Source organism: Rhodococcus sp. P4_B6, from assembly GCF_056402215.1.
This window is the reverse complement of the sequence record NZ_JBFUHV010000052.1, coordinates 1-56593: the sequence shown is the minus strand read 5'-3', so window position 1 is coordinate 56593 and position 56593 is coordinate 1. Positions and strand designations below refer to the sequence as shown.

Here is a 56593-nt window from a genome sequence, read left to right as displayed (position 1 = left end):
GGCCGGATGCCCGGGCACATGAACGTGCTGCTCGCGGAGGCGGACGTCGAGTACGACGCGATGAAGGAAATGGACGACATCAACGACGAGTTCGCCCGCACCGATGTCACCCTGGTGATCGGTGCGAACGATGTCACCAACCCGGCGGCCCGCAACGATCCGTCGTCGCCGATCCACGGGATGCCGATCCTGAATGTGGATCAGTCGAAGTCGGTGATCGTGCTGAAGCGGTCGATGAACTCCGGGTTCGCCGGCATCGACAACCCGCTGTTCTTCGCGGACACCACCTCGATGCTGTTCGGGGACGCGAAGAAGTCGGTCGCCGAGGTCACCGAGGAACTCAAAGCCCTATAGGAGATAAGCGCCATGCGTGGGCACATCCCGATGGGAGGTGCCCACGCACAGCCCATCGAAACAGATCGGTCAGTAAATTAACCCGATATGCATTCGCGGCGCCCAGGGCGTGCAGAACCAACTTCGCACGCCGACAGTAAGACCTGCCGCACCCTCTCGTAAGTCGCCGAAATCGAATCGAACAGCCCGTCGCACACCCCTTTGCGCAAGTAGCTGGACCGATCGGCACTGACATCGGACCGGACACCCCGTTGTAGGGTTCCGCCCAGTTATCGACTGCAGCAATCAATTCCGGAGCGCATGCGAAGGTGTGGCGGTAGTGGTAGTCGTGTTTGGACTCGCCCACAGGCTGTCGGCGGTTCCCACATATCCCGGTCTCGCCCACCGGACGCCGCAGCCCGAAATGCTCGCCGTCACCTCTGACTTGGATGGAAATGCGGCTAGATGGACATGGGTGCATGCGGTCGGCTACACCGGGCCTCGCGATTTCCGGCGACAGCCGCGCACGTCGGTCCGACTATTGATTTGGACAGACATAGTCAGTATTATGGGGTCATACGTATACTTGGATGGCCACTTGCCGCTCGCACGGGTGACAGCGGACAGGGCAGCTGAGAGGCGCTCGACCACACGAACATGTTGTCAGGAGAGCTGATGTGCCCCGAATGAGCAGAGACTGCCGAGTCGTGCCTCGGAACTTACGGCGAGGTCCATCAAGAATAGCTTGACATGGCGCCAGGCCCTCCTCGTCTTTGGCGTAGCCGCCGGCGAAACCGTGCTGACCTTCGTTGTGAGCCCATCGATGGTGTTCCCGGGCATGGCAACAGCGGCAGGCCTCGACGAGTCTCGGCGCGCTGTCGAGGCTTTGGACCGCCGGATCGTTCCCGGGCACGACCGGTGGAGGGCGTGACGGCGGGCGCTTGCGCTAGCGCGTCGGCGGTTCGCTCGACGAAATTTCACTGCGGCGATCGCGGATCCCGCACCGCAAGAAAAGGAGCTTGATTTCATGGGAAAACTTGAGGGCAAGGTTGCGTTCATCACCGGCGCAGCGCGGGGGCAGGGTCGTAGCCACGCTGTGCGGTTGGCGCAAGAGGGTGCCGACATCATTGCGGTGGACATCTGTGAGGATATTCCCAACAGCCCGTACGAAGGTGCTAGTGACGCGGATCTCGCCGAGACGGTGAAGCAGGTAGAAGCTCTGGGCCGGCGCATTGTGGCGGCAAAGGCCGACGTCCGTGATTTCGACAGGCTCGAGAAGGTGGTCGACGACGGCGTCGCACGGCTAGGCAAGCTGGACGTAGTATGCGCCAATGCCGGTATCGCCGGTATCACCAGTCGACCGCAGTCTGTGTGGGAGTATGACGCAGCGACATGGCAGACAATGATCGATATCAACCTCACCGGCGTCTGGCACACGGCGAAGGTCGCAGTTCCGCATCTCATCGCCAATCAGGGCGGCTCCATCGTTCTCACCAGCTCGGCTGCTGGGCACAAGGCGTACGCGAACATCGGCCACTATGTGGCAGCCAAGCATGGCGTGATCGGACTGATGCGTACGCTCGCAATCGAATTGGCTCCACACAGCATTCGTGCGAACGCAGTGAGCCCCACGCAGGTGGACACACCCATGATCCAGAACACGGCCATGCGTCGATTGTTCCGACCTGATCTCGAGCATCCAACCAGGGAGGACTTCGCTCCGGCTTCTCAGACGGTGAACGCCTTGCCGATTCCCTGGGTGGATTCGGCAGATGTCAGCAATGCGTTCTTGTTTCTGGCTTCCGACGAATCTCGGTACATCACCGGTGTCGCCCTTCCTGTCGACGCGGGTGCACTCATCAAGTAGAACGAATCGGATCGCTTTCCGCGTGAGTGACTCTCGTTGGCCATTACGCCATTCAGGAGAGGCAGATTCGTGTCTGATAACGATACGAAGGTGTACGTGACCGCCGCGCTGGAACGTTTCCCCACGAGTATCAGGTACATGGCATTCGGCATCAGTTACAACGTCTTCCGGCTGATCGGCGGAATCGCGGCATACGTCTCGACATTCCTGGTCGCGCAGACGGGGACCACTTACGCGCCCGCCTTCTATCTGATGGCTATTGCCGTGGTGGTGCTGCTGACAACGTTGCGGGTCCCGGGACCGCGAGTCGCCTCGGATCGGCATAAGAGAGATACTCCGGCGCTCCGTCGGCAACCGTCATCGCCGGTATCCGCCGGTGCATCGAACAAGGAGGACCACCATGGGACGTCTCGACAACAAGGTCGCGCTGGTGACCGGCGCCGCCCGTGGCCAAGGACGGTCACATGTCCTGCGGCTTGCCGAGGAAGGCGCCGATGTGGTGGCGATAGATATCTGCACCCCGATGGAAACCGTGCCCTATGCCCTGCCCACCTCCGAGGATCTTGCCCGTACGGCAGAACTGGCCGAGACGACGGGCCGCCGGGTAATTCATCGGGAGTGCGATATCAGGGATCTGGCCGGGCTCCAGGCCGTTGTTGCCGAGGCGGTCGGGGAGCTCGGTGGGATCGATATCGTCGTGGCTAATGCCGGCATCACCAGTTTCGCGCCCTCCTGGGAAATGTCCGAACAGCAATGGCAGGAGATGATCGACGTCAATCTCACCGGTTCGTGGAAGACCGTGCGGGCGGCGGTGCCGTCGATGATCGAGCGGAAGCGGGGCGGATCGATCATCCTCACCAGCTCACTTGCCGGTCTGATCGCGTACGCCGATCTATCCCACTACACTGCCTCCAAGCACGGCGTCACCGGTCTCATGCGCGCGCTCGCGGTCGAGCTCGGCCCGCACAACATTCGGGTCAACTCACTACATCCCGGGAACGTCGACACACCGATGATCAACAACCCGGTGGTGCACAATGTCTTCCTTCCCCACCTCGCGAACCCGACGCGAGCCGAGGTGGAAGAAGTTTTCGTTCAATTGCAAGGCCTGCGTGTGCCTTGGATCGAACCCATCGACATCAGCAACGCGGTGGTCTACCTCGCCTCCGACGACGCTCGCTACGTCACCGGCACCACACACGTCATCGACGCGGGAGCCATGGCGCCCAACAAGATCCCCCACCAGTGACCGGCTGACGGCACGGACCCGGGCCTCGCACAAGTTCAAACAGGAGCGCATGATGAACAAGATCGACGAGAACCTCCTCGTGGTCGGGGCAGGCCTCGGAGGCCTTGCTACCGCGATCGCCGCGGCAGAACGCGGATTCCGGGTGACGATTCTCGAAGCGGCGGACAGGGTGGGCGGGGCCGCAGCCTACTCGGCCGGAGTGGTCTGGTCGCCCGCGAACCACGTGATGCTTCGCGAAGGCGTTCACGACAGTATGGAAAACGCCGCGACATTCATCAAAGCGACGGCCGGACGTTATCCCGAGCTGCTCGACGATTCGGCCATGTATCGATTCCTGACGATGTCGCCGCGAGCGGTCGAGTATTTCGAGAACCTCGGGGTAGTCCAATGGAAAATCATTCCAGCAATGCCGGACAGCCATGCCGGGGCGCCGGGATGGTCCGAGTACGGACGCTATCTCTCGGCTGTATTCGACGCTGATCTGCTCGGAGACTGGCGGGACAAGTTGCGCTATACCCCGCACTTTCCCTACGAGACCAACTACTGGGAAATCCACGAGAAGACCGGGAAGACACCCGCCGCGCTGACTCCGAGCTCTGACGGGGGCAAAGTCGAACCGCCGACCCGAGAGCTTTCGGAGACCGACAGGCCAATTAACTTGCTCGGATTCGGTACCGGTGTTGTCGCGAACTTTCTGCACGCCACCTCGCGCAGAAACGAGATCACGATCCGGTTGGAACACCGTGTGGAGGCGCTGATCATCGAGGATGAACGCGTCGCGGGTGTAGTGGTCGATACATCCGCGGGACGGGAAACGTTTCGGGGCAAGGTGGTCCTCGCCACGAGCGGGTTCGATTCGGACCCCGCTCTGGTGAAGCGGTTCACCGGCTTAGGAGCGCAGGACTACGGAACGATGGCTCCGCGAACGAACCGTGGCGACGGATTCCGTCTTGCAGCGTCGGCCGGCGCCGATCTCGTTCAGTTTCCGGCACGTTCCGCGCCGTATATCCCCGGATACTTCTCCGGGAAGGCGAACGCATTTCTCGGACGGGAAGAGTATACGTACCCGCATACTTTCATCGTCAACTGTAGAGGAGAGCGCTTCTGCGACGATTCGTACTATGGCGATCTGGCGTGGCAGGCGCTGGCCCCCGACGCGCAACATTTCCCGATCTACATGATCTGGGATGAGGAACACCATCGTCGTTATGGGGGAGTCGGTGCAGACCCCGGCGGGGACTACGAAGAAGGCCTGGTCGAATCTGCTACGACGATGAAGGAACTCGGCACCAAGCTGGGAATCGACGGCGTGCAACTCGAACGAACGGCCGCCGAATTCAATGGCCCTGCGGCGACGGCCGCCGATCCGCGATTCGGACGGGGAAGCGATCCGTACGTACAGCGCTTCTACGGAGACCCTACGCACGAGCTGCACCCCAATATCGCGCCCGTCGCCACGCCACCGTACTTCGGTATGCGTCTGCGTCTCAACATGGTCTCGATCTCAATGAGCGGTGTTCGTACCGATCCCGACGGACACGTGCTCGACATCAGCGGAAAACCCATTCCCCATCTCTACGCGGTGGGCGCTGTCGCCGCCTTCACAGCGACCGGAACCAGTTACCAAGGTGGATTCTCCCTCAGCCGGGCGCTCACCATGGCGCTGACCGTAGCCGAGTGCGCGAGCCGGGAATAGCAGGATCGAACGGCGATAAGCCGGCAACGTACGTAGTGTTCGCGTAGTCGAAGGGCAGATTCCTATGGGTAACCCACTGCATATCGGTGTCACGTTGCCGAACTTGGGTCCGAATGCACAGCCGGATACGATCCGCCGGCTTGCCCGTATTGCCGAACGACGGGGCTTCGGGTCTGTCTGGGTTTCCGACCATATCGTGATGCCGGCCGCTCCGTTGACCGAGTATCCGTACAGTGGCAATGGGCGACCACCATTCGATCCGTCCACCCCGTACCTCGACCCGTTCGCCACGCTGAACTTCGTTGCCGCCTGCACCGAACGAGTACAGCTCGGCATCGGAGTTCTGGTACTTCCTTTGCGGCACCCGATCGGCGTGGCTAAACAGGTAGCGTCCCTGGACGTGCTCTCCGGCGGCCGGACCCTGCTGGGCGTGGGAAGCGGGTGGATGGTCGAGGAATTCTCTCTGCTCGAGCAGGGTTGGGCCGATCGTGGGCGGCGCACCGATCGGGGCATCGACACATTGCGGGGATGCTGGCAGGCCGACGCTGCGGTGCCCGACGGTGGCCGAGTCGGCATCGCGCCGCCTCCTCGGCAAGGCGTCCGGCTGCCGGTGCTCATCGGTGGACACAGCTCGGCAGCGCTCCGCCGTGCAGTCCAGCGTGGGGACGGCTGGTATGCCACCAAATTGACTCCCTCCCAGTTCGCCGAGCGCCGCGGCAGGCTGCGCCGAATGGAGGCGCAGAGCGGCGCATGCGAACAGTTGGTCGTGGGGGTTCGCCCGGATGTCGTTGCGCCGGAAGGGGCCGCGACGGTAACGCGTGATCTCGCCGACGCGGGAGCGGAGTTCGTCGTGCTCGGCGGACCCTTCGGGGAGCTCACCCCGGACCAGGCGGCATCCTGGATGGAAGCCGCCGCCGATGCGCTCGGACTCGTCGGAGAACTCGTCCCACCGATCGCGTCGCGACGGTCCTGGCCGGCGGTTACCGCAGCGGTTGGGCCTCGAGCCGTTGGCCGTTCGGCCTATTGATCAGTATCAGAACCCGTTCCTCGCCCGTAGGACACCTGCATCAACCTGTCGGCGGGAGGCACCTGGGGACACGACTGTCCATTTATTCGTTACGGCTGACGAAAGGTCTGCACACATGTCCATTGAAGACAAATTTGCCATCATCGAGCTGAACCATCGCTACGCCCTTCTCCTCGACACGGGCGAACCCGCCCGGTGGGCGGCCGAAGTGTTCACGGAGGATTGCGTTTTCGACGAGCGCCAGGTCGATTCCGGTCTCCATGTGGGGCGCGAGGCAATCGCGGCTTACGGAGACGAATTGATGGCATCGGTGGAACACGTCGTTCACCACATGACCAACCACGTGATCACTGTTCGGTCGGAAACGGGCGCGACGGGCGTTGCGTTCGGTATATGCGAGGTGCAGCACGCCGACGGCGGTCCTCGGCTGCGGTTCAACGTTCTGTACGAAGACGAGTACAGAAAGGTCAACTCCATGTGGCTGATCTCCAAGAGGGTGCTTGTGAAGACCTTCGAACCCGAGCAGGTCGGGCAGTTCCCCGCTGCCCCGGCATAGTGCTCTGGCGGCAGATCGTGGCCTGAATCCGTCCGGTACGGCCCCGTATGTTGCCCTGTCGTCACAGGGCAACCGTGACGGGTCGGAGCGCCCGCGTCGCCGAACTCGTCGCCGCTAGTCGACCATGGTTAGGCCACCGCTGACGCTGAGTACCTGGTGGACCCAGCTCGTCGATATCGAGCACGATACCCTCGGTGCGGGACTGGGAGTCCGCGCGGCGTTTCCCACGTCCGGGCCGGCGAAAACCGACGAGTACGTCCCGGCCTTCACGCCCGCCCAAGACGAGTAGGCCGTTGTCCGATAAAAGTGCCGGTCACATCGTGATTGATTCGGCATATTCCGGTCGCCGTGGTGTGCACCGGACGCACTGCTTCGCTATAGGCAACATAACCGACGAACCAGGAGAGTAGGTCACGAATTATGTCCGATCGAACTGCCGGCATGAAGTTTCCGTCAAAGGTCGGTGTCTGGTGGAACAGCGAGGCGTGGCCGATACGTGAGGCACAGGACATCGCCCGCGAGATCGAAGCGCTGGGGTTCGGTTCGCTGTTCATGCCCGAGGGCGGCGGCAAAGACGCGCTGGTAGAATCCGCGGCCTTTCTCGCGGCCACCGGCCGGCTGGTGGTCGGCACCGGCATCGCCAATATCCACGTTCGGATACCAACAGCGGCGGAATCCGGCGGCCGCATCCTCAGCGCCCTGTACCCGGGACGGTTCGTGCTCGGTCTGGGCGTCAGCCACAGCCCGTTCGTCGAACAGTTGCCCGGAGGCGCGTATCGCAAGCCGCTGGCAACGATGCGGACGTATCTCGAGCGCATGGACGCACTGTCCCCGGAGATCGAGCCCGGCGCCAGGCCGCTACGCCTGCTCGCCGCATTAGGACCGAAGATGATCGAACTATCCGGCGAGCACGCCAACGGCGCCCATCCGTATCTGGTGACACCCGAACAGACACAGGTGACCCGCTCGATCCTCGGCGCCGATCGCTGGATCGTCACCGAACAAGCTGTGGCGATCGGTGGCGATACGGACGATCAACTTCGGCGTGCGCACGACCACCTCACTATGTATTCGTCGCTGCCCAACTACCGGAACTCGTGGCTGCGCCAAGGTTTCGAGGAGCCCGACCTGGTCGGCGGTGGATCGGACCGGTTGGCCCGCGCACTGGTCGGCATGGGTACTGCCGACGACGCGGCCGCTGCGCTCACCGCACATCTCGACGCCGGCGCGGACCACGTCGTTGTGCAGGTCCTCGCGGACACGCCGTCGACCGACCCGCGGCCGGCGCTCCGTGAACTCGCCTCGGCGTTGCAGTTGTAATTGCACCGGCGACTAGTGCTCGGCTTGCCATTGGTCGGCGTGGAGATAGCCGCGCGACAAAGCAGCACCGACAGGGGCCGACGACCTCTCCCACCCGGAGAGAGGTCGTCGGCGGCCACTAGGCGCTGGGTCAGCGGTGTGCGGCGCGATTGATCGCGACGGTCTCGTCTAGCGAGGGCGCCTCGGTGAGGCTCGCGAAATGCTCCCCGAGCCGGTCACGAGTACGGGGCGCTTCGTCCTTGTCGGCCGCTGCCAGGGCCTGCCCCAACTCCGCGACATCCAGTTCGGTGCAGTAGGCGGGCGTCCCCGGCTGCTGCCGCCACGATTCGGCCAGAGCCCCGGCATCGACGGGATCGAAGCCCGTGTCGTCGACGAGCTGCATGACGGTCCGGCGTGCTCGTTCCGAATCGGCGGCAACGGGGATAGCGATCCGGCCGAGCGTTCCGGCGAGTACTCCCTTGGTCTGCTGTGTCCCCGCGAGCGCGGCGTTCCACGCCTTCACAATCGGTTTGCCGAGCTGCTCCGCGCTCCACACACTCTCGACTTGTCCGTTGTCCACCGCCTCGATGTGGCCGTTCATGCCGGGGTAGTAGTTCGAGGTGTCGACGATCACCGTATCGTCGGACACTCCGGCGAGGAGGCCGGCGAGCTCGGGCTGCTTCGAGAATGGGATCGACAGGATGATGACCTCCCTGTCGTGGGTCGCGGCGTCGAGGTCTACTGCGCGAGCGCCTGCTTTCCGGACGTCGGCGGCGACGGCCTCCGGCCCACGGGCGTCCGCGACCAGTACCTCATGTCCGGCCTCGCTGAGCCGGCGTGCGATATTGCCGCCGATGGCTCCGGCGCCGATAACGGAAATCCTCATATCGTGTTCCTTCCCTTCTATCGTGTCCGGATCGCTACATGAACAGTGCGCGGCTGAGGCGGACGTGGTATTCAGAGTCGGGGTTCGTTCCAACGCCAACCCTTTCGGCGATGGCGGCGCCCGACAGGTCGCGCCGCTTCGGCAATCTCGCGGCCTCGGCGCGCGCTAGGGCGGCCGGCATCTCGTCGCGGGTGAGATCTGTGCAATAAACCGGTGCCCCGGGCTGCTGGCGCCACGATTGCGCCAGCGGTCCGGCATCGAATCCATCGAATCCGGTGTCCTCGACCAGCGCTATGGCGACCGCGCGTTCGCTGTCGTCGTCGGCCGCGACCGGGATCGCGATACGGCCCCGAATCCCTGGAGGCGTGCCTTTAAGGGCGAAGGAGCCGGAGCCGATGGCATTCCACGCCTTGACGATCGACTGGCCGAGCTGTTGTGCGACCCAGAGACTTTCGACCTGGCCGGCTTCGATGGCCGCGATCTGGGAATCACGCCCCGGAATGTAGTTCGAGGTGTCGATAACGACCGTCTCAGCGGGTACGCCAGCGAGCAGCGGCGCGATCTCGGGAACGCGGTTCAGCGGGACGGAGAGGATGACGACGTCCACGTCTTTCACTGCCTCGGACGCGGGCACCGCACGTGCTCCCGTGGCCAGGACCGTGGCGTCGATTGTGTCGGGTCCGCGCGAGTTGGCCACCTTCACATCGTGTCCGGCCGCGCTCAACTTTCGACTGAGTGTCTTACCGATATGGCCGACACCGAGAATACCTATCTTCATCCAGTAACTCCTTGGGTTATTTATCGATTTCATTCATCGGGCAGGGCTGTGCGGACACTTCGCAGGCGCCGTGCCGGCCGAGGCGTGAAACAGCTTTTGCCTGGCGGCTTTTTCCTGGTCTCCGGTCCTACAGATCTCGGGCCAGATGTGCGACCACCACAGCGCCGGGTCGCACAGATCTGCCGAACGACGGACGGCCGGTTTGTACCGGGTGTTACCGAACGCAAATTCGACAGTTCCGCTTTTGGATCGGACTGCCCGCTGCGAAAGTCGGTGCTGCTCTACTGCTTTTTGTTTTGGTTGCGGTAGCCGTTTTCGATGAGTGTCAGGAGACGGTCGAGTACCTCATAGTCGGCCTCGGCGGCGCCCATGGTCCACGCCACCGAGACGGCCAGGAGGAACAAGTCTCGCCCCGTTACCGAGGCTCGCACCTGTCCCGTGAGCCGCGCGGCGCGCACGTACTCCTCGGTGGTCGCGATGATGTTCTCGCAGGGCACCGTCAGCGGGTTGTCCGGTTCCAATGCCCTCGCGGCAGCCATGAGCGGTTCCGGCAACCCGCTGAACGCGCTGAAATATTCCTCCATCGCGTGCAGCCAGCGCCGCAGCTTTTCCAACGCGTCGTCGAGCTGCGAGATATCGGCGCGACGTGCCTCTAGTACTTCCGAACGGGACTGCAACACCGCCGCCAGGAGCGCCTCGCGGTTCGGGAAATGCCGATACAACGTGCCCGGCCCGACGCCGGCGTCTTTGGTGACCGCCTCCATTGAAGTGCCGACCCCGAATTTCAGGAACTGACGCTGAGCCGCCTCCAGCAGAGCAGCACGGTTGCGCTGGACATCCGCGCGCGGCCGGCGGCCCGGCTGCTCTTCAGCACTCATACGTCTCCTGTCTGCTCCGGGCTCCACCTCAAATCGGATACCGCCTCCGGATACCGGGACAGCATAAAACGGAGGCTGTATCCGGTCAACTCGCCGGAGTGGATGGCTACGGCTGCGATCTGCTGGCTGAAGCCCCGCATGTCCGCCGCGATCGGAGCAGGCACCTCAGTCACCAATGTTCGGATTGCGGTCGTGCGAGTACCGCGGAGATCGATACCGAGGGTGCGTAGTCGGTTCATGATCGTGTTGGGGTGCAGGTGACTGCCGGGCGTGCGGCCGGGAAAGAGCCACTCCGATTCACCATCTCGGACGGCATGCAGGTTGGGTCGTTGTGCGAGGTGCTCGGTGAGCATGTCCGCGAACGGCGTCGGAATGGGCGCAGGATGGGTGCCGAGGGCAAGATATGGACCGTCTGACGCCAGGAGGATGTCGTTGGTGCGATGTGTTGCGATCCTCGCGATTGGTTGAGTGTAGAGGAGCTGCAGTGTGCCGGCGATCCGATATGGCAGGGATTCGCTGTTACCGGTCAGCAGTTCACGCAGCCAGGCGATTAATTGGTCCTGGGTGATGGTGGGGGAGGAGCGGGCGCTCCGCGCTCGAGCACTTACGTCGCCGCTACCGGTGGCGGCACGGCGGAGGCGGTTGATCTTTACGGGTGGGATGCACGTATCTCGGCTGCACCGATGCTTCCTTCGCACTTTGCTGAAGTGTCCACCCGGAACACAGTTTCGGATGCACCATCGACTGTCTATGGCCTGCGGTGGCCGCGGGACAGCACATTCGAAAGGGGCCTTCCCTCCCCAAATAGGCGCAATACACCCCGCAGCGGGACCTATGCCAGACGCGGCGTCGCGAGTCGACGACAGGGAGGGTGATCGCAGAGCTCAAGTTCGCTTTTTGGCAAGCCATGTTCACTGCGGGTCACGATATACACATTTTGAATCACCAGATCCTCGCACTGTTTTCCGAATGCTGCGGGGATGACTGCTGAGCGCTCCGCCGCCGGATCTATGACGATCTTGAGGATCCGAACGATGCGAAATCGGATTTGGCTGGGGCTAGGACCGGCGCAGGCCGTACTGGTGACCGATGCCCAGATTCTCGCGCAGGGTCTCGCCTTCGTACTCGGTACGGAACAGGCCGCGCTGCTGCAGGATGGGGATGACTCCATCGGCGAAAGCGTCCATGCCATAGGCGAGAACGCCGGGGATGACGAGGAATCCGTCGGCGGCGCCGGCCTCAAACCGTTCCTGCATGTGGTCGGCGACGACCTCGGGCGAGCCGATGGGAGCGGATGGTAGTCGATGACGGCGTGGTGGAGCACCTCGCGCACGGTCCAGCCTTCCTTGGCGACCTCGAGTGCTCTCAACGATTGTGGGTCGCCGGGGTTGGTGTGCGCAATGGACAGCTGATCTGCGCTCAATGGGGCGTTGAGGTCGCTTGGCCCCAGCGGCGGGCCGATGAGCTGGCCGAGGTAGTGCACGTGCTGGACAATGTCGGGCTCGACCAGCTTTCCGCGCTGAGTCAGCGCCGCTGCGTAGGTCGCGGCGATGGTGGGCATCACCCCGGGGAAGAACTTGATGTCATCGGGGCTGCGGCCAGCGGATTTCGCGGCTTGGCGCACCGACTCGCGCTGGCGCCGGGCGTCGTCAATAGTGAAGACCTCGCTGACAAGGATGTCGGCATAGCGGCCGGCGTGGGCGTGGCTGTGCGGGCTGGCGCCAGCGTGAGCCATGACTGGCTGGCCCTGCTTGGATGGCGGGATCTCGTCAGGCGTCTTCTTCCCAGCTGCCCCATAGTGCCTGGACGATCTGGATGACTTCGTCGGCCCGGGCATAGCGAGTATCGCGGTCATCGATTCTGCGCCCGAAGTTTGCGGCAGCCTGAGGGGCTGAGGTGGTCACGGCGTTCCAGCCCATGCGTCCGCCGGAGACGACGTCGAGGGACTTCAGCACGCGAGCGATATTGTATGGCTCTTCGAATGTGGCGCTGACGGTGTTGACTACACCGATCGCTCAGCCAGCGCGATGGCGGTGGCCACGACGGTTGGCTCGAGGGTCTGGTTCGGCGAGTGTGCCTCGCTGCGCTGGGTTTTGGGCGAGGAAGTCACCGAGGAAGATGAAATCGAACTTGCCGCGTTCGGCGGCCTGAGCGTAGCGCATCACGGCGTGAATGTTGACGTAGTCGGTGGGGTCGACCTGAGGGTCGAGCCACGCGTATGGGCTGGCGCCCAGAACATTGCCGCTTGTGGTGGCAAGGTGAATCTGTTTCCGGGACATTGCCTACTTTCGTCCGTGGTGGATAGCGTCGACGTGGCGGTTGTAATAGGTCAACGGGGCCGTATCGTCGTAGCGTTGGTGGTCGATGACTTCGAAGAGGACCAGCTCGTGGTCGCCGGCCGGGATGTGCTGGTGGGGTCGACGGGCACAACCTTCGTCGGCGAATGTGTCGATCCGTCGGAGATGACACGTAGGCTAAAAGGAGATAGTCTCCTCTTAGGAAGAAGGGATACGGAGACACTCCCCGTTTGGCAAAGTGAGGTAACCGCAGTAGTGCGTGAGATCGTGACGAGCAGGGTTCGTGCCCCGCGGGCTGATGCCCGACGTAACCGGGCCACATCCTCGACATCGCCGAGCAGTATTTCTCGGAACACGGCGTCAGCGGTTCGCTCGATGCGATCGCAAAACAGGCCGGCGTCGGCGCGGGCACCCTATACCGGCATTTCCCTAACCGGGAAGCGTTGCTCGCCGCGCGTGACAAGGCTCTGCTGTCCCGACGTGACGAACTCCGTACCCGGTCGGCGAACGCCGCCGCCGCGCTCGACGGCTGGCTCGACGTGCTCACCGAATGGGCTGGCGCATTCGATGGTCTGCCCGAGCCGCTGCGAGCTGCAACGACGGCCAGCCCGTCCCCGCTGGCTGTGACATGCCAGGGATTCGTCACGACGATCGAGGAGTTCCTCCAGGCCGCCCAGGGCGAGGGAAGCGCCCGCAGCGAGGTCAAGGGCCGGGACCTTTTCCTTGCCACTTTGGCCACCAGCTGGGTGCGGGGTGCGGATTTGGCTGACGACGAATCTGCCGCGGCCCTGGCCGCTCTCACCAGAAACGGGTGGGAGTTGCCCACACACAGATCCCCCGTCAGGCGCCGCCGACAAAAGGTAGTGCCGAGACGATCACGCCTCGTGCGGGCGTGAGTACTAATCCATCATCAGCAAGGAGAGCAACATGAAGCGCATTGGAATCATTGGCAGCGGATCGATCGGAGCAGCGATCGCTCGGTTGGCTATCGCGGCCGACTACGAAGTCTTGATCGCGAATTCGCGGGGACCTGAGTCGCTCACGGACTTGATCGACGAGCTCGGCCCCCGGGCACAGGCCGGCGAGGTCCGTGCGGCAGCGGAGTTCGGCGACATCCCGGTCCTGGCCGTACCGCTAGCCGCTTACCCGAACCTGCCCATAGACGCCTTCGCGGGAAAGACGATCCTCTCCACGGGTAACTACTACCCCCACCGGGACGGTCGCATCGAGCAACTGGACACCCTCGAGAGCACCACCGCCGAGTACGAGCAAACCCTCCTCCCGGACACGCTCATCGTCAAAGCATTCAACAACATCCTCTTCCACCACATCCCGAACCTCGCCAACTCCCTCCCGCGCACAGCACTGCCGGTCGCCGGAGACGACACCGCAGCCAAGGCGCGCGTCTCCGACATCGTGAACGCGCTTGGATTCGACACGGTCGACGCCGGGACGCTCGCCGAGTCGTGGCGCTTCGAACCGGAGTCCGGTGCCTACACGCCGATCTACGCCGCCAGCGCAGACGGACTCAAAAACGATTACCTCGCCGACCCCGGGGCCCCCGTTTCGGCAGACCGTCTGCGCACGCTGCTTGCTGCCTCGCATCGCCCTGATGTCGGGGCGCGACAGTTCTGACGCATAAGAACCGACCTCCAGGAGGGTACGGGCCGCGAACGTGCGGTGTATGCCGTCACCCGATGAGACAAGGACCCGCGGAAATCCCCGCTGAAACAACACGAATGGAACAATAAATGCCACGCCTGAACAGCAAGGTCGCCGTCATCACCGGAGCTGCCAGCGGTATCGGACTCGCCACGGCGCATATTTTTGCTGCCGAGGGAGCCAAAGTCGTCGTCACCGATGTATCGCAGGACGCACTCGGCCGCGCCGTCGAAGAGATTTCCGCCTCGGGAACAGAGGTGATCGCGCACATGCTCGACGTCAGTTCACCCGAGGACTGGAAACGGGTCATCGCCGACGTCACCGCTTTATGGGGAACTATCGACATCCTGGTCAACAACGCCGGGATCGCCCTCCCCAAGGGCCTTCTTGATACTGAACTCGACGAGTGGAACAAGGTTCTTGCGATCAATGCGACAGGCACCTGGCTCGGTATGAAAAACGTCATTCCCGTCATGCAGGCCGCAGGGCGTGGCGCGATCGTGAACGTCTCGTCGCTCGCGGCCATCATCTCCGGGCCAGCCGACGGCGGCGGCGCTGCCTATTCTGCCTCGAAAGGCGCAGTCCGGTCCCTGACCAAGCACGCGGCGAACTACTTCGCTGCCGACAGCATCCGTGTGAACTCGGTTCACCCCGGCCCGATCTACACAAGCCTCATCAAGAACTACGGCATCACCAAGGAGGAGGCTGCGGACCCCGTGAACTCGGTTCTGCCACCGCACATCGGCGAATCGTCCGACATCGCCTACGGCATCCTGTATCTCGCATCTGACGAGGCGAAATTCGTCACCGGCGAAGAACTGATCATCGACGGCGGCTACGTCGCCCCCTGAGGCGAGGCGGAGGTGCGCCCCCCTTCGGGTAGTGCACCTCCGCGCATGGCCAAGCGGCCACCCGAACTCCGAAAGCCGATAAACATGACAAGCAAGAAGCAGATGATCCTGGGGTTGCACACCGGTAGCGGGTACGGCTCGCAGAGTTCGGCCTGGCGCGCCCCCGGCGTCGACGCCAACTACACCAGCTTCGACGCCCAGGTCCGCTACGCCCGAGCCGCCGAGCGTGGCGAGTTTGCGTTTCTGCTTTTCCCGGACTTTCTCGGCGAATAGGTCGACAACCGACGCTCGGAGTAACGAGTCGAAGGAAACGGCCAACGCCAAACATTGGATTCGAAACGGAGAGTATCTCCGTATAGCGCGCAGCCGACAGCGCGAACAGCTCGGATCTGCGCACGGAAAGAGGACATGATGACCAGACAAATGATTATCGGCATGCATCTGGGCAACGGGTACGGCAACCTGCCTGGTGCCTGGCGCGCCCCGGCGGTCGACCCCACGAGCTATGCGAGTTTCGACGCGAAGGTTCGGCATGCCCAAGCGGCCGAGCGTGGAAAGCTCCAGTTCCTGTTCCTGCCGGACGGTCCCAGTCACGTCGGCGACATTGAGAATGAGCCGCCTAACTTCAATCTCGACGTCATGGTTACGTTGGCAGCTGTTGCCCGCGAAACGAGCCGGATCGGCCTCGTCGCGACCGGCTCGACCACCTTTAACGAGCCGTTCAACCTCGCGCGACAGTTCAAGGCGCTGGATGTCATGAGTCATGGACGGACCGGTTGGAACGCCGTCACATCGAGCGGCGAGGACGTCGCGGCGAATTATGGCGCACGACTGCCGTCCAGCTCCGAACGCTACGGGAGGGCGCATGAGACGGTCCAGCTGGTACAAGCCCTTTGGGGCAGCTGGGGAAAGGCTGCATGGGTGCACGATAAGGCGACGGGCCGCTTCGCGAACGCCGAGCAGATCGCTCCCATCAATATGGGCGGCAATTTCGTCGCCTCGCGCGGGCCGCTGTACATTCCTCCTTCCGAGCAGGGGCAACCCGTCATCTTCCACGCCGGAGGCAGTCCGAACGCCCTCGATCTCGCCGGCCGCTACGCCAGTGGCGTCATCGGCGCGGCTTTCACGATCGACGATGCGCGTGCGCAGCGCGCCGCGTTTCGTGAAGCGGCCGAACGCGCCGGGCGGAACCCGGACGAGCTCAAATTCTTTGCCGGCCTGATGACGACGATCGCGAGCGATAGGCGGGAAGGTCTCGATCGCCGAATCACTTTGAGCGGACGAACATTTCCTCAGCGCGCGTCCTATCTTGGACGGATGCTCGGCCTGCGCCTCGATCCTGCGCGGCTCGACGAGCCACTACCGCCGGAGCAGTTGTCCAAGGCGCGGCCATCACCGGTCGACCCGCGCTCGGTCCATGCACTTAAGATCGCGCGTGAAGGCTGGACGGTCCGCGACGTGCTCGCGCACGGTGTGATCGATTACCACCCCGTCATCGTCGGACCGGCCGCCGACGCCGCTGACCACATGCAGGAATGGTTCGAGGCAGACGCTGTTGACGGCTTCTGGGTGTCGCCGGACATATACGAGGATGGGCTTGACGCCTTCGTTGATGGCGTGGTGCCGATCCTCCAGGAGCGCGGGCTGTTCCACCGGGAATATGACGGCGCTACCCTCCGAGAACACCTCGGCGCACCGGCCCAATATGGAGTCGATCCGCGCGTCACGCGGTGACTTCAATCAAACATCATCTGGGAGGTTATCTACATGAGATAGGCACTATCGGCGCGGGAAATATCGGCGCTAGGTTGGGTCTGTCCAGATAACGGTGTAACTGGTTGATTTGTGGCTACTTTCGCCCGGCGGACAGGCGTCCGTCGAAGGTGATCTCGAAGGCATTCAGTGCCGCCTTCCAGCGGTTGGACCACCGTTGGCGAGCGGTGCCTGTGGGATCGAGGCTCAAGATGGCCAGCCCCACCAGAGCGCGTAGGCGTCTTCACCGCAGCCGACGTCGAGGCCACGTCCCGGCGGTCCAGACCGAACAACACGATGAATGGACCGAAGGACGCCGCGATCTCGGCCTGAACGTGCTGGCCCGCTCCCTCAACGCCAAGCCCACCGACAGCACTAGCGAGCCCACAGAGGAGGTGAGACCGGCCTTGACTGCCTGGACTCACCAACGAGGAGAAGTTGCGCGACGACGTCGTACACCACCCGCTGGGACTTGACCCGGAATTTAGCCGTCCGTGCCGAACTGTCAAGCATTTGAATCAGGTCGAGCTGAATGTGCCCATGCGGAACTATCCGACGGTGTCGGTTGTTGACGCTTGCAGCAGTCGCGAAGTATCGCGGCACTCGGCGAAGGAGCACAAGAACATGCGCATCGGAATCATCGGAGCCGGTCAGATCGGTGGCACTCTTACACGCAGGCTGACTGCGCTCGGTCACGACGTGCGCGTCTCGAACTCTCGGACACCCGACACCCTCGCAGACCTCGAGGCGGAGACCGGCGCAAAGGCGGTACTGAACACCGAAGCCGCCGAGGGTGCAGACCTGGTGATCGTGAGCATCCCGCAGAAGAACGTCGTGGACCTTCCCGCCGGCATCCTCGCAGGCGCGGCAGTTGGTGCTCCGGTGATCGAGACCAACAACTACTATCCGCAGCAGCGAGACGGATTGATCGCCGCCATCGAAGACGGTCAGGTGGAAAGTGAATGGGTGCAAGACCACCTCGGGGTGCCGGTGTTCAAGGCATTCAATGGAATCTGGTGGAAGCACCTTCTCGAGAAGGGCCTACCGGAAGGGTCGAGCGGCCGGATCGCGATCCCAATCGCCGGCGACGACGCACTGCAGAAGCAGGTGGTATTCGATCTGATCAATCAGCTCGGCTTTGACCCTGTCGACGCCGGCACAGTCGAAGATTCCTGGCGCCAGCAGCCGGGAACCCCGTTCTACGGCAAAGAGTTTGATCGGGAAGCTACGTTGAAGGCACTGGCGCAGGCAACGCGTGAGCGCACAGATGAGTGGCGTGCTGCGGCGCAGTGAGCGATCCGTGTCGAGCGGCGGTTGCCGAATAGGACATGCCGCGGGGCCGGTGGGTTAGTCCTGGTCCGACGAGACGGCATCGCTATCGAGACGGCAGGTGCGCGGGCGCCCGATCCGGTGCACGGCCATCCGTTGGGCAGCGTGCGGGCGTACTCAATTCGGTGGCGGTGTTGCGGGCGGTGGACCCGGATCGAGACCTGGTCGACGAGCTCCGGGGTGGCCTGCCTGCACAACACCACATCGCGACCAGAGCTGACTTCATCAATCACATGCCATGGGCACTAACGTTGCGCCGCGTCGGTCAACAATTCGGCGACAAGGTCGAGGTCGTCGGTGGTGATGTCGCGGCCGCCCACTGCGCGGATCCGCTGAAGCGACTGCGGGCGTTTGCGGGTGAACCACAGATCGACATGGATAGCGATGTCCTGCACGGTGGCGGCTTCGACGGAGCGAATCTGGGCCAGCGCCGCCGTCCGGGTGCTGTCGTCGAGCACGAGGTGCACGATGTCGAGCAGGTCGGTGCCCTGCTTGTCCGAAGAGCGATTCATCACCGCTTGGAGTTTCATCGCGATCAGCGGCCCGGGCTCGGCAACCGGCGTGGTGACCGCGGCGCGCTCACCGCTGGCGCGGATCACCTCGATGGTCATGTCGGTTGCGGTGTCGTTGGCCCAGGCGTGCGCCGAGGCATGAAGGCGGTCCCCGGGATCGTCGCTGGGTTGGTCGAGTTCGACCTGCCGGACTTCGAGCACGTCGACCTTGACTGATCCGTACCGGGTGGGCAGCAGGACGGCCGCCGGCTCGACCGGCTCCGCGCCGTCGGCGGCGCGAAGGACCTCGAGTTGGGGGAGGCGGCCGAGAAGTCGGTCGACGAGGTCGAGATCTACGGTGGCGCGGTAGGGGTTCGACAACCGTGACAGCACCGCGAGGCCACCGACGATGACGGGCGCCTGGCCGATGAGTGCCCGAACCTCGACGACACCTTGGACGACGGCGGCCATCGCATCGCCGACAAACATGACATGGTGGCTACCAGACACGGGTCCACCGATCACCGGGTGTCCAGGCATCGAGGATTTCCCGGCCTCGCCCGAGGTCTTGAGCGAGATCGAGCGCGACGAACACCGGATGCGTGAGCGGCCATTCGGGCAGGTTGGTGTCCAGGGTGATCCGGGGCTGGACGACCGCGGGAACCGGGGCGACCCGCACGGTGGCGTGCGCCTGCCGGGCGGACTGCGCGGTGCCGAGCAGAGTGCTCGCGCGCCGGAGGATCGATGGGTCGGGAACGAAGAAGTCGACGATTTGACCTGCGCGGAAGGCGAGGGGTGCGCCGTACGCGGCGGCGGCAGCGGAGTCGGTCAGTGCCCACCCGGGCCCGTCGAGCGCGTCGAGACCGAGCCGGAGCGTTCGATGCAGGCTGGCATCGCCCGGTGTCGGGGGCTGCGCCAGATGAACACGCGGGCTCGTCCACCGGTCCGCGACCTGCCAGAACAAGTCGGTGCCGATCAGGGCATTGCTCTCGTCGAGGAGGCCGTCTCGTCGCAGGGCGGCGAGAATCTCCGAGACCGTGCTGGGGGAGCGACCGAGTTCGCGCGCCAACCCGCGCACCGTGCCGGCTCGTTCGGGATGCAGCAGCATGGCGGTGGCGACCTCGAGGCCGACCTTGCCGGCGAGCGCCTCGGACCGTGCGGTGCGTTCCTTGACCGGCTGCACGTCGGCGTCGATCACCAGGCGATCGGTGCGCAAAGCGAGTCGGCCACGCAGGTCGAGGTAACCGCCGTGGTGGCGGATGAGCACGGTGCGCGCATCCTCGGTCACCCGGTCGGCCACGACGAGCAACGGTGTCGACGCGCCCGAGGTAGTCGAGGGCGCAATGTCGGTGAGCAGCCGCTCGGCAACGTCGACGGTGACCAACGTGCGGAACTCCAGGTGAATCGGCACCGCTACGCCGTCCGGGTCCACGACAAGGTCGGCGTAGCTCCCGGATGCGGTCACGGGCAGGCGGGCCTCAATGTCCAACTGCGCGAAGGCATCGACCACGAAGGCCTCGATGCCCGCACCCGCGCGCCTCTGTGGGATCCGCCGTCCGTTCACCGTTCCGATCCTTGCAGGTGTTCGGTGTTCGGTCAATACCGAACACCGAACGCTGAAGCCCACGGAATTGGTATCGGGCGTGCAGGGGGCGGCCACGCCTGGTGCCCCGGCCCCGGCCCCGGCCGCGGTGTCGGTGGCAGGCGGTGCGGAGTTGTGTGCGCAGCGCCTGGGAATCCGCAAGAGGTTGTCAGCGTAGAGGAAATCGATGAAACCGAGCTCGTAGAGCCGCGAGTGACGAGAGTCCAGTAAGGAGAGAGCCGTTCACGACAATGGCGAGCGGAGGGAGTGGGGGACGAGGTTGCACTGCTTCTGTCGCGCCACTGAGTGTGGGTTGCTGTACCCGGGTGGCCGCCGGCGGCCCCATGACAGTCAACTGCTTCGGCGGCGTTCCGATTACGGAGGTGTTGGTGCAGGTCGGGTCGCGTACCGGACCTGTCGGTGCTTATGCTCGATCCCGGCAGCTCGCGAAATGGGGAGGTGGGGCAACATGGTCCGAAACAGCGGCAATCGGCCGGTCGATGGCCCGGAGTTTACGGTCGGTGTCCGGGTGCTGGTCCGCAGGAGCGCCGGGGCCGATCTCACCGGTGAGGTGGTCGAGGATTATGCGGCGGTGACCGACCCGGGCGGTGGTGGGCACGAGTGGGCGCCGGTGCATCGGTGGGCGGTCGCGCTCGACGACGGTCAGCTGATCTTTGCAGACACCGAAGACCTGACCATCGATCCGGGCTTCCACCGCTCCGCCCCGAACCCGAACCCGGACCCGGATTCGGCTGTGCGGACACCCGGCAGACACCGGGGAGAATGATCGACGGCAGCCGCTCCGTGGCCGGTTCTGGGGCGGCGTCGAACATCGTGCACACGAATTGTGCTACCAGTGAGTCGATTACATGAATTGCGTGGATGAGGTCCTGAAGGGAGTACGTCGATCTCACCGCACGATCTGTCGGGTATGCCTGAGCCGCGCCTGACGGCTCTTGCACTATGGGTGTTGTTCGGAACTGACAATTCAGGCTTACCGTGTCCGGTATGAGAGGTGATGAGGCTCGCGTGGCCCGGGACTTCGCGGGGTGGTTGTCGTCTCAGGGATGGATGGTCCGCACCGATACGGAGTTCGTCGACATCGTTGGCGAGAAGGACGGCCACCTACTCTACGCCGAGGTCAAGGGCGCGACCGCCGCGCCGGATTTGGATGTCGATACCGCCATCGGGCAGCTCGTGCGGCGGATGCCGAGCGAACCGGATCAGTCGGTGGCGTTCGCCCTGGTCGTGCGTGACGAGCCGCGATCGGTGGAAGCGGCGGTGCGGGCACCGCAACGGATTCTCGACCTGTTGGGAATGGCGTTGTATGCCGTCGATGAGGACGGTGGCGTGCGGCAGCTCTTCGGCCGCGCATGAGCACTGCCCCGCCGCGAGCGGGACGGGGCAGCAGTGTGGAGATACCATCGCTACGCCCGCAGAGCGGGGGCGTGCGGTGATGGGGCGGTAGCTCAGTCGGTGAGAGCCGTGGACTCATAATCGGTTGGTCGCGGGTTCGAGCCCCGCCCGCCCCACCGCGTGTCGCCTCCGGGCCGCAGGGAGGTCCGTGGAAGGGGCGAATCAGACCGTGGCCTCGGCGATCGAGGGTGTGCGATGCGGACCAATCTCAGGGCGGCCGAGCTTCTCGGGGTCCGGCGTGTTCAGGCGCAGTCGCGGCAGAGTTGTTGCGCCGTGTCGGCGAGGCGGCTGCGGTGGTGGACCAGGAAGCAACTGGTGCAGGTGAATTCGTCGTCTTGTTTGGGGATGACGCGGACGGTGAGTTCTTCACCGGACAGGTCGGCGCCGGGCAGTTCGAAGGATTCGGCGGTGTCGGTGTCTTCGACGTCGACGACGGGGGACTGGGTGTCTTTCCGGCTGGCGGTCAGCTGTTCGAGGGAGGTGTCCGGCTCGTCGGATTCGGTGACTCGTGGTGCGTCGTAGTCGGTGGCCATGGCTGTTCTACCTTCACGCTCTGGGTGTTCGGATCCGCCAGGTTAGAGGGTCCGTTGACACGGCACACTCGCGGGGTCGGGCCGGGCGGCGGGTGCGCCGGGTGTGGCGGGCGCGCTCGGTCTCGGACATGCCACCCCAGATGCCATAAGACTCGGTGGCGGTGAGGGCGTAAGCGCGGCAGTCAGCGAGCACGGGACAGTCTTGGCAGATCTGTTTGGCGGCGCGCTCACGCCGGGCACGGACGTTGCCGCGTTCACCCTCGGGGGAGAAGAACATGTCGGTGTCGGTGCCGCGGCATAAGGCGCGGTGCTGCCAGTCCCGGTCGAGGGGGTGGTGGTGGAATTGATCAGGCACAGCGGGAGGGGTCGCTTTCGAAAGGGGAGCGGTGAGCCGATCCGTCGGTCAGGGGCGGGCGCGCGGGTGTGGCGGGCCTGGGCTTGTGGCCGGGGATGTGTGCCAGGCACATCGATGTCGGGGCGCTGTGGGTGGGCAGGACCTTATTGGTAACCGGGTTGGACTGTAGTGTGTCAGCGCATGGCTTTCCGAAAAGGTTGTGCGACATAACGTTTCGACACATCGCGGTGTACTTCCGATGCCCGGGAGGTGGCAGTCGGGTGGCGGCAGTGACAGGCCGGAGTCCGGGATTGCGATCGGGTCGACGCCGCGGCCGCAGGGCGTGTCGGTGCGGTGATGCCTGGGCTCGACATCGGTGGGACCGGGACGAACCCGGATGATGCACACTCGGTCACCTCTCACGAGGTGGTGAACGGTGTGCAATTTGATGGTAGCGACACGGCGAATGATACCGAAGGGTATCGCTCGAAAGTAACTGGCGTCACATCCACTGTCTCGTTCGCCGGCGTCGCCGACCGTGAGGCGCCGGATCCACCTCTTCCGCAGGATTCAGATGTTCCCCGAGCGGCGTGGTGTGCACGTCGGCTGTTCTCCAGCGGTGCCTGTCCGGGTCGGCAACGGGACGTCGTACCCCGCCGCTCCGACAGCCGTTCCGCTCGCGGGAGTCGCCGGTGGCTGGTACGTGGAGCGCGCGCACCTGGACACATGGTCTTACGATACTTACACTTGTCTATATCGTAAGAAGCGTAGTACTCGGGTGGAGCGGTCATCATGAGCAAAGAAGACGGCAACGCAGGTCGCACGCGGTATCGGGTCGTGAATCGCGGCGCGGGCCGGTTCGGGTTTACTGCCGCGAGCCGGTGGCCCGGCCGCACCGGTGGCGCTGCTGCTGGTCGTTCCCTGCACGGCTCGTCCCCGGCGGTACGTGGTAGTCGCGTCGCGGTGGAGCCGCGGATCGCGGGTGGCCGGTTGGGCGGGACGCAGGTTCGGGAGCGCCCGAGGAGTGCGCAGGAGTGGCAGCGGGAGATTACCCGTGTGGTGTCCTCGTTCGAGGGTGCGTCGCGGCGCCCGGCCGGCGGCATCGAGATCGACTTCGAGCTCCGGTTCGATCTCCGGGCGACGGGGCTGGCGCTGGATTGGCTCACCGACGCGTTCCGCACCGCGTTGGACGCCGCCGATCTCGCCGACACCGGCGGTGTGGTGATGCGGGCGTTGTTCGACACCGCCGATACCGACGTGGTCACCATCCAACTGCAGCGGCTGCCCCGTGCCACCCGCGCTGCCCGCACCGAGGGCGGCGCGGGTGACCGGGCGCCGCGCACCGAACGGGGTCTCGCCGATCCGGCCCCGACCGTCACAGTAGGAACCGATCCGCATGGACAGGTCGAATTGGAGACCGCGACCGGCAACCTCACCTATGCGTCCCCGCTGTCACTGTCGGGCGACACGATCTCCTCGACCGAGGTCTCGGAGATCCTCTCCCCGTCCGGGAATGTGAATCGGGCCCTGGCCAACGCCAAACGGAAGACACATCAACTCCTCGGGCTGAAGGTCGGCAACCAGTACCGGTATCCGCTGTTCCAGTTCGACCGCGAGCGCAAACAAATCCGCCCGGTCGCCGAGCACGCGAACCGGCTGATGGAATGCGACCTCGACCCGTGGGGGACCCTGGACTGGTGGTTCACCGAGAACCCACTGATCGGGGACCAGCGGCCGGTGGACCGCCTTGCCGTGCACATGCTGACGGAGGCCGAGGTGGAGCTGATAGTGGCCGCCGAGCAGATGGGCATGGACTGACACCGGTGAGTGAGCGCTACAACGGCCGGCCCCCGCAGGCCCGGGTGATCCCCGCGGGTACCACACTGCACCGGATCTCCGGTACCGGATCCCCCGTACCCACCGAACTCGTTCAACGCCAAAGGTATCCGTACGCTCGGTGACCCGCTGCAGGGGCGGTTCGAGCCGATCGACGACTCCCACGGCGGCTACCTCTACGTCGCCCTGTCTCTCGCCGGCGCCGTCGCGGAAGGCATCCTGCGCGATATCCCCATCCCCGGTCGGGGGTCCTCGACGAGGTCCACCACCTGAAATACGTGGGGGCGGGCAGCGCCCGACTTCCGTAGCCACGTCCTTGAGAACGGTCACGGACGGTTGGATGCGCATCCCGCGCCATGACGCAGTGTCGTAACTGGTGTTGGGATCGGCGGACTATTGCGAGAATGGGGTCGCCGGTGTGGCCCTCTCGCTTTCCTCCCGGCCGTGGTTGCGGGCTCGACACTTTCCCGCCGCTGTTCGTTCTCGAGCAGCGTTTCGTGTCACGGCAGTCTCGTGGACTTCGGTGCATGCGCGAAGGTCCCGCTGGACTGACCGCTGGCCGTGGTAATTGGATGCTATGCAAGAATATTCGCATTCGTCATTCTCGCGGCGGAAGAAGTTCCTGGCCTGCTTGGCCGCCGTGGTCCTGCAGGAGTCGGCACCGTCGACATGGTGCTCTGTATGTTTCTGCTGGACGACAAGGGTGATGGCACGGGTCCTCGGGAATCAGGGCGGCCCGCGTGTGACTACTTGCCGTTTCGATCTGCTGGCGGTGAGAGGGCCGAAATGCCGCTACTGTGTGCGATCGACGATTGCCCGGCGAATAGGGAGAAGAATATGGCGGTATCACCGAGGGGTTCTGCAGGTTCGGCGCAAAAGACGACGAAAGAGATTCGTGAGTGGGCGATCGGGGAGGGATTGGAGGTGTCTTCCCGCGGCCGGATTTCGGCCGAGATCGAGCAAGCATTCGATGCCGCTCGAGCGAAGAAGGCTCAGGTCAAACCGGCGCCGGCAAAGAAGACGGCTGCGAAGAAGATCGTTGCGGAGACGGCGGTTGCGAAGAAGCGGCCCGTGAAGAAGGTAGTCGGAGGAAAGGCTCCAGCGAAGAGTGCGTCGGCGCGCAAGGCTCCAGCGCAGAAAACGACCAAGGAGATTCGTGAGTGGGCGATCGGGGAGGGTTTGGAAGTGTCCTCCCGCGGCCGGATCCCGGCCGAGATCGAGCAAGCCTTCGATGCCGCTCCGACGCAGAAGGCTCAGGTCACACCGGCGCCGGTAAAGAAGACGGCAGCGAAGAAGACAGCTGCCAAGAAGACCGCTGCGGCGGCTCCGGTCAAGACGGAAGCGGCGAGCAAGGCTCCGGCGGAGAAAACGATAGGCGCGACGAAGACGGCTGCCGAGAAGCCGACCGGGACGAAGGCGGCCGTGACGAAGCCGGCCACGGCCAAGATCCTGGTGAAAAAGGCAGTGGATAGTAAAGCCCCGGCGAAGACGACGAACAAGGAGATTCGTGCCTGGGCGATCGCAGACGGCCGCGAGGTATCCTCCCGCGGAAGGATTCCGGCCGAGATCGAGCAAGCCTTCCACGACGCTCAGACGAAGAAGGCGGAGGCTAAACCGGCGCCGGCAAAGAAGACGGCAGCAAAGACGACAGCTGCCAAGAAGACGGCTGCGGCGGCGGCTCCGGTCAAGAGGGTAGCCGCGAGCAAGGCTCCGGCGGAGAAGAAGGTAGTCGCGACGAAGACGGCCTCGACGAAGAAGGCGGGGAAGAAGAAGACAGTCGCGGCGAAGGCAACAGCGGAGAAGAAGGCCGTGAAGAAGGCGGTCGCGGCGAAGGTACCGGTGAAGAGGGAACAGGTGAGAAAGGCTCCCGCGAAGAAGTCTTCGAGGGAGATTCGTGAGTGGGCGATCGGGGCGGGCCATGTGGTGTCCTCCCGCGGCCGGATTTCGGTCGAGATCGAGCGAGCCTTCCACGATGCTCAGGCCGAAATTTCGGTCGCGTGAGGTGCAGCATTGCCCCCGATTCTCTCTGCGACCATCCAGCCGCGAAGACCATAAGCCTGTGGGGATATCGGCAGTGGGCGGGTGTCCGCACCAGCGGTGCCCGGGGGGGCGAGGTAACTCGGCACACCTGACTCGACGATTCCCGCGGAGTGGATCGCGATAGTCGGCATTTGCGTTGGGGAACGCCCGGCGGCCGCGGTTGCCGGTCTCTGAGCACCTTCCGGTGACACGATGGGTGGGTGGGGAGACAGAGCGGGATCTTCGGGGTTGCGGGTGTGGTCGTCGGGCTGGTCTTGGTGGTGGTGTTCGCCGCGGCCGAACATGGTGGCGACGTCGTTCCAGCCGGCGTGGACCGATCCATCGATCGTGGTGGCGATCGTGCTCGGCGGTGCCGCGGTGGCCGGGGCCGGTTGCGGGGTGGTGCTGTGGCTGTCCGGGTGGCGGGTGGTGCGGGACGCGGCGAGCGCGGACGAACGCCGCCGTCGGCGCACCTTCCTGCTGGGCCGGACCGTCGCCGCGGCCCTTGCTGGTGTCACCGTGGGGTTTGTCGCCGATGCTGGTGTCGCTGTATGTCGTGTTCACGGCCACGGTGGGCATCGCGGTGGAATGGGCTGTGGTGCTAGTGCTCTACGCCGGCAGCGCGGTGCTGGCCTACGGGAGCGCACTGCCTGCTGTGTGGTGGGTGTTGGCCGCGGCGGGCGATGATCGGCCCGCCGGAACCGTGCGGATGCTGGCGGTGTTGCTTCCGGTCAGTGCACTGGCGGCGACGGCCGCGGGTGTAGGAACCGCTGGGCTGTTCGGGTATTCCACCGTCCCTGCGACGTTCGTGTGCGTTATCGCGGTGGTGGCCGCCGTGCTGACGGCCACCGTGGCGCTGGCTCGGGTGCTGACCCGGGTCCCGGCCCCGGCCGCGGTGCGGGCCCGGGAGGTGGGGGAGTGGGCGGCCGCGAGCGGCTACGAAATTTCCGCACGCGGCCGAATCCCCGCCGACGTCCAGGACGCGTTCGACGCAGCGCACTGACCTCATTTCCACACGTCGCGGCCAGTCCCGGCTTATGGCGCAGGCCGCTGTGCGGGCGGACCTACCGTTGGGAGATCTCCTGTCGTTGCCCATAGGAACCGAAGCGGTCGACGACGTTGTCGATCTCCTCCATATCGAGTAGGGCCGGGACGCCTACCGCGCTGGCTCGCATCCAGACGTCGCAGAGCCATTCGAGTTGCCGTGCGCGGTCGTAGGCCTTCCCGAGGTTGTCTCCGATGCAGAGGGTTCCGTGGTGTTTGAGAATGCATCCCGTTCGGTCGGCCATGGCGGGGCTGACATTTTCGACCAGCGCGTCCGTCCCGAATGTGGCATACGGTGCGACCGCGACCGATCCACCGAACATGGCGATTTGGTAGTGGACGAATGGGACGTCGTCACGCAACAACGACAGCGCGGTCGCGGCGGTGGAGTGGGTGTGGACTACTGCGGTGGCGCCGTGCCTGGTATGGCATGCGAGGTGGAACGGCAGTTCGGTCGTGGGTTTCAGTGAACCGTCGACGATCGAGCCGTCCATTCCGACCACGACCACGTCTTCTGCGGTCATCTCGTCGTAGTCGGTGCCGCTCGGTGTCACGGCGATGAGGTCGCCGCGGCGCAGCGAAATGTTGCCGGAGGTGCCGACGACCAGGCGATCGCGCACCATCTTCTGGGCGAACTCGACGACGGCGAGTCATTCGTCGTCGCCGATAGTTTGGGATGCTTGCGGTGGTATTCGATGAACCATCCCGCAAGTCCGTCCCAGGTCCTGTAATCGCCTGCCGGCGAGAGTCCAGCCAAGCTCGTCGAGGGGCCAATGTGCCTTTGCGGAGTTGCGCAACATCGAGGTGCTGATCCAGCTCGACTCATCGTCGGCGCCGCCGCAGGCGGCCGGGACGAGATGATCGATTGACGGGAACAACTCCCTGTACGCGAAGTGGCTCCTGCGAGACCGCTCAGTTCGGATATGCGGGAAACTCCTCGGGCACGATCAGAAGTAGCGTCCGAAACGTTCCCGGGTGCCGAGGAACCCGTCCTGATAGAAAATCCGCAAGCTTTGCCGTTCGGTGTACCACCGCCCCGTCTTCGCGACGGGCGTGAAAGGATACGGCGCAGGATCTGTCGACCGATCGAGGTCGTCCGCTCGGATCGCGGCGGAGACTTATGACGGCGCCACCGCTGGTAGTCCGTTTCGGATGCGCCTCCGCCGGGATGCACCGAACCCGAACCGTTTGCTGAACCTTGGTGCATGATTCGCGGACGATCAAGTCAATGTGTCACCGGGCTCAAGATATCGAATGGGTTCTGCGTCGACGACCCGATCTGTCCGAGGTGAGGTCAGGTGGTCACTGCGGCGAGGAGTTTGTCGGTGATCGCTGTGGGCGTTACTGCTACGGCGAGTTTTTGGACGCGGCTTGCGGTGTCGAGGATGTAGCGCCGTTTGGGGCGCGGCGAGGTCAGGGCGTGGTGGACGGCTGTGGTGACGCGTTTCGGCGGAGCTGCGATCTTTTGCATTCGTCCCAGGAGCTTGCGGCTGCCGGCGAGGTGCGCTGCGTAGAGTTCTCTGTTCTCCTGGCTCAGCTGTGCGGTCATGGCGTCGTAGTCGTCGAGCATTCCCTCCCACATGTCGGTTCGGATGGGTCCGGGTTCGATCAGTGAGACGGGGATCTTCCATGGACGCAGTTCGATTCTCAGTGCGTCACCGAGGGATTCGATCGCGTATTTCGATGCGCTGTACGCGCCGGTGCCGGGGGTGGTGATCAGGCCGCTGACCGAGGACATGAACACGATGCGGCCGTGTGCTGCTCGGATCGCCGGCAGGACGGCTTGGGAGACGGCGATCTGTGATACGACGTTGACGTCGAGTTGACGCGAGAGGTCCTCGATCGGCAGGCCTTCGACCGGTCCGCTGACGATGATGCCTGCATTGTTGACCACGGCGTCCAGCCGTGCTGGAAGGTGTCGTGGTAGTGCCGCGATCGCCGTTCGATCGGTGATGTCGAGCGGGACCGCGTGGACGTGATGCAGCTGGTCGAGGCGGGCGAGTGCCGACTCCGACCGGGCGGTTGCGTAGACGGTCCACCCGGCTTCGCTCATGCGGTGGGTGACGGCCAGACCGATGCCTCGGCCGGCTCCTGTGACGAGTACTGAGGGCATGCGTTTTTCTCCGATCCAAAAGGGCGTGTGTACCGAGAGGTGTTCAGAGACCGAGGAACTCGACGGCGACGGGAGCGAACTCGTCGTGGTATTGGAAGACTCCGCCGTGGCCGGAGTCGGGGTAGATGATCAGTTCGGAGCCGGGGATGCGGCGTCGAAGATCGTCGGACAGTGGGGTGGGGACCATGCGGTCGTGGTCGCCGTTGGCGATGAGGGTGTCGGCGGTGATGCGGGACAGGTCCGACGGGGCGGAGCGCCCGTACCTTTCGATGGCAGCGAGTTGTGTTCGCAGAACAGATATTCCGACGGCTGTGTCGCGGTCGGTGCTGCGTTCGTGGAGTCGCCCGATGAATGCCTTGGCGGCGGTCTTGCCGGCTGGGTTGCGGTTGAAGAACAGGAATTCCTTGGGGTCGGCCCGCACGAGCGTTGCGCGCAGAATGTCGACGTAGGTCGTTCGGGAGACCTTGTCGATGTCCTTGCCTCCGCGTGGTCCTGTTCCGGTGAGGATGAGCTTGCGGACCAGGTGCGGGTGCTCGAGGATCAGATCTTGGGCGATGAAACCGCCCATCGAGAAGGTGAACAGGTCGACTGTGTCGAAGCCGAGCGCGGTGATGAAGGTGTAGGCGTCGGTGGCCATCGCCTCGATCGTGTCCGGCGCCTTCCCTGTGGACGCGCCGACACCGACGTTGTCGAAGGTGACGACGTGACGGTTCCGTGCGATCGCGTCGACGATTCGGGGGTCCCAGTTGTCGAGGTTGGCGGACAGGTGGACAAAAAAGACGACGGGGATGCCGCCTTGCGGTCCCAATTCGCGGTAAGCGTAGGTGTTCCCGCCTGCGGTGATGGTCTTTGTCGGGGCTGATGCGTAGGCGGCGGTTTGGTTGTTCGCGGTACTCATTGGGTGGTCTCCGGGGCTGCGAGGTCAGGCGGTGGGCAGGGTGATGACGGCTTTGCCGCGGATGCCACCCGAGGCGAGGGCCGTGAGGGCTTCCGGTGTCTCGTGGAAGGGGTACGTTCTTCCGACGATCGGACGGATCGCGCCGTGGTCGACGAGTTCGGTAATGCGGCGTAGTTGCTCACCGCTGGCACGCATGAAAAGGAATTCGTAGCTCACGCCCGCTTTCGCGGCTTGTCTGCGTATTTTGCGGCTCAGGGCGGTGATCGCGAGACGAACGATCGGATTGACGCCGGCGGTGCGGGCGAACGTGGGGTCGGGTGGGCCGGCGATACCGATTGCCTTGCCGCCCGGCCGGAGCACGCGCAGTGATCTTTCGAGGTTGTCCCCACCCAGGCTGTCGAGGACGACGTCGTACCCGTCGAGAACGTCGGCAAAATCTTCGGTGCGGTAGTCGACGACGACGTCGGCGCCGAGCTCTCGGACGAAGTCGGCGTTGCGGCCGCTGGCAGTGGTGGCGACGCTCGCCCCGAGATGCTTGGCGAGTTGGATCGCGATCGATCCGACTCCGCCCGCACCGGCGTGGATCAGAACTTTCTGCCCGGGTTGCACATTCGCTCTGTCGACGAGTGCCTGCCAGGCGGTGAGCGCGACGAGGGGGAGTGCGGCGGCTTCGACCACGCTGATCGATGTCGGTCGTAGCGCGAGGTCGTCCTCGTGGACGGCGATGCGTTCGGCGAAGGTGCCGATTCGGCCGTCGCGGGGGCGCGCGTAGACCTCGTCGCCGACGGTGAAGTGTCGAACGCGGGCGCCGACTCCGATGACGGTGCCGGCCAGGTCGTGTCCGAGAGTCAACGGCGTCGGATAGTGGAGCAGTTGTTTGAATTCGCCGGTGCGGATCTTCTCGTCGAGCTGGTTGAGGCCGGCTGCCTGAATTTCGACGAGTACGTCGTGGTCGCCCACGATCGGTTCCGGCACGGTCGTTTCCTGCAGAGGCCGCTTGTACGCAGCGAAGGCGAAGGCTTTCACGACTGATCGCCAGTGTTGGTCGCGGAGGCGGCGGCGGTGTGTGGCTCCTCGCCGAGGAATGCGAGCACTTCCGGGACGAATTCGCGGTGGTATTGGAATATGCCGCCGTGTCCCGAGCTCGGGTAGATGGTCAGCTGCGAATTGGGAAGGCGCCGTGCGAGGTCGGCGGAGTGCTCACTGGCGACCATGAGGTCGTTGTCGCCGTTCGCGACGAACACTGGCGCGGTGATCTGTGACAGGTCGTCGGGTGCTGCTTTCCCGCCGCCCATGATTGCTTTCAGTTGCGCGAGGCGGGCCTGCATCGAAATGCGTGTGTCTCGGTCGATGGCACGTTCGGCGAGCCGGGCGAAATAGGCGTCGGCGGAGCGTTTGCCTTCGGTCGTGCGTGGGAAGAACAGGAAGTGTCGGGCATCTTTGCGGGCAAGGGCGGCTTTGAGGTAGGCGCGTCCGACGATCCTGCGCATGTGGTCGATTCCGCCGCCGCCGCGTGGGCCGGTGCCTGCCAACACCATTCGCCGAACCAGTGTCGGATTCTGCAGGGCGACCATCTGGGCTACCCCACCGCCGAGGGAGAAGCCGAGTAGGTCGACGCTGTCGTGACCGAGTGCTCGTATGAACGTGGCCGCATCACGTCCCATCTGCTCGAGGTTGGCGGGGACCTTCGAGTCGGTCGCGCCGACGCCGCGGTTGTCGAACGTGATGACGTGGTGGTGAGCGGCGATGCCGTCGATGATGCGGGGGTCCCAGTCGTCCAGAACGGCGGCGAAGTGGTGCAGGAACACCACGGGCACGCCTCCCGTGGGGCCGAGCTCGCGGTAAGCGAAGTTCACGCCGCCGGCGAGGACGGATTTGGTCGGCACCGTGGTCCAGGTGCGGGTGTCGGCCGGTGCGCCGTGGTTGGTTGCCATGTCTGTCCTCTATCCGAAGGAAGTGAGCCTGGCCTGTGAGAGCCCGATTGAATTACGCTCATACTATTATGGTCGTAAGGTTATCGGATAGACTTCGGTAGGGCAAGGACGCGGCAGCATGGAGGATCATCGACATGGCGAGATATGGCAGCGAGCACAAGGCGCAGACGCGCGCTCGGGTGGTGGAGGCGGCGGGTCGACGTCTGAAGAAGGATGGGATCGACGGGGCCGGCGTGAGTGCGTTGATGTCCGACGCCGGGCTGACCAACGGCGCGTTCTACGCGCACTTCGCGTCGAAGGACGAACTCGTCGCGGTGGTCTTGGCCGATCAGCTGACGAAGCAGCTGGATACTCTGCGGGCGCTACCCGACGACGGCCACTCGTTGCAGTCCTACATCGAGGGCTATCTGTCGGCAAGTCATCGTGACCAACGAGAGAACGGATGTCCCTCCGCTGCCCTGCTCAGCGAAATCAGCCGGTCGACACCGATTGTGCAGCAATCATTCACAGACGGTATCGAGGCGATGATCGCTGTCGTTGCAAGTCGTACCCACATCGACGACACAGCCGCGGCGCGAACGATAGCGATCGGGCTGATGTCGAGCCTGATCGGGACCCTGCAGTTGTCGCGGGCGGTGTCGGATTCTGCGCTGTCCAATGAGATTCTCGCGGCCGGGCTCGCGACCGCGTTTCGCCTCATCGAAAAATGAAGCAACCGAATGGGAAGAGACGTCAATGACAACGACGGCGCGTGACCGTACCCGAACCCGTATGCAGTGGACCTCGGGCTCATGGCGTTGGTCCCGACCATCAGCGGGGCGCAGCAGGTTCTGTTGGGTGCGGATGCAGTGCCCGGGAACATATCCGAGGTTTCTGCGTTGATCGACGGAGAACTCCGATACGCCAATGTGTTCAAGGCTGCTGTCGGTCCGATCATTCTCTCTCGATTGGGTACGGTGGAGGATTCGCCCGCGGTCACCGCTGCCTTGGGGGCAGTGTTCGCTGGGGGATTGGCGCGGCTGTTGTCGTGGAAGCAGGCCGGACGTCCGCATCCTGTTGGGATGGTTGCAATCGCGCTCGAGGTCGGCGTCGTGCCGGCAATTCTGGCCTGGCGACGACGTTTCGCAAGTCGAGGTGCCGGGTCTCGATAATGAGCTGGTTTGGTGCCGGCACGGAGTGAGTGCGTCTCGGGATTCCGTGTCAATTGGGACGGTGTTGGCCCCGTTGTGCTGGCCGTGTAGTCGCAGCGACACGTACTTGTCGTCCCACTCGCGGCGCGCATAGTACGACGACCTCTCGCCGCGGAGCGTGAACGAGGCCGCCGGGTTTAACGTAGTCCGCCTGTTACTGCATGCCTTCGCGACCGGCACCCATGTTGGAGCGGGCGATCCGGTCGGGAACCGCATCCCGCGGGATACTGACACCACGGAGATCCCACGCGCGGCGCGATGTCGTTGAGTGAGGGCGTATTGCGCCTGCACCGCTGCCCTCGCCCCGGCGCGCTTCCACCGAATGCGTAGGGTCGGCGGCGGGGGGGGTGGACGAACTCATTTCGGACCGCGGACTGCGGACTGCGGACTGCATGTGCATCGCAGCGGGCGACTTGCCGCGTCGGTGTGCGCAGCCCACCCCGATATCGCCTGAGACGCGACGGTGCCGGGGGTCTCGGTGACGCCGGTATGTGCCCGCCCACGTCGGGTGTCGATGACCTGTGACGGTGGGGTGACCTGCTCTATGCAACGGAGTTGGCGATCGCTATGCGTCCGTGCACGCTGTCCCCGGTGGCGGCGACAGCGTGCACGGGATGCACGACACCTGCCTGTATGAACGGTGCCGTGGGAGGGGTGGGTTCAGTGGACCCGGCGGAGCAGTGCGGCGAGGGCTTGGCCGCCGCCGATGCACATGGTGACGATGCCGAGTTCGAGGTCGCGTCGGACGAGATCTTTGGCGACGCGGAGGGTGAGGATGGCTCCGGTGGCGCCGACGGGGTGGCCGAGTGCGATGGCGCCGCCGTAGGGGTTGGTCTTGTCCGGGTCGAGTTTGGCGTCGCGGATGACGGCGACGGCCTGTGCGGCGAACGCTTCGTTGAGTTCGATGGTGTCGATGTCGCCGGGGGTGGTTCCGGTCTGTTCGAACAGGTTCTTCAGGGCGAGGACCGGGGCGTAGCCCATCACGTCGGGTTCGAGGGCGGAGGTGGTGACGGCCTCGAGGGTGACCAGGCCGGTCAGGCCGCGTTCGCGTGCGGTGGATTCGTGGGCCAGGACGAGGGCGGCGCCGCCGTCGTTGATGCCGGAGGAATTTCCTGCGGTGACGGTGCCACCCTTCTCGAAGGCGGCGCGCAGCGTTCCGAGTGTCTCGAGGGTGGTCTCGGGTTTGGGGTGCTCGTCGGTGGTGATGGTGGCCGGTCGGCGGCCGCCGACCTCGACGGGGGTGATTTCCTCGGCGAACGCGGCTTTCGCGGCATCGGTGGCAGCGCGCAGTTGCGATTGCAGGGCGAACTCGTCCTGTTCTTGACGGCTGACGTGGTATTTGCGGGCGACGTTCTCGGCGGTGACGCCCATGTGGATTCCGTGGAAGGGGTCGGTGAGCATTCCGACGGTACCGTCGACGAGTTGGCGGTCTCCGAGCTTGTAGCCGGCTCGGGCACCGAAGTCGTAGAACGGCATCCGGGACATGCTGTCGTTGCCGCCCGCCAACGCGAGGTCGAGCCCGCCCCAGCGCATCTGCATGGCCGCGGACCACACTGCTTGCAGACCGGAGCCGCAGAGTCGGTTGACGGTGTACGCGGGGGTGGATTTCGGCAGGCCCGCGGCGAGTGCGACCCGCCGAGCGTTGTAGGCGTCGGGGCCGACCTGACCGATGCAGCCCATCACGACCTCACCGATGGCGTCGGGAGCCACACCGGCCCGGTCGAGGGCTGCCTTCGCGGCGGTCGCGCCGAGTTCGTGGGCGGGTACGTCCTTGAGGACGCCGCCGAAGCTGCCGACGGGTGTGCGGGCGCCGTCGATGATGAGGATGCGGTCAGGGGAGGTCATGAAGGTCCGATCTGTAGTGGTTGCGTGACAAATCATTTGGGTCGTGGAGTTGGTGGCGTCGGTCGTGGCCAGCGTTGTCTGCGAGGCGACGACCGGCCGTCAGGTGTGGTTGTTCGCCAGTTGCAACACCTGTGCGCGTTCGGCGGGTGCGAGGAGGCAGGAGGGACAGTGGGTCGACAGGATGCGCATGAGGTCGTGATAGAAGCGAGTCGGATCGACGCCGAACTCGATGAAGATCTCGCCGTCGGGTGGCTCCCCGAACGGTGCCCACGTTCGTGCGAACTCGAGCACGCGCCGCTCCTGCGGCGTCAGGGGATCGGGGACCGCCGTGGCAGTGCCCAGCTGTCGCCGCGTCATCGCTGTGCCCACGAGTCGTCGGCAGACAAGTATCCGGCGCTGAACAGGGGAAACATTCGAACTTTCTCCGCCGGACGGGAGAGGTCGGCGACCGCGACCCGGACCGATTCGGGCAGGCACAGTCGGAGGGTGACCGTCGCGGCGGCGATGAGGGCGTCGAGCATCAGTGTGGGCATGGTCGGTCCTGGTTCGAAAGGGGTGTCAGGTGAATTGCGGGGTGCGTCTGGTGAGGAACGCGTCTATTCCCTCGTGCGCGGCGGGTTCGTCGACCAGAGTGGTGATCGCCGCGGCCTCATGGTCGAGCTGGGTGGTGAAGTCGTGGTCGGCGGACGTTCGGAGTAGGCGTTTCGACGTGGCCAACGCCCGGGTGGGGCCTGCCGCCAACTGCTCGATGACGGATTCGGCCTCCTGCGGCAGGGTGTCCGGGGCCACGGCCCGGCTGATCAGCCCCCAGCTCTGCGCTTCGGCAGCGGTGAAGACGCGGTTGGTCAGGGTCAGATCGAGGGCACGAGCGAGCCCGAGATCGCGGGCCAGGCGCCAGGTGCTGCCGAAGTCGGGGCTCAGTCCCGCTGCGGTGTAGGCCATCTTGAACTTCGCGGTGTCGGCGGCGATGACGATGTCCCCGGTGAGCACGATGCCGATGCCCCCACCCGCGGCGGTTCCCTGGACGATCGTGACCACCGGTACCGGCGCCGTCGTCAGCAACTCGATCGCGCGGTGCGCCGTGGAGGTCACCTGGTCCATCAGGGCACTGCGGTCCTCGGCGGTGGCGAAGCTCTCCAGGTCGCCACCGACGCAGAACATCGGTCCCTCGGCATCGAGGACCGCCACGCGCAGACCGGTGGTGCAAGCGTCGTGGACTCGTTCGGCGGCTTCGAGGAAGTCTTCCGCCATCGGAAGGTCGAAGGCATTGCCGTGCTGGGGGCGGTCCAGGGTGATGCGGGCGACCGCACCATCGGACTCGAAGGCGATGCGCTCGTGGGTGAGATGTGCCATCAGTGCGTGTCCTCCGAGGTGCGGTTTCGTTGGGCGGCGAGGTCGATGTACCACTGCAGGGCGGCGGCGTCGTCGACGGCTTGGGGGTCGATGACGGCGTCGACGGGTGCACCTTGGAACAGTCGTTTGATGGGGATTTCCAGCTTCTTCCCGGTGCGGGTGTGCGGAATCGCGGGTGCGGCGAGGATCTCGTCGGGCACGTGCCGGGGTGAGGCGTCGCGGCGGATGGTGTCGCAGATCGTGCGGGTCAGGTCGTCGTCGAGGACGGTGTCGTCGGCGAGTGTGACGAACAGCGGCATCCAGTAGGTCCCGTCGGGGTATTCGACTCCGATGACGAGTGATTCCCGGACCTCGGGGAGTTTCTCGGCGGCCTGATAGATGTCGGAACTGCCCATTCGGACACCGTTGCGGTTGAGGGTGGAGTCGGAGCGTCCGTGGACCACGACGCTGCCGTGGTCGCTGATGGTGATCCAGTCGCCGTGCCGCCACACGCCGGGGTAGGTGTCGAAATACGCGTCGCGGTACCGCTTGCCGTCGGGATCGTTCCAGAAGTGCACCGGCATCGAGGGCATCGGTTTGGTCAGGACCATCTCACCGACGTCGCCGATGAGGGCGTTGCCGTCCTCGTCCCAGGCTTCCAGTGCCGCGCCCAGCGATACGACGGGGATTTCCCCGGCCTGGACGGGCACGGTGGGGACGGCGGTGGCGAAGGCGCTGACGACGTCGGTTCCGCCGGTCATCGACGCGACCTGGACGTCGGATCCGACGTGTTCGGCGACCCAGTGGCAGGAGGCCGGGGGCAGCACGGAGCCGGTCACGCCGAGCGTCTCGAGCGTGGAGAGGTCGTGCTCGGCGGCGGGGGCGTGCTGTCCTTTTTCGCAGGCCTGCAGGTAGGCGGGGCTGGTGCCGAGGTGGGTGACGCGGTTGCGGTCGGCGAGCGCCCACAGGGTGTCGGTGGTGGGGAAGCCGGGGCTGCCGTCGTAGCAGACGATGGTTGCGCCCACCAGCAGGCCGGCGACCTGGAAGTTCCACATCATCCAGCTCGGCGAGGTGTACCAGAAGTACGTGTTACCGGGGGAGATGTCGAGGTGGAAGGACATGGACTTGAGGTGTTCGAGCACTACGCCGCCGTGTCCGTGGACGATCCCCTTGGGGCGTCCGCTGGTGCCGGAGGAGAACAGCACCCACAGCGGATGGCCGAAGGCGACGGGGGTGGTCTCGAGTGCGGTGTCACCGGCGGCGGCCTCGGCCCAGGTGGTGATCGGTGCGAGTCCGGCGGTAGCGAGTCCGATCCGGGGAATGACGATGGTGACATCGAGGGAGGGAATGTGGGATCGGATGTAGCCGATGGCCTCACGCCGATCGTGGGCTTTACCGCCGTAGTGGTAGCCGTCGGCGGCGATCAGGGCTTTTGGTTCGAGCTGGCCGAGGCGGTCCACGGCCGCCGGCGCGGAGTAGTCCTGTCCGCAGGACGCCCAGATCGCGCCGAGGCTGGCGGTGGCGAGGAACGCAACGACGGCTTCGGCGATGTTGGGTAGGTATCCGACGACGCGATCACCGTGCCCTACTCCGGTCCGGCGCAGGGTGTCGGCGACGGCACCAACCTGCCGCTCGAGTTCCGCCCAGGACAGGGTGCGGCGACCGGCACCGCCGGGTTCGCTTTCGTCGATGACGGCGACGGCATCAGGGTGGCGGTGCCGGAAGATCTGATCGACGTAGTTGAGGGTGGCTCCCGGGAACCATTGGGCGCCGGGCATGGTCTCGTCGACGAGCACCTGGTCGTAGGGGGAGTCGGCAGCGATGTCGAAGTATGCCCACAGCGCGCCCCAGAATGCCGTGATGTCGGTCGCCGACCACCGCTGGAGTGCGGTGTAGTCGTCGAAGTGCAGACCCCGATTGGTCTTCAACCAGCGGCGGAAGACCTCCACGTTCGCGTTCTCGGTGCGCTCGCGGGTGGGGTACCAGGTCTGCGGCGACCCGTCGGTCCTCTCGCAGGCGCGGCGACCGACGGATACGGCCTGCCGTGCGGCGCTGCCGAGCAGGGTGGCGTCGTTGCTCAGCATGGTGAAGTCGTAGCCGGCGTCGACGGTGGCGCGCACCGCCTCCTCGGTGGCTGCCCCGGCGTTGCCGACCGGCACTCCCGCGGCCTGGACCGCGGCGATGGCCTTGGCGATCAATTCGACGATCGGGGCATCGGTTTCGGCTTGCCCTTCGCTGACGGCGAGGTCGGCTGCACCGATGAGGACGGCGTCGACCCCGTCGACGGCGGCGATGTCACCCGCGACGAGTGCTGCTGCCCCGCTTTCGATCTGAGCGATGCACAGAACTTCCTCGTTACCGAACCGGAGGTACTCGTCCCGGTCGAGGGCGCCCCACTGTCCGGCGCGGCTGGTGTTGCCGACTCCGCGGGTTCCCTGTGGTGGGAACCGCATGGCTCGGACGGCGCTGCGTGCCTCGTCGGCGGAGTCGATGTGCGGGAACATCAGTCCGTCCGCGCCGCTGTCGAGCACCCGTTGGATGAGTCCGGTGTCGGTGGCGGGTATCCGGACGATCGGGGACAGGCCGGAGGTTTTGGCGATCCCGATGAGCGCGTACACCGTTCCGATGTCGAGGGGGCTGTGTTCGAGATCGATCACAATGAAATCGAATCCGGCGCCGGCGACGAGTTCGACGCTTTCGAGGGCGGGAAGCTTGATCCAGGTGCCGAGCGGGAGATGGTTGTCTCGTTCGAGGGCTGCACGGAAACCGCAGGTGGTGTGGGTCGTGATCATCGGGTCGGGTAGTCCTTTGCGTTGAGAACCCAACCAGCATCGGAGAAGTCCTGGCGAGGTGGGGAGAAGATGTCGATCAGCTGTTGGGCGGGGCCCACCCCTTGGCTGGTGTGCACGGTGGGCGGGGGAATGATCGCCACCGAGGGGGAACCGACCGGGGTGTGTTCGTCGGGTTTCCACTCGGTCGAGTCCGGTCCCCACGGGTAGCGGATGTGGTGGACGTAGTCACCGGTGACGGCGAGCGACATCTGCTCGAAGTCGTCGTGGTGGTGGGGCGAGAGCTTGGCCGGTGGCCGGGGTGCGGATTCCTCGGCGAGGAAGTTCACCATGATGTTGGTGGTGCGGAAGATCCGTCCGAACCTGCCCTCGGCGATGGGCGTTTGGGCGAGCGGGTAGACCCGCAGCCGGAAGCCGTCGACGGGGTCGGGCCACGGCTGCCAGGGAGCGACCTGCGGGTCCCGTTCGGTGTAGGCGGCGGCGTTCTGGGCGGTGGCCGCGACGTCGTTCTGCGTGGTGATCAACCGGATGACCGGCCCGTCGGTCAGCGCTTCGATGGTGCTCGCACCGGGCGGAATCACCACCAGGGCGTCGTCGGTGACCTCGGCACTGTCGTGGCCGGCGGCGACCCGAATCTGGGCGCTGCCGGAGTAGAGCAGGGCGACGTACTCGTCGTCCTGCTCGCGCGGAAATTCGTCGCCGGCGACGGCGTCGGTCCACAGAACGGCCAGGTTCTGACTGCGAAAGACCCAGGTCTTGGAGCCTTTCATGGTGATCTCGTCCGGGTCGGACTGCCGAAACTCGAGGTACTGCGCCGCTCGGATACCGGTAGCCGGCGGGCCCTGCGATTGCGGCTTGCCGCCCGCGAGCTTCGACCGCACGTCATCTGCCGCGTACATCTCTTACCTCCATTGTCGGTGCCGCGAAACCACTGAGGGCTCGCTGCGATCCGAGTTCGGATCGCTTCTTTACAGCCCTACCAAAGTGTGTATACGATTCGTGTGTTGAGTATAGGTGATCGTGCTCACAACGTGTCAACGAACTTCCGAGGAGTAACAAATGGCAATCAACCGGATCGACCACGCGGCCGTGCGGGTCAAGGACCTGGGTCAGGCGCTGGAGTGGTACGAGGGTGTCCTCGGGCTGACCGTGTTGGACCGCAACGCCGATCGTGCGTTGCTGGCGTGTTCGGGCACCGCCGCTGACCTCACGCTCATCGACGGCGGGCAGAGCATCGACAGCTTCGCGTTCGGTGTCGACCATGCCGATGACCTGGACGAAATCATCTCGCGGCTGGACAAGAACGGGGTGGCGCACAAGCGGTACAAGGAAGCCGACCGGCCCGGCCACAGCGACATCCTCGGATTCGACCTGCCCAGCGGTCATCGGATGGAATTCGTGGTCGGTGACGGCGACCGGCGGGCCGGGGTGACGAGCTTCCAGTCGGACGGCTCGTTCATTCCCACCGACATCGACCACATCAACCTTCTCGGAGACGGGGATCCGCAGGAGTTCTCCGAGTTCATGAAGATGGTCCTGGGCTTCAAGCAGTCCCTCGCACTGACCATCGCCGGCAAGTGGGCGGCCTCCTGGCTGCGCGCGTCCAAGCTCGACCACGACCTGGCCTACATGCAGGCGCAGCGTCCCTCGGACCGCCTGCACCACGTCGCGTTCGCCGTCCAGGACGGCAACCACTACTTCCGCCTGAGCGACCGGCTCACCGAGACGGGCAACCGGTGGGAGTTCGGGCCGGGCAGGCACATGGGCGGCATCCCGCGCGACACCCAGGGCTTCGGCACCAACAACTTCGCCTACGCCTTCGACCCGACCGGAAACCGCAACGAATTCAGCTGCGGCATGAACGAATTCGAGGACGACGACCCGGGCTACATCGGCGAGACCAGCCCCGAGAAGTTCCCCGAGATCATGAACGGGTGGGCGTACAACATGCCCGAGTCGTTCATGACGATCGGTTCGTAGCCCCGTCCCATCCCCTTCCCTCAGGAGAAGTGCATGTCTTCGGACCCCCCGCACGGCCCGGCGGCCGCCGAGTCGAATCGTCATACCGAGATCGCGCAGGCGGTGTACCGCAGTTGGTGGAACGTCGACCGGGCCGCCGGGATCGGTAGCGAATTGCTGTACACCGAAGACGGGGTGTGTGTGATGCCGGCGTTGACGATGACCGGCCGGGACGAGATCGTACGAGGGTACGCGGCACGCCAGGCCCACGGGCCGCGCCTGTCGCGTCACCTCGTGTCCAATCTCGTCACCGACCACCACGACGACGCTTTGGTCACCGCCACGTACGCCCTGACCCTCTTCGCCCGGAACGGGATTGCGCCCCTGGAGTTGGGTTCGCCGTCGGCGATCTGCGACGTCGTCGACGACTTCGTCAGGACGGGCGGCGACTGGCTGATCCGCCGCCGCGTCCTGGAAGCGGTCTTCGTCGCGCAGGACAATGACTCGGTCCTTCTCGGCAGGAAGTGAATGAACGTGGCCTGCGACCACACGTGCACCCCACCCGTCGTCCTCGTTCACGGGTGGGGCAGCACCTACGAGCGAACCTGGGGTGGCTCCGACCTCGAACGAACCCTCGAACAGGACGGCCGCCGGATCATTCGCGTGGACCTGCTCGGGCACGGGGCCTCCCGTGCCCCGCACGAGAGCGGCGAGTACGCGCACATGGCCGACGAGCTCGCCGAACATCTGCCCGACGACACACCGGTGGACGGGGTCGGGTTCTCGCTCGGCGGCAAACTCCTGCTCCAGCTCGCCGCCGAGCAGCCCCAGCGGTTCCGTCGACTGGTCATCGCCGGCGTCGGGGACAATCTGCTGCGCCCGGAAAACGGTGCAGCAGTGGCGCAGGCACTGCACGCGGGAATCACCGACGACACCCCGGCCGCACTGCGTCCCGTGCTCGCCGAGGCGCTCGCATCCGGCAACGACCCACAGGCCCTCGCGGCCGCCATCCAGCGCCCCCCGTCCTTGCTCACCGCAGACCAACTCCATGCGATCGGTGCCGAGGTCCTGCTGGCGGTCGGCGACCGCGACGTCATCGCCGGCGCGGCGGATCAGGTCAGCGCGGCGATCCCGCAGCTGACCGGCCTCGTTCTCGACGGAGTCGATCACGTCTCAACACCCCACTCGCCACGATTACAGGCGCAGGCGGCGCAGTTCCTGCAACACCGGCGCCCCGCGCCGCCCGAGGTGCCCACCGCTATGCGGGCGCGCCCCGGATAGCACACACAGCCCGCAGGCCGGGCCACTGTCGGGTGGCCGGGCCTCCGGCATCGACAATCGACCTGCCGGGACAGCCCGGTAGGAACACGGCAGCGCACGACGGTTCGTGTGATCCGGAGGGATAGGATCCTGCTAATGGAAGACATTGATGGGGCCACGCGGGACGGCTCCGGCTCCGGCCCGAGATCCGTCGTGGACCAGGTCGCCGCGCATATCCTGAACATGATCCTCGCCAACGAGCTCAAGCCTGGACAACCGGTGGCCATCCAGGAACTCAGTGCGATCCTCGACGTCAGTAATGTCCCGATCCGCGAAGCCCTGCGCCGCCTCGAGGGCCGCGGGCTGGTGCAGTTCCGGCGAGGCCGGCGACCGCAGATCGCCCCCATCAACACCGACGACTTCGACGACGTCTACCGGCTGCGCGGCCTGCTGGAAGGGCAGATCGCCGAACGTTCGGCGGAGCTCATGACTCCGGATCGGCTCAGACTGCTCGACGAGACCCTCGGCGAGCTCGAACGCATCATCACCCGGGGCAACGCCTTCGACGTCTACTCCGTGCACGCCAGATTCCACCTGCTGATGCTCCCCAGTGCCACCGACTGGGACCGCCGACTGCTCGACCAACTGTGGGTGGCATCCGAGCGCTACATCCAGCTGTACGTCGGGGCGCACCCGGACCCGGAGGTGGCGGACAGGATCATTGCCTCCCACCGGGTCCTGGTCGACGCAGCCCGCGGCGGCGATGCCAACACCGTCCGCGACGCCGTCGTCGAGCACGTCGTCTACAGCCACAAGATGATCGCCCCCATCGTGCATGCGGCCAGCGGTCGCGCCCGCCCGGTCCCCGCCCAGGCCGCGCCCGGCGTCTGACCCCGCCCGGGAGTCAGACGCCGCAGCACTTCGTGGGCGCACGGTGGGCAGGAACATCGCCCGGCTCGCTACGGTTGTCCTGCCGTGACTGCCACGCCATCGCGCGCGGGCCCGGACCCGTTGGTACGGGTCTCCCGGTGCGAGCTGTTGTGCAGATTGGCCGCGGTCAACGTGTTGCGCAGCAACGTCGCGATGGTCATCGGGCCCACCCCACCGGGGACCGGGGTGATGTGACCGGCGATACCGGCCACGGCATCGAAGTCGACATCGCCGCACAGGCCGCCCTCGGTGCGGTGGATTCCGACGTCGATCACCGTCGCGCCCGGTTTGATGTGCTCGGCACCGATGAGTTTCGGTACCCCGGCCGCCGCGACGACGATGTCGGCGTCGCGCGTATGACTGGCCAGATCCCGTGTATGCCGGTGGCAGACGGTGACCGTCGCATCGCGGGCCAGCAGCAGCTGGGCCTGCGGACGCCCCACCAGATCGGAGCGTCCCACCACGACCGCGTGCGCTCCCTCGAGGTGGATGCCGGCGGAGTCGAGCAGCTGGATCACCCCCGACGGGGTGCACGGGCGCAGACCGGGCCTGCCCAGCGCCAGACGTCCGGCGTTGGTCTCGGTGAGCCCGTCGACATCTTTGTCCGGATCGATCCGTTCGATCAGCGACGGGGCATCGAGATGTTTGGGCAACGGTAGCTGCAGAAGAATGCCGTCCACTTCGGGATCGAGGTTGAGTTCGTCGATGACGTCCTCGACCTCTGCCTGCGACACCTGCGCGGGCAGGAGCCGGTGCCGGTCCCGCATCCCGGCCTCCACGCAGAGCTTGCGCTTGTTCGACACGTAGATCGCCGACGCCGGGTCCTCGCCGACGAGGATTGTCGCGAGCCCGGGACGGCGGTCGAGCGCGGCGACCTCTTGGGCGACTCGGTGCCGCAACGTCTGGGCGACGGCCTTGCCGTCGATGATGGTGGCGCTCATCAGGCGAACACCACCGTGGTGTTGTCCTGACGCAGGACGCGGTCCTCGCAGTGCCACAGCACGGCTCGATGCAGCACCGAACGTTCGACGTCGGCGCCACGCCGTTCGAGGGTCGCCACGTCGTCCCGGTGGCTGACCCGGACCACGTCCTGCTCGATGATCGGGCCCTCGTCGAGGTCCTCGGTGACGTAGTGCGCGGTCGCGCCCACGAGCTTGACCCCCCGATCCTTGGCTTTCTGGTACGGGCCGGCGCCGATGAAGGCGGGCAGGAAGGAATGATGGATATTGATGATCGGGCACCCGACCTTCTCGAGGAAGTCGTTGGTGATGATCTGCATGTAGCGGGCGAGCACGACCAGATCGAAGTTGCCGCGCAGCAACTCGAGCTGCTTGGCCTCGGCCTCGGCCTTGGTATCGCGGGTCACCGGAATGTGCACGAAGGGCACACCGAAGGAACGGACCTCCGCCGCGAGATCGGCGTGGTTGGAGATGACCAGGCCGATCTGGACGGGCAGCTCGCCGCGGCGGGCGCGCCAGAGCAGATCCAACAGACAGTGGTCGTACTTCGAGACCATCACCGCGACCCGTTTCGGTGCCGAGGCACTGGTTATCGACCAGTCCGTGACGTCGAACTGATCGGTGATCGAGGCCTCGAACGTCGCCTCCATCTCCTCGAGGTGTGCCTGGAGGTCACGTTTGTGGAACACCATCCGCAGGAAGAAGTGCCCACCTTCCGGGTCGCTCGTCGACTGATCGGACTCGATGATGTTCGCGTCGTGGTCGGCGAGGAACCGAGAGATCGCGGCGACGATGCCGGGCTGATCGGCGCAGTGCAGGATCAGACGCCCCAGATCGGTCAGCTCGCCCCCGCCGGACTTGCCCTGAGCTCCAGCGGCGCGCGGTGGAGCGAAGTCCACGGTTGTGGGTGCCAACGTCGACGGTGTGGCAGTCATGATGCCCTCCTGAGCGGGATGAAAGCGGGGGTCGTGAGGTCCGAGGCGATGGGGACCGCAGATGGGGTCCGACTCGAGACAGCACTCAGCGTATGGGCGGGGCAGGGTCGATTTCGCCCGGTGATTCCCATGGGATTTGTGCCCCACCGGGGTGGGAATACCCCCGAGCCCTGCCGTGTCCGGCCTCTCGGTCACTAACGTTCACCGCAGATATCCGGTCCGCTCGGTGCAGGGGGCAAGCGCTTCGCTGACGCCGCCCGCCAGGAGATGGGGGACGGGCCGGCAGGAAGGCAGCAATGCACCACATCATGACCGAACACTCTCACCCGCCGCGCCCGACCGAACGCGACCACATCACCGATGCGGTACCCCGATCCGGGGTCCGATCGTCGCGGCTGCCCGCGCCGGCGCGATGCCTGGTGATGGGCATCGTCAACGTCACTCCGGATTCGTTCTCCGACGGGGGGCTGTGCGCCGCCGCCGATTCCGCGATCACCCGAGGGCTGGCGTTGGTGGCCGAGGGAGCGGACATCGTCGACGTCGGCGGCGAGTCCACCCGGCCGCAGGCACAGCGGGTTCCGGTCGCAGAGGAGCTGCGGCGGGTGCTTCCGGTCGTCCGGGCGCTGAGCGCGGCCGGTGTCCTGGTCAGTGTGGACACCATGCGCGCGGAGGTCGCGGCCGCCGCGGTCGCGGCCGGGGCATCGATGGTCAACGACGTCAGCGGCGCACTGGCCGACCCGGCGATGGCCGCGACCGTCGCGGACCTGGGTGTGCCGTTCATCGCCATGCACTGGCGCGGACACAGCACCACGATGGCCGAGCGCGCCGTCTACGACGATGTCGTCACCGATGTCGTCACCGAACTCGCGGACCGCCTCGACGCCCTGATCGGTGCCGGGATCCGCGAGGACCACATCGTTCTCGACCCAGGACTCGGATTCGCCAAGACCGGCGCCCACAACTGGGCGCTGCTCGCCCACCTCGACCGGATCCGTGAGCTGGGCCGGCCGGTACTGGTCGGCGCCTCCCGCAAGTCCTTCCTCGGGGCACTGATGACCGACGTCGAAGACACCATCCCCCCGCCCGCCGACCGCGACGACCTCACCTGCGCGGTCTCCACCCTCGCGGCCGCAGCCGGCGCCTACTGCGTGCGAGTCCATAACGTGAAATCCACCCGTCGGGCTGTGGCTGTGGCGGCGGCGTGGCAGGGCGCGAGCTGATGATCGGCTGGCCCCATCCCGCCGGTGATGGAACCGAAGTGGTTGCGTCGATGAGGAATTCGGGTGTCCGACCGTGCGCCTGCAACGTCTAGGGCCCGGTGGCCGGCCCGCGGAGGTGCTCCGGGCGCTGCACGCCCGGGCCCGGCAGGTGCTGCTGCCGGGCCCGGCGGCGCTGGTCGGCCAGTGGTTCGGCGCGGCCGCGGTGATCGCCCCGCACCTGCACACCCAGCCGGTCGCACCCCGGGCCGCGTTCTCCTCCGGGCACCCGGACCGTCCGCCTGCTCCCGGTGACCCGCTGATCGGCGGCGGATGGATCGGGTACCTGGGATATCCGGACGGTGCGGGCCGGCTGCCCGCGGCCGCCGGCGGCTGGACCGACTCGGTGCTGCGCCTCGACACCGACGGGTGCTGGTGGTACGAAAGCCTCACCGACACCCCCTGCCCACCGGATGTGGCCGCCGCCGCCCTCGATCCACGGTCCGAACCCCGGGCGTGGTCGATGCGGTGGACACCGCCGGACCGCGCAGCCCACCACCACAACGTCGAGGCCTGCAAGGACGCGATCCGCGCCGGCGAGGTGTATCAGAGCTGCATCTGCACCCAGTTCACCGGGCAGATCACCGGCCGGCCCGCGGACTTCTTCGCCGACGGCATCGACCGGACCCACCCCACCCGGGCGGCCTACCTGCAGGGTGACTGGGGGGCGGTCGCCTCCCTGTCCCCGGAGCTCTATTTGGCCCGCCACGGCACCACCGTCACCTCCAGCCCCATCAAGGGGACCCTGCCGCTCACCGCCGATCCCGCCGCCCTGCGGGTCTCGGCCAAGGACGTCGCCGAGAACGTGATGATCGTCGATCTGGTCCGCAACGACCTCGGCCGGCTCGCGGTCACCGGCACTGTCACCGTCACCGACCTGCTGCGCGTGCGCCCCGCCCCCGGGGTGTGGCATCTGGTGTCCACCGTGCAGGCGCAGATACCGACCGCCACGACCTCGGCCGAGTTGTTCGAGGCGAGTTTCCCGCCCGCATCGGTGACCGGATGCCCGAAAACACGGGCCCGGCAACTGATCTCCGGGTGGGAACCGCAACCTCGGGGGGTGTACTGCGGCACCGTCGGGATGAGCAGCCCGCTGGCCGGCCTCGAACTCAACGTCGCCATCCGCACGGTCGAGTTCACCCCCACCGGCGGCGCCGTCCTCGGTGTCGGCGGCGGCATCACCATCGACTCCGACCCCGCCGCGGAATGGCAGGAATGCCTCGACAAGGCCCGCAGCATCATCGAACTCACCCCCACCCCGGCCCCCGCACTCACCCCGCGGCCCTGACCCCCCAAACCCCACCACCGCAGACCTCGTGCAGGAAACACACCCGCACGGCCCTTCCACCTGCCCAAACACGGCAGGGGCCCCTCCCCCCGGGGGGTGGTCAGGGGACCCCATGGGATCAAAACCCCCGGGGGTTCGGAGGGCCGAAACGGGGTGTGGTGCGGCATACGCTGACGAAGGCCGCCCGATGTGGTCGCGGTCACAATCTTCAGGAGGAAACTCAAATGACGGACCCAGCACCCTTCCGCGCCTTCACGGGAATCGCGCCCGTCGGATATTTTCCGGTCATGGGGCCGCCCGAACACTCGGGATGGATGGACGAGCAGCTGTCGTGGCACACCGATTGCTATGTCGGTGACTGGTCTTTCGTCCCGCAGATCCGCTTCAAGGGACCCGACGCGCTCAAGCTCTTCCGTGACCTGTCGGTCAACGATTTCGTCAACTTTCCGGTCGGTAAGGCCAAGCACGTCATCCAGTGCAACGACGACGGCAAGGTCATCTCCGAGGGCATCTTGCTCCGGCACGCCGAGGACGACTTCGAATATCAGGTCGGCACCCCGCAGTGGTCGCTGTACAACGCCCGCAAGGGCGGCTACGACGTCGAGGTCTCGTTCCCGCTCACGCACAAGTTCCAGGTCTCCGGGCCCAAGGCCCTGGCAGTGATCGAAAAGCTCACCGAGACCGGGCTTCGTGATGTGAAGTTCATGAACACTCGTCAGGGTGTCATCAACGACATCGACGTGACATTCCTTCGTCAGGGCATGGCCGGTGAGATCGGCTTCGAGATTCAGGGGCCCATCGAGAACCACGGAAAGGTCCTCGAGGCCATCCTCGAGGCCGGCAAGGACTTCGGCATCCGCCGGCTCGGTACCCGCACCTTCATGATCAACCACCTCGAGGCCTGTTACCCGACCGGGGCAATGCACTTCTTCAATGCCCTCTCCGACGAGAGCAAGGCCGACTACCACAAGTTCATGGACGAGAACCTCCCGCCGGAATGGGTGGAGTCACCGTTCAACGGTCCACTGCGCCATAACTTCTCGACCTCCTTCGACGGCAGCTGGGACGGTGACGACCTCAAGGAGCTCTACCGTAGCCCGATCGAAATGGGCTGGGGCCGCAACATTGCGTTCGATCACGATTTCCCGGGCCGCGAAGCACTCGAGAAGGAAGCCGCCCACCCGCGCCGCCAGGTCGTCACCCTCGAATTCAACAGCGAGGACGTCAAGCGTATCCACGCCTCGCTCTACGCCGACGGTCCTGTCTACCAGCAGTTCGACCTCCCCGAGGTGCAGCTGGTGTGCAATTGGGTCGACTGGATCCTCAAGGACGGCAAGAAGATCGGCCACGCGACGCACCCCGGCTACAGCCGGTGGTTCAGGAAGACCCTCGCGCTGAGTTTCATCGATACCGAGTACGCCGAACCCGGCACCGAGGTCACCGTGTTGTGGGGCAAGCCCGGCACGCCGCAGACCGAAATTCGGGCCACGGTCGCACCGGCCCCCTACAAGCAGGACAGCCGGCGCCGCGACCTGTCCCAGGAGGAACCGGCACTGGCCGTGTGAGACCGCAGCATGTCCTCGTGGCTGCGAGGCAGCGGACCGGGTCGGTCTGCTCGAGCATCCGCAGGTGATCGTGCCACCCGAGCTCGACTGTCATAGGTATCTGTGACCGGCGCACAATGCGCCCCCGGGACCGCGCAGGTGGGGTCTGGATCAATCGGAGGATCCCACCTGCGTGAGCGCCCCACTCTCGCCCGCAACGCAGCCAGCTTCTGTGTGCGGGCATCTGAAGGCCGGCCGCCGCCGAATCGCCTCTCGGCGCGCCTCGGTGTGGCCGACCACCCGGTGAGGCGATGACCTCGCCCCAGCCCGAACTGGAGACCTTTGTGAAAATGCGACGCTCATCTGCCGTGTGGGGGGTGATCGGCCTCGTGCTGATTGCACTGGCCGCACTCACCCGCTTCGTCGTCACCCCGTACATGGCCCAGTTGCCGTCGGACACCGATGTCACCGTCACCTACACCGGCACCGCGACACTGCTCAACGCGGATGCCCTGCAGACCGGCGACGTCGCGAACGCCATCGCCAAGGATGTGCCGGTCACGATCGACCGACGGGTCCACGTCCTCGACACCAGTGGCAGCACCGCCGTCGTCGCCGACGAGGCGACCATCCAGGCAGGTCCGGCCGTTCTGCCCAGCACCCACACCTACGCCGTCGACCGCACCAGCCTCGAGGCCGTCAGCGGCCCCGACGGCGCACCTGCGGTGGAGCAGGCATCCGGGCTGACCGTCGCCTTCCCCGTCCGCCCGGCACCGGAGGACCGCTACACCTATTGGGACCCGCAGTCGCGTACCAGCGCACCGATCACCTATACCGGCCAGGACACCCGGCAAGGCCGCGACGTACGCGTCTACACGACCACCGTGTCCGGAAATCTGAAGGACGACGCAACCCTGGCCACCCTGCCACCAGCGCTGCCGAAGAACCTGCTGGCCAGTCTCGCACCGGCATTGCCCGCCGACGTGATGGCAGCCGTCGGACCCCTCGTCCCGACCTTGCCCGATCCGGTGCCGCTGGCATACACCGCCGACACCACCCTGACCTTCTATGTCGACAACACCAGCGGCGTCGTCCTCGACGCCCGGTTGCAGCAACAGGTCACCGCGGGAGTCCCGGCGAACGGCAGCGTCACCGACGTCACCCCGGTGCTCGCCGTGGACGCCACCGTCACACCCGAGAGCCAACAAGCAGCCGCCGACACGGCCGCGAGCATCAGCACCGCACTGACCGTGCTCGGTACCGTGGCCCCGATCGTGCTGCTCCTGCTCGGGGTGATCGCACTCGCAGTGGCGTTCGTGCGCCGGCACCCGCCGACGCAGCAGGCCACCCCCACCCGTGAAACGCACACCGGAGAAGAGTCTGTCGCGATCGATCGATAGACGGACAACAATGTTGTATACACAAGGTGAGACAACCGACCTGCCCGGTGTCTTGGAAGACGCCGCGCGGGAGGTCCAACCCGAGCAGGGAGCCGCATCGTTCGCGGAGAAGGTGGATATGCCAACCCCCGAGCAGTCGACCGACAACCCTGCCCCGCTCCTCGAACGCGGCAGAGAGGTCGAGGCGATCACCCGCGCAGTCCGCAGCGGAACGCGCGGTGACGGCCAGATGCTGCTCATCGAAGGACCCAGCGGAATCGGCAAATCACGGTTGCTGGCCGCAGCGCAGGCAATCGGTGAGGACTTCGGCGCAGAAGTGTTGACCACCTGTGGGGGCGAGCTCGAGCAGGAATTCCCGCTCGGGCTCGCCCTGCGCCTGCTGGAAACCCGGATCGCCCGGGCTTCGCAGGTAGAACTCGAAGCGGTATTCCGCGGACACGCGGCCCTGGTGGAGCCGATGCTCCGACGACCCTTGCATGAGACCGCCACCGCCCTCACCGACGAGTTCGTGCTGCTGCACAGCCTCTACTGGCTCATCGCCAATCTCGCCGAGGAGCGGCCCCTCGTCCTGATCGCCGACGACCTGCAGTGGGGTGACGAGCTGTCGTTGCGATTCCTGCTCTACCTCGCCCAGCGACTCGGAGACCTTCCGGTCATCATCGTCGGTGCGGTTCGCACCGGAGATCCGGCCGCCGAGAACGAACTCGTCGCTCGCATCGCCCTGCAGGCTTCGCACACCCTGCAACCTGCGGAACTGAGCCGCGACGCGGTCAAGGAGTTGCTGCACACACTGCTACCCGACGCCGACGACAACGACGCTCTGATCGACGAAAGTTGGACCGCGACCCGCGGGAACCCCTTCCTGCTTCGCGAACTGGCCACAGCGATGGACTCCCGCTCGGCTGTCGGGGCCGCCAACCCCTACGGCGCCGTCCCGGACACCGCACCCGAATCCGTCACCCGCAGTGTCATGCTCCGCATCGCCCGACTCGGCGACGACGCGCTCGCCCTGGCACGCGCCGTTGCGGTCCTGGGTACCTCGACATCGCTGGTGACGGCGGCGGAGCTGAGTGGGCTCGACTTCGCCGCTGCCACCGTCGCCGCCGAACGGCTCGCCACCGCACAGATCTTCGCCGGCGCGGCGAACCTGTCGTTCTACCACCCCATGATTCGTGCCGCGGTCTACCGCAAATTTCCCTCCAACGACCGCGCCCGCTGCCACCTCGAAGCCGCGAAACTGCTCCGGGCGGCCGAGGCGGACATGGACGGAGTTGCAGTGCACCTGATGCGAGGAGCGCCCACCGACTCCGAGTGGGCACGAACAGCCCTGCACTCGGCGGCGAAAAGCGCCGCACGCAAGGGCGCCCCGAGCGCCGCGGCCGGATACCTCCGTCGGGCCTTGACGATGCAGCACGAGGATCCGCGCCAGCACGCGAACCTGCTCATCGATCTCGGCATCATGGAAGCCGCTGCCGGGGAGACCAACTCCCTGGTCCACCTCGAGTCCGCACTCGAACTGATCGACGAACCCGACGAGCAGGCCCGAGCGATGTACGCACTCGGCCAGACCCTGTTCCGATACGGGCGCCCCGCGGAGGCCCTGACCGTCTTCCGCAAGGGAGCCGACACCTTCACCCACACCGACCGCGACCTCGCGCTGCGATTCGAGGCCGGCTACATGGCGTCTGCGGCGTACCTGGTCGACCGTCCCCACGAGGCCCACCAACGGGTCAGCGCACTGGCCACGACGTTCCCGGCACAATCCGACCTCACCTCAGCCGAGCGACTCCTGATCCTGCACCTGGCAGTCTTCCGTGCCATGTCCGAACCCCGCTCCGCCGACCACGCGGAACTGGTTCTCCAGGCACTCGGCGACAGCGTGAAGCTCTGGCGCGAAACCTCCGACGGCATGACCATCAGCCACGCCATCCTCGCCCTGACCTGGTGCGGCCGAGCCCACGACGCCGCCGAAGTCGCCGACAGCGTCCTCACCGACGCCCGGATGCGGGGTGACTCGCTGATCTTCGCCGAAATCTCGCTCGCCCGTTCCATGGCGATGTACTCCCTCGGCCGTGTCAGCGAGGCAATGGTCGACGCTCAGGCCGCGATCATCGGAATGAAACGCGGATGGAACTCGACCGTCCCCGCCCCACAGGGAATTCTGGCCTACTGCCTGATCGACCGCGGCGAACTCGAACAGGCAGCCGAAGTCCTCCACGACGCCGAGGCGCAACTGCGCAGCCGGGAAACACGCACGCTGAACGTCTGGTTCTACATGGCGCGTGGCCGGTTGCGCCTGCTGCAGAGCGACTTCCACGGCGCATCCGATGACTTCCTACGCGTCGGGAAGCTCCTCGAGAACAACCGCTTCCACAACCCCGGCTACATGCTCGCCCCCTGGCGCTCACTCGCCGGCCGCGCCCTGCACGCGGCCGGGAAAACCGAAGCGGCCATCGAGCTGATCGACCGCGACATCGAGCTCGCACGCCAGTTCGGCCTCTGCTCCACCCTGGGCTCGGCCCTGCGTGAGCGAGCATTGGTGGCCTCACCCAACCCCGAGATCGCCCTACTCGAAGAGTCGGTCACCGTCCTCGAATCCGCCGAAAGCTCGCCGCTCGAGCTCGCCCGCACCCTCATCGAACTGGGATCCGCGCAACGCCGGATCGGGAAGAAAGTTCGGTCTCGCGAGACCTTGCGCGAGGCACTTGATCTCGCCCACCGCTCCGGGGCGACGGCAGTCGAACGACAGGCCCATCAGGAACTGCTCGTCAGTGGCGCACGACCCCGCCGACAGGTCATCCACGGTCTCAATGCCCTCACGCCCAGCGAGCAACGTATCGCCGCACTGTTCGCGGACGGATTGACCACTCGGAGCATCGCCGAAACGCTCTACCTGACGATGAGCACCGTCGAATGGCACCGGCGCAACATCTACCGGAAACTCGACATCGACTCGCGGGACGCGCTGCGTGCGGCGATCGACAGCGACGGTGAGCATCCCACCGGTACACCGGTCTGAACAACACCCCCGAACGCATCGATCGCAGGGACGTATCCGCGCCCCTGCGCGCGGCGCCCCATGATGAGGAACCTCCGAGTGCTCCTACTGGCCACCCACGCCGTCATCGCCCTCGCTGGCCTGCTCGCGCCCAACCGGTCCGCGGCATTCATCCGGCACCTCGCCCGACAAATCGCGCTCGCCCGAATTCAGCGACGCTGGATCGCAATGAGCGGAACCGACGTCTTCGCCAACTCACACTGCCCAGAGTCAACGCACGCGCACGCGAGCGACCACCCCTAACCAAGAAGTGCCGTCGCCGAACAGTCGAAAGGACAACGCCGTGGACAGCTTCGATGCCGCCATCCTCGAATTCGCCCGCCGGTGGTCGCTGTTCGGTGGGCCACGATCCGAAGACGTACTCGTCGAATTCGGCATGACGACCGACCGATACGATGAACACCTCACCCGGATCCACGACGAGGGCCCGCGCGATCTTCCCGCCGACGAACGAGCGGAACACCGCGACCAACAGTCGAACAACCCACCCGAACAACGCCGACGACCACGACACCGCAAGAACCCAACCAGTCCTGGATAGTAGTTCGTCCCGCAGATCTCGAAGGAATACCATGCCCGCACCGAAGCACGACATCAACGAATCCGACGTGGTCGTCACGCACGAGAAGTCCTATGCGGCAGGTGTTCCTGCGGTGTTGGTGTCGTTGCGCCGCGGACTGGAGCAGATGGGTCCGGTGCGCACGGCCCGGACGTTGATGAAGTTGAACCAGCGGGAGGGGTTCGACTGTCCGGGGTGTGCGTGGCCGGAGACTCCGGGGCACCGCAAGCATGCGGAGTTCTGTGAGAACGGGGCGAAGGCGGTGGCGGAGGAGGCGACCACCCGCAAGGTCGGGCCGGAGTTCTTCGCGGCGCATTCGGTGTCGGATCTGCTGGGTCGGACCGAGTTCTGGTTGGGGCAGCAGGGCCGGTTGACGCATCCGATGGTGTTGTTGCCGGGGGCCTCGCATTACGAGCCGATCGGCTGGGACGCGGCGTTCGCGATGATCGCCGGCGAGTTGCGGGCGTTGGCGTCGCCGCACGAGGCGGTGTTCTACACGTCCGGGCGCACCAGCAATGAGGCGGCGTTCGTGTATCAGTTGATGATTAGGGCGTTCGGGACGAACAACCTGCCGGACTGCTCGAACATGTGCCACGAATCGTCGGGTAGTGCGTTGGTGGAGACGATCGGGATCGGGAAGGGGTCGGTGTCGGTTCCCGACCTCGAGAACGCGGACCTGATTTTGATCGCCGGGCAGAACCCGGGCACCAACCACCCGCGGATGCTCTCGACCCTGGAGAAGGCGAAGGCCAACGGGGCGAAGGTGATCGCGATCAACCCGTTGCCGGAGGCCGGACTGTTGCGGTTCAAGGATCCGCAGAAGGTGCACGGGGTGGTCGGGGACGGTGTGCAGATCGCGGACGAGTACCTGCAGATCCGGATCGGCGGCGACCAGGCCCTGTTCCAGGGGTTGGCGAAACTGGTCCTCGACGCGGAGGACGCCGCCCCCGGCACAATCCTCGACCACGACTTCCTGCGCGAGCAGTGCGCCGGGTGGGACGACTACGCCGCCCACATCCGCAACACCGTCGACCTGGACACCGTCATCGCCGCCACCGGCCTGACCCTCGAACAGATCCGGGCCACCGCGGACGCGCTGATCGCGTCGGAGAAGACCATCATCTGCTGGGCCATGGGCCTGACGCAGCAGACCCATGGGGTCGCCACCATCCAGGACGCGGTCGCCCTGCTGCTGATGCGCGGCATGATCGGCAAACCCGGGGCGGGGGTGTGCCCGGTGCGCGGGCACTCCAACGTCCAGGGTGACCGGACGATGGGGATCTGGGAGAAGATGCCCGAAGCGTTCCTGGCGGCGTTGGATGCGGAGTTCGGTATCCGGTCCCCGCGCACGCACGGCCTCGATGCCGTCGATTCGATCCGGGCGATGCGGGACGGGACGGCGTCGGTGTTCGTCGGGATGGGCGGCAACTTCGTCTCCGCGACCCCGGACACCGAGACCACCGAGGCGGCGCTGCGCCGGTGTGCGTTGACGGTGCAGGTGTCGACGAAACTGAACCGCTCCCACCTGGTGACCGGGCGGGCCGCGCTGATCCTGCCCTCGCTCGGGCGCACCGACAAGGACGTCCAAAACGGTCGCAAGCAGCAGGTGACGGTCGAGGATTCGATGTC

53 protein-coding genes, 1 tRNA gene and 5 pseudogenes are annotated in these 56593 nt (G+C 65.5%); 35 read left to right on the top strand and 24 right to left on the bottom strand.

The window, feature by feature from the left end; translation table 11 throughout:
• From AC1DWT_RS23990 to AC1DWT_RS23955, 8 genes are all read left to right on the top strand, one after another.
• Window positions 1-354, top strand: a 354-nt coding sequence (locus AC1DWT_RS23990; protein WP_477922492.1) for an NAD(P)(+) transhydrogenase (Re/Si-specific) subunit beta, incomplete at its 5' end; no start/stop codon positions are given.
• Between the two features lie 1006 nt (window positions 355-1360).
• Window positions 1361-2200, top strand: coding sequence for a mycofactocin-coupled SDR family oxidoreductase (locus AC1DWT_RS23985; protein WP_477922490.1), 840 nt, complete (start codon window positions 1361-1363; stop codon window positions 2198-2200).
• 400 nt (window positions 2201-2600) lie between these two features.
• Entirely contained in the window at window positions 2601-3449 is an 849-nt protein-coding gene (locus tag AC1DWT_RS23980; protein WP_477922489.1) for a mycofactocin-coupled SDR family oxidoreductase, read from the top strand.
• A 52-nt stretch (window positions 3450-3501) separates the two neighbouring features.
• Window positions 3502-5145: an FAD-dependent oxidoreductase gene (locus tag AC1DWT_RS23975; RefSeq protein ID WP_477922488.1), complete on the top strand. Its 1644-nt coding sequence runs from the start codon at window positions 3502-3504 to the stop codon at window positions 5143-5145.
• Between the two features lie 64 nt (window positions 5146-5209).
• Window positions 5210-6172: a TIGR03619 family F420-dependent LLM class oxidoreductase gene (locus tag AC1DWT_RS23970; protein WP_477922486.1), complete on the top strand. Its 963-nt coding sequence runs from the start codon at window positions 5210-5212 to the stop codon at window positions 6170-6172.
• Between the two features lie 115 nt (window positions 6173-6287).
• Window positions 6288-6728 carry a nuclear transport factor 2 family protein gene (locus AC1DWT_RS23965; RefSeq protein WP_477922484.1) on the top strand — a complete coding sequence of 147 codons (441 nt, stop codon included), beginning with the start codon at window positions 6288-6290 and terminating at the stop codon, window positions 6726-6728.
• Window positions 6729-6852: 124 nt separating this feature from the next.
• The gene (locus AC1DWT_RS23960) at window positions 6853-7017 is read left to right on the top strand and encodes a hypothetical protein (RefSeq protein WP_156517553.1); all 165 of its coding nucleotides are present in this window, start codon (window positions 6853-6855) and stop codon (window positions 7015-7017) included.
• 152 nt (window positions 7018-7169) lie between these two features.
• On the top strand, window positions 7170-8048 hold the full coding sequence (locus tag AC1DWT_RS23955) for a TIGR03620 family F420-dependent LLM class oxidoreductase (RefSeq protein WP_231914103.1): 879 nt from the start codon (window positions 7170-7172) through the stop codon (window positions 8046-8048).
• A gap of 130 nt (window positions 8049-8178) precedes the next feature.
• Here AC1DWT_RS23955 and AC1DWT_RS23950 read toward each other — a convergent pair whose 3' ends face one another.
• From AC1DWT_RS23950 to AC1DWT_RS23925, 6 genes and pseudogenes are all read right to left on the bottom strand, one after another.
• A complete protein-coding gene (locus tag AC1DWT_RS23950; protein ID WP_477922483.1) occupies window positions 8179-8913 on the bottom strand; it encodes an NADPH-dependent F420 reductase in 735 nt (244 codons plus the stop codon).
• A gap of 34 nt (window positions 8914-8947) precedes the next feature.
• The gene (locus AC1DWT_RS23945; protein ID WP_477922482.1) at window positions 8948-9691 is read right to left on the bottom strand and encodes an NADPH-dependent F420 reductase; all 744 of its coding nucleotides are present in this window, start codon (window positions 9689-9691) and stop codon (window positions 8948-8950) included.
• 281 nt (window positions 9692-9972) lie between these two features.
• Entirely contained in the window at window positions 9973-10569 is a 597-nt protein-coding gene (locus tag AC1DWT_RS23940) for a TetR/AcrR family transcriptional regulator (protein WP_477922480.1), read from the bottom strand.
• A 1058-nt stretch (window positions 10570-11627) separates the two neighbouring features.
• The gene (locus AC1DWT_RS23935; protein WP_061699506.1) at window positions 11628-11825 is read right to left on the bottom strand and encodes a hypothetical protein; all 198 of its coding nucleotides are present in this window, start codon (window positions 11823-11825) and stop codon (window positions 11628-11630) included.
• A gap of 314 nt (window positions 11826-12139) precedes the next feature.
• Window positions 12140-12524 (bottom strand): annotated as a pseudogene (locus AC1DWT_RS23930) (LLM class flavin-dependent oxidoreductase); the annotation flags it as partial.
• A gap of 60 nt (window positions 12525-12584) precedes the next feature.
• Entirely contained in the window at window positions 12585-12848 is a 264-nt protein-coding gene (locus AC1DWT_RS23925) for a hypothetical protein (RefSeq protein WP_061699504.1), read from the bottom strand.
• Between the two features lie 338 nt (window positions 12849-13186).
• On the opposite strand from AC1DWT_RS23925, the pseudogene AC1DWT_RS23920 reads away from it, so the two are divergent.
• The 8 genes and pseudogenes from AC1DWT_RS23920 to AC1DWT_RS23885 form a co-directional block, all read left to right on the top strand.
• Window positions 13187-13261 (top strand): annotated as a pseudogene (locus tag AC1DWT_RS23920) (TetR/AcrR family transcriptional regulator); the annotation flags it as partial.
• Window positions 13262-13309: 48 nt separating this feature from the next.
• The gene (locus AC1DWT_RS23915; protein WP_477922479.1) at window positions 13310-13762 is read left to right on the top strand and encodes an SbtR family transcriptional regulator; all 453 of its coding nucleotides are present in this window, start codon (window positions 13310-13312) and stop codon (window positions 13760-13762) included.
• Window positions 13763-13793: 31 nt separating this feature from the next.
• A complete protein-coding gene (locus AC1DWT_RS23910) occupies window positions 13794-14501 on the top strand; it encodes an NADPH-dependent F420 reductase (protein ID WP_061699503.1) in 708 nt (235 codons plus the stop codon).
• 116 nt (window positions 14502-14617) lie between these two features.
• A complete protein-coding gene (locus AC1DWT_RS23905) occupies window positions 14618-15379 on the top strand; it encodes an SDR family NAD(P)-dependent oxidoreductase (protein WP_477922477.1) in 762 nt (253 codons plus the stop codon).
• An 84-nt stretch (window positions 15380-15463) separates the two neighbouring features.
• Window positions 15464-15652: a hypothetical protein gene (locus tag AC1DWT_RS23900; protein ID WP_061699501.1), complete on the top strand. Its 189-nt coding sequence runs from the start codon at window positions 15464-15466 to the stop codon at window positions 15650-15652.
• A gap of 135 nt (window positions 15653-15787) precedes the next feature.
• A complete protein-coding gene (locus AC1DWT_RS23895; RefSeq protein ID WP_477922476.1) occupies window positions 15788-17113 on the top strand; it encodes an NtaA/DmoA family FMN-dependent monooxygenase in 1326 nt (441 codons plus the stop codon).
• 287 nt (window positions 17114-17400) lie between these two features.
• Window positions 17401-17607, top strand: a pseudogene (locus tag AC1DWT_RS23890) (hypothetical protein); the annotation flags it as partial.
• Window positions 17608-17671: 64 nt separating this feature from the next.
• Entirely contained in the window at window positions 17672-18424 is a 753-nt protein-coding gene (locus tag AC1DWT_RS23885) for an NADPH-dependent F420 reductase (RefSeq protein WP_477922498.1), read from the top strand.
• 281 nt (window positions 18425-18705) lie between these two features.
• On the opposite strand, the gene AC1DWT_RS23880 is transcribed toward AC1DWT_RS23885, so the two are convergent.
• Together AC1DWT_RS23880 and AC1DWT_RS23875 are read right to left on the bottom strand one after the other, a co-directional pair.
• The gene (locus AC1DWT_RS23880) at window positions 18706-19440 is read right to left on the bottom strand and encodes a nucleotidyl transferase AbiEii/AbiGii toxin family protein (RefSeq protein WP_477922474.1); all 735 of its coding nucleotides are present in this window, start codon (window positions 19438-19440) and stop codon (window positions 18706-18708) included.
• Between the two features lie 10 nt (window positions 19441-19450).
• The gene (locus AC1DWT_RS23875) at window positions 19451-20515 is read right to left on the bottom strand and encodes a helix-turn-helix domain-containing protein (protein WP_061699498.1); all 1065 of its coding nucleotides are present in this window, start codon (window positions 20513-20515) and stop codon (window positions 19451-19453) included.
• Window positions 20516-21002: 487 nt separating this feature from the next.
• On the opposite strand from AC1DWT_RS23875, the gene AC1DWT_RS23870 reads away from it, so the two are divergent.
• The 3 genes from AC1DWT_RS23870 to AC1DWT_RS23860 all read left to right on the top strand — a co-directional run bounded on the left by AC1DWT_RS23870 (window position 21003) and on the right by AC1DWT_RS23860 (window position 22065).
• Entirely contained in the window at window positions 21003-21320 is a 318-nt protein-coding gene (locus AC1DWT_RS23870) for a hypothetical protein (RefSeq protein WP_477922473.1), read from the top strand.
• Between the two features lie 242 nt (window positions 21321-21562).
• Window positions 21563-21910, top strand: coding sequence for a hypothetical protein (locus AC1DWT_RS23865; protein WP_061699496.1), 348 nt, complete (start codon window positions 21563-21565; stop codon window positions 21908-21910).
• Window positions 21911-21991: 81 nt separating this feature from the next.
• Window positions 21992-22065: transfer RNA gene (locus AC1DWT_RS23860), tRNA-Ile, on the top strand.
• Window positions 22066-22191: 126 nt separating this feature from the next.
• Here AC1DWT_RS23860 and AC1DWT_RS23855 read toward each other — a convergent pair.
• Both AC1DWT_RS23855 and AC1DWT_RS23850 read right to left on the bottom strand, forming a co-directional pair.
• The gene (locus AC1DWT_RS23855; protein WP_477922471.1) at window positions 22192-22482 is read right to left on the bottom strand and encodes a DUF4193 domain-containing protein; all 291 of its coding nucleotides are present in this window, start codon (window positions 22480-22482) and stop codon (window positions 22192-22194) included.
• Between the two features lie 13 nt (window positions 22483-22495).
• Window positions 22496-22837, bottom strand: a complete 342-nt coding sequence (locus AC1DWT_RS23850; RefSeq protein WP_477922470.1) for a WhiB family transcriptional regulator — start codon at window positions 22835-22837, stop codon at window positions 22496-22498.
• Window positions 22838-23608: 771 nt separating this feature from the next.
• Here AC1DWT_RS23850 and AC1DWT_RS23845 point away from each other — a divergent pair.
• From AC1DWT_RS23845 to AC1DWT_RS23835, 3 genes are all read left to right on the top strand, one after another.
• Window positions 23609-24634, top strand: a complete 1026-nt coding sequence (locus AC1DWT_RS23845) for a hypothetical protein (protein ID WP_477922469.1) — start codon at window positions 23609-23611, stop codon at window positions 24632-24634.
• Between the two features lie 855 nt (window positions 24635-25489).
• On the top strand, window positions 25490-26653 hold the full coding sequence (locus AC1DWT_RS23840; protein ID WP_477922496.1) for an Lsr2 family DNA-binding protein: 1164 nt from the start codon (window positions 25490-25492) through the stop codon (window positions 26651-26653).
• A 553-nt stretch (window positions 26654-27206) separates the two neighbouring features.
• Window positions 27207-27674: an Lsr2 family DNA-binding protein gene (locus AC1DWT_RS23835; RefSeq protein ID WP_477922468.1), complete on the top strand. Its 468-nt coding sequence runs from the start codon at window positions 27207-27209 to the stop codon at window positions 27672-27674.
• A gap of 61 nt (window positions 27675-27735) precedes the next feature.
• Here AC1DWT_RS23835 and AC1DWT_RS23830 read toward each other — a convergent pair.
• The 5 genes and pseudogenes from AC1DWT_RS23830 to AC1DWT_RS23810 form a co-directional block, all read right to left on the bottom strand.
• A pseudogene (locus AC1DWT_RS23830) lies at window positions 27736-28347 on the bottom strand (class II aldolase/adducin family protein); the annotation flags it as partial.
• 662 nt (window positions 28348-29009) lie between these two features.
• Entirely contained in the window at window positions 29010-29828 is an 819-nt protein-coding gene (locus AC1DWT_RS23825; RefSeq protein WP_477922467.1) for an SDR family oxidoreductase, read from the bottom strand.
• 43 nt (window positions 29829-29871) lie between these two features.
• The gene (locus AC1DWT_RS23820; protein WP_477922466.1) at window positions 29872-30726 is read right to left on the bottom strand and encodes an alpha/beta fold hydrolase; all 855 of its coding nucleotides are present in this window, start codon (window positions 30724-30726) and stop codon (window positions 29872-29874) included.
• Window positions 30727-30750: 24 nt separating this feature from the next.
• Window positions 30751-31752 (bottom strand): NADP-dependent oxidoreductase, encoded by a 1002-nt coding sequence (locus tag AC1DWT_RS23815; RefSeq protein ID WP_477922465.1) that lies wholly within the window; start codon window positions 31750-31752, stop codon window positions 30751-30753.
• Entirely contained in the window at window positions 31749-32660 is a 912-nt protein-coding gene (locus tag AC1DWT_RS23810; RefSeq protein WP_477922463.1) for an alpha/beta fold hydrolase, read from the bottom strand. Before AC1DWT_RS23810 ends, AC1DWT_RS23815 begins: the two co-directional genes overlap by 4 nt.
• Before the next feature lie 134 nt (window positions 32661-32794).
• Here AC1DWT_RS23810 and AC1DWT_RS23805 point away from each other — a divergent pair, with 134 nt between their 5' ends.
• Both AC1DWT_RS23805 and AC1DWT_RS23800 read left to right on the top strand, forming a co-directional pair.
• Complete coding sequence (locus AC1DWT_RS23805; RefSeq protein ID WP_477922462.1) at window positions 32795-33370, top strand: TetR/AcrR family transcriptional regulator; 576 nt, start codon at window positions 32795-32797, stop codon at window positions 33368-33370.
• Window positions 33371-33451: 81 nt separating this feature from the next.
• Window positions 33452-33811 carry a DUF4345 family protein gene (locus AC1DWT_RS23800; RefSeq protein ID WP_477922460.1) on the top strand — a complete coding sequence of 120 codons (360 nt, stop codon included), beginning with the start codon at window positions 33452-33454 and terminating at the stop codon, window positions 33809-33811.
• A gap of 699 nt (window positions 33812-34510) precedes the next feature.
• Here the strand turns inward: AC1DWT_RS23800 and AC1DWT_RS23795 are convergent.
• The 7 genes and pseudogenes from AC1DWT_RS23795 to AC1DWT_RS23765 all read right to left on the bottom strand — a co-directional run bounded on the left by AC1DWT_RS23795 (window position 34511) and on the right by AC1DWT_RS23765 (window position 40715).
• Entirely contained in the window at window positions 34511-35695 is a 1185-nt protein-coding gene (locus tag AC1DWT_RS23795) for a thiolase family protein (RefSeq protein WP_477922459.1), read from the bottom strand.
• Window positions 35696-35794: 99 nt separating this feature from the next.
• Window positions 35795-35986, bottom strand: a complete 192-nt coding sequence (locus tag AC1DWT_RS23790) for a hypothetical protein (RefSeq protein ID WP_477922458.1) — start codon at window positions 35984-35986, stop codon at window positions 35795-35797.
• Window positions 35987-36048: 62 nt separating this feature from the next.
• Complete coding sequence (locus AC1DWT_RS23785) at window positions 36049-36228, bottom strand: hypothetical protein (protein ID WP_477922457.1); 180 nt, start codon at window positions 36226-36228, stop codon at window positions 36049-36051.
• A gap of 25 nt (window positions 36229-36253) precedes the next feature.
• Window positions 36254-37048, bottom strand: coding sequence for an enoyl-CoA hydratase/isomerase family protein (locus AC1DWT_RS23780; RefSeq protein WP_477922456.1), 795 nt, complete (start codon window positions 37046-37048; stop codon window positions 36254-36256).
• Window positions 37048-39090: an acetoacetate--CoA ligase gene (locus tag AC1DWT_RS23775; RefSeq protein WP_477922495.1), complete on the bottom strand. Its 2043-nt coding sequence runs from the start codon at window positions 39088-39090 to the stop codon at window positions 37048-37050. The genes AC1DWT_RS23780 and AC1DWT_RS23775 overlap by 1 nt, the downstream gene beginning before the upstream one ends.
• Before the next feature lie 18 nt (window positions 39091-39108).
• Window positions 39109-39819, bottom strand: a pseudogene (locus tag AC1DWT_RS23770) (HpcH/HpaI aldolase family protein); the annotation flags it as partial.
• The gene (locus tag AC1DWT_RS23765; RefSeq protein WP_477922454.1) at window positions 39816-40715 is read right to left on the bottom strand and encodes a cupin domain-containing protein; all 900 of its coding nucleotides are present in this window, start codon (window positions 40713-40715) and stop codon (window positions 39816-39818) included. The gene AC1DWT_RS23765 and the pseudogene AC1DWT_RS23770, both read right to left, overlap by 4 nt.
• A 160-nt stretch (window positions 40716-40875) precedes the next feature.
• Between AC1DWT_RS23765 and AC1DWT_RS23760 the strand changes: the two genes are divergently transcribed.
• The 4 genes from AC1DWT_RS23760 (at window position 40876) to AC1DWT_RS23745 (ending at window position 43926) form a co-directional block, all read left to right on the top strand.
• Window positions 40876-41796, top strand: a complete 921-nt coding sequence (locus AC1DWT_RS23760) for a VOC family protein (RefSeq protein WP_477922452.1) — start codon at window positions 40876-40878, stop codon at window positions 41794-41796.
• 33 nt (window positions 41797-41829) lie between these two features.
• Window positions 41830-42303 (top strand): nuclear transport factor 2 family protein, encoded by a 474-nt coding sequence (locus tag AC1DWT_RS23755; protein ID WP_477922450.1) that lies wholly within the window; start codon window positions 41830-41832, stop codon window positions 42301-42303.
• Window positions 42304-43056 carry an alpha/beta fold hydrolase gene (locus tag AC1DWT_RS23750; protein WP_477922448.1) on the top strand — a complete coding sequence of 251 codons (753 nt, stop codon included), beginning with the start codon at window positions 42304-42306 and terminating at the stop codon, window positions 43054-43056.
• A 135-nt stretch (window positions 43057-43191) separates the two neighbouring features.
• Window positions 43192-43926, top strand: a complete 735-nt coding sequence (locus tag AC1DWT_RS23745; protein WP_477922446.1) for a GntR family transcriptional regulator — start codon at window positions 43192-43194, stop codon at window positions 43924-43926.
• A gap of 68 nt (window positions 43927-43994) precedes the next feature.
• Here AC1DWT_RS23745 and folD read toward each other — a convergent pair whose 3' ends face one another.
• Together folD and purU are read right to left on the bottom strand one after the other, a co-directional pair.
• Entirely contained in the window at window positions 43995-44906 is a 912-nt protein-coding gene (gene folD, locus AC1DWT_RS23740; RefSeq protein ID WP_477922444.1) for a bifunctional methylenetetrahydrofolate dehydrogenase/methenyltetrahydrofolate cyclohydrolase FolD, read from the bottom strand.
• Window positions 44906-45859, bottom strand: a complete 954-nt coding sequence (gene purU, locus AC1DWT_RS23735; RefSeq protein ID WP_477922442.1) for a formyltetrahydrofolate deformylase — start codon at window positions 45857-45859, stop codon at window positions 44906-44908. Before purU ends, folD begins: the two co-directional genes overlap by 1 nt.
• A 422-nt stretch (window positions 45860-46281) precedes the next feature.
• On the opposite strand from purU, the gene folP reads away from it, so the two are divergent.
• The 7 genes from folP to AC1DWT_RS23700 form a co-directional block, all read left to right on the top strand.
• The gene (folP, locus tag AC1DWT_RS23730) at window positions 46282-47079 is read left to right on the top strand and encodes a dihydropteroate synthase (protein ID WP_477922494.1); all 798 of its coding nucleotides are present in this window, start codon (window positions 46282-46284) and stop codon (window positions 47077-47079) included.
• Between the two features lie 73 nt (window positions 47080-47152).
• On the top strand, window positions 47153-48403 hold the full coding sequence (locus AC1DWT_RS23725) for an aminodeoxychorismate synthase component I (protein WP_477922439.1): 1251 nt from the start codon (window positions 47153-47155) through the stop codon (window positions 48401-48403).
• Between the two features lie 224 nt (window positions 48404-48627).
• Complete coding sequence (locus tag AC1DWT_RS23720) at window positions 48628-49968, top strand: glycine cleavage T C-terminal barrel domain-containing protein (RefSeq protein WP_477922437.1); 1341 nt, start codon at window positions 48628-48630, stop codon at window positions 49966-49968.
• A gap of 329 nt (window positions 49969-50297) precedes the next feature.
• A complete protein-coding gene (locus AC1DWT_RS23715; RefSeq protein WP_477922435.1) occupies window positions 50298-51347 on the top strand; it encodes a porin PorA family protein in 1050 nt (349 codons plus the stop codon).
• Window positions 51348-51357: 10 nt separating this feature from the next.
• Window positions 51358-54366: a helix-turn-helix transcriptional regulator gene (locus AC1DWT_RS23710; protein WP_477922433.1), complete on the top strand. Its 3009-nt coding sequence runs from the start codon at window positions 51358-51360 to the stop codon at window positions 54364-54366.
• 322 nt (window positions 54367-54688) lie between these two features.
• Window positions 54689-54946, top strand: a complete 258-nt coding sequence (locus AC1DWT_RS23705) for a DUF3263 domain-containing protein (RefSeq protein WP_477922431.1) — start codon at window positions 54689-54691, stop codon at window positions 54944-54946.
• A 31-nt stretch (window positions 54947-54977) separates the two neighbouring features.
• A partial coding sequence (locus tag AC1DWT_RS23700) for an FdhF/YdeP family oxidoreductase (RefSeq protein ID WP_477922429.1) occupies window positions 54978-56593 on the top strand: 1616 nt, incomplete at its 3' end.

What these genes read in the sequence shown, in the direction of transcription:
- AC1DWT_RS23985 (WP_477922490.1), top strand. Translation starts at nt 1,361, where the DNA reads ATGGGAAAACTTGAGGGCAAGGTTGCGTTCATCACCGGCGCAGCGCGG.
- AC1DWT_RS23980 (WP_477922489.1), top strand. Translation starts at nt 2,601, where the DNA reads ATGGGACGTCTCGACAACAAGGTCGCGCTGGTGACCGGCGCCGCCCGT.
- AC1DWT_RS23975 (WP_477922488.1), top strand. Translation starts at nt 3,502, where the DNA reads ATGAACAAGATCGACGAGAACCTCCTCGTGGTCGGGGCAGGCCTCGGA.
- AC1DWT_RS23970 (WP_477922486.1), top strand. Translation starts at nt 5,210, where the DNA reads ATGGGTAACCCACTGCATATCGGTGTCACGTTGCCGAACTTGGGTCCG.
- AC1DWT_RS23965 (WP_477922484.1), top strand. Translation starts at nt 6,288, where the DNA reads ATGTCCATTGAAGACAAATTTGCCATCATCGAGCTGAACCATCGCTAC.
- AC1DWT_RS23960 (WP_156517553.1), top strand. Translation starts at nt 6,853, where the DNA reads ATGGTTAGGCCACCGCTGACGCTGAGTACCTGGTGGACCCAGCTCGTC.
- AC1DWT_RS23955 (WP_231914103.1), top strand. Translation starts at nt 7,170, where the DNA reads ATGAAGTTTCCGTCAAAGGTCGGTGTCTGGTGGAACAGCGAGGCGTGG.
- AC1DWT_RS23950 (WP_477922483.1), bottom strand. Translation starts at nt 8,913, where the DNA reads ATGAGGATTTCCGTTATCGGCGCCGGAGCCATCGGCGGCAATATCGCA.
- AC1DWT_RS23945 (WP_477922482.1), bottom strand. Translation starts at nt 9,691, where the DNA reads ATGAAGATAGGTATTCTCGGTGTCGGCCATATCGGTAAGACACTCAGT.
- AC1DWT_RS23940 (WP_477922480.1), bottom strand. Translation starts at nt 10,569, where the DNA reads ATGAGTGCTGAAGAGCAGCCGGGCCGCCGGCCGCGCGCGGATGTCCAG.
- AC1DWT_RS23935 (WP_061699506.1), bottom strand. Translation starts at nt 11,825, where the DNA reads ATGCAGGAACGGTTTGAGGCCGGCGCCGCCGACGGATTCCTCGTCATC.
- AC1DWT_RS23925 (WP_061699504.1), bottom strand. Translation starts at nt 12,848, where the DNA reads ATGTCCCGGAAACAGATTCACCTTGCCACCACAAGCGGCAATGTTCTG.
- AC1DWT_RS23910 (WP_061699503.1), top strand. Translation starts at nt 13,794, where the DNA reads ATGAAGCGCATTGGAATCATTGGCAGCGGATCGATCGGAGCAGCGATC.
- AC1DWT_RS23905 (WP_477922477.1), top strand. Translation starts at nt 14,618, where the DNA reads ATGCCACGCCTGAACAGCAAGGTCGCCGTCATCACCGGAGCTGCCAGC.
- AC1DWT_RS23900 (WP_061699501.1), top strand. Translation starts at nt 15,464, where the DNA reads ATGACAAGCAAGAAGCAGATGATCCTGGGGTTGCACACCGGTAGCGGG.
- AC1DWT_RS23895 (WP_477922476.1), top strand. Translation starts at nt 15,788, where the DNA reads ATGATGACCAGACAAATGATTATCGGCATGCATCTGGGCAACGGGTAC.
- AC1DWT_RS23885 (WP_477922498.1), top strand. Translation starts at nt 17,672, where the DNA reads ATGCGGAACTATCCGACGGTGTCGGTTGTTGACGCTTGCAGCAGTCGC.
- AC1DWT_RS23880 (WP_477922474.1), bottom strand. Translation starts at nt 19,440, where the DNA reads ATGTTTGTCGGCGATGCGATGGCCGCCGTCGTCCAAGGTGTCGTCGAG.
- AC1DWT_RS23870 (WP_477922473.1), top strand. Translation starts at nt 21,003, where the DNA reads ATGGTCCGAAACAGCGGCAATCGGCCGGTCGATGGCCCGGAGTTTACG.
- AC1DWT_RS23855 (WP_477922471.1), bottom strand. Translation starts at nt 22,482, where the DNA reads ATGGCCACCGACTACGACGCACCACGAGTCACCGAATCCGACGAGCCG.
- AC1DWT_RS23845 (WP_477922469.1), top strand. Translation starts at nt 23,609, where the DNA reads ATGAGCAAAGAAGACGGCAACGCAGGTCGCACGCGGTATCGGGTCGTG.
- AC1DWT_RS23840 (WP_477922496.1), top strand. Translation starts at nt 25,490, where the DNA reads ATGGCGGTATCACCGAGGGGTTCTGCAGGTTCGGCGCAAAAGACGACG.
- AC1DWT_RS23835 (WP_477922468.1), top strand. Translation starts at nt 27,207, where the DNA reads ATGCTGGTGTCGCTGTATGTCGTGTTCACGGCCACGGTGGGCATCGCG.
- AC1DWT_RS23825 (WP_477922467.1), bottom strand. Translation starts at nt 29,828, where the DNA reads ATGCCCTCAGTACTCGTCACAGGAGCCGGCCGAGGCATCGGTCTGGCC.
- AC1DWT_RS23820 (WP_477922466.1), bottom strand. Translation starts at nt 30,726, where the DNA reads ATGAGTACCGCGAACAACCAAACCGCCGCCTACGCATCAGCCCCGACA.
- AC1DWT_RS23810 (WP_477922463.1), bottom strand. Translation starts at nt 32,660, where the DNA reads ATGGCAACCAACCACGGCGCACCGGCCGACACCCGCACCTGGACCACG.
- AC1DWT_RS23805 (WP_477922462.1), top strand. Translation starts at nt 32,795, where the DNA reads ATGGCGAGATATGGCAGCGAGCACAAGGCGCAGACGCGCGCTCGGGTG.
- AC1DWT_RS23800 (WP_477922460.1), top strand. Translation starts at nt 33,452, where the DNA reads ATGGCGTTGGTCCCGACCATCAGCGGGGCGCAGCAGGTTCTGTTGGGT.
- AC1DWT_RS23795 (WP_477922459.1), bottom strand. Translation starts at nt 35,695, where the DNA reads ATGACCTCCCCTGACCGCATCCTCATCATCGACGGCGCCCGCACACCC.
- AC1DWT_RS23785 (WP_477922457.1), bottom strand. Translation starts at nt 36,228, where the DNA reads ATGCCCACACTGATGCTCGACGCCCTCATCGCCGCCGCGACGGTCACC.
- AC1DWT_RS23780 (WP_477922456.1), bottom strand. Translation starts at nt 37,048, where the DNA reads ATGGCACATCTCACCCACGAGCGCATCGCCTTCGAGTCCGATGGTGCG.
- AC1DWT_RS23765 (WP_477922454.1), bottom strand. Translation starts at nt 40,715, where the DNA reads ATGTACGCGGCAGATGACGTGCGGTCGAAGCTCGCGGGCGGCAAGCCG.
- AC1DWT_RS23760 (WP_477922452.1), top strand. Translation starts at nt 40,876, where the DNA reads ATGGCAATCAACCGGATCGACCACGCGGCCGTGCGGGTCAAGGACCTG.
- AC1DWT_RS23755 (WP_477922450.1), top strand. Translation starts at nt 41,830, where the DNA reads ATGTCTTCGGACCCCCCGCACGGCCCGGCGGCCGCCGAGTCGAATCGT.
- AC1DWT_RS23750 (WP_477922448.1), top strand. Translation starts at nt 42,304, where the DNA reads ATGAACGTGGCCTGCGACCACACGTGCACCCCACCCGTCGTCCTCGTT.
- AC1DWT_RS23745 (WP_477922446.1), top strand. Translation starts at nt 43,192, where the DNA reads ATGGAAGACATTGATGGGGCCACGCGGGACGGCTCCGGCTCCGGCCCG.
- folD (WP_477922444.1), bottom strand. Translation starts at nt 44,906, where the DNA reads ATGAGCGCCACCATCATCGACGGCAAGGCCGTCGCCCAGACGTTGCGG.
- purU (WP_477922442.1), bottom strand. Translation starts at nt 45,859, where the DNA reads ATGACTGCCACACCGTCGACGTTGGCACCCACAACCGTGGACTTCGCT.
- folP (WP_477922494.1), top strand. Translation starts at nt 46,282, where the DNA reads ATGGGCATCGTCAACGTCACTCCGGATTCGTTCTCCGACGGGGGGCTG.
- AC1DWT_RS23720 (WP_477922437.1), top strand. Translation starts at nt 48,628, where the DNA reads ATGACGGACCCAGCACCCTTCCGCGCCTTCACGGGAATCGCGCCCGTC.
- AC1DWT_RS23715 (WP_477922435.1), top strand. Translation starts at nt 50,298, where the DNA reads ATGCGACGCTCATCTGCCGTGTGGGGGGTGATCGGCCTCGTGCTGATT.
- AC1DWT_RS23710 (WP_477922433.1), top strand. Translation starts at nt 51,358, where the DNA reads ATGTTGTATACACAAGGTGAGACAACCGACCTGCCCGGTGTCTTGGAA.